Consider the following 57,671-nt stretch of genomic DNA (forward strand, 5'->3'; position numbering starts at 1 on the left):
TTTTCTACAATGGTTGGAGTCATACTACTCAACATGCGTTTTTCTGCTGCGATGCTATTAGCTTCCGCACCTATCAATCCAAACATATTCGGAATTCCCGGTTTTGCACTAAAATCATCCATTTCGTTATTCAAAAAGAATCCTAGCTCATCTGAATACAACTTAGAACCATAAGCGCCATTTAATGTTGTGGTAGCAGAAATAGCATTTCCTTCGGCATCAACAATAGAGTAGTGGGTAGTTTCCATGCTCTCTACAATTTGAACATTACCGCGTTCTACTTCCGATGATTTAGTAGCCTTATCCCAAGAAAAATTAGCCATGCGTTCTTCTAAGTAACTGTTACTTAAAATAACATCCAAAGGTATTTCTACAAAATCGGGATCTCCCAAATAATAATTTCTATCGGCATAAGCACGTCTTGATGCTTCGGTAAATAATTGCACCGTCTTTGCTGAATTGTGTCCGTATGAGGAAAGATCATGCGATTCCATCATTTTAAAGATTTGATTCATCGTAACACCTCCACTACTTGGGGGACTCATAGAAACAATTTTTAAATCTTTGTATTTAAAAATAATAGGCTGGCGCCATTTTGCTTCATACTTAGCCAAATCTTCTTCGGTAACAAATCCCCCCTTTTCTTGAATAAAAGCAGCTAATTTTTGGGCAACTTCTCCTTTATAAAATCCATCACGTCCATTTTTTGCTATAGCTCTCAAAGTCTCTGCTAGAGCCGGATATTTTATGATATCTCCTTTTTTGTATACCTGAGCAAATTTGGTGCTATCACTATTTACTTCAATAAAAACCTCTCGGGTTCGCTCGAGGCGCTTTTCTTGATTCTCGGTAACAACAACTCCTCTTTCAGCAAGTGCAATTACGGGGTCAAAAATTTCTTCAAGGGAAAGTTTTCCGAATTTCTTGTGGACTTCTATAACACCAGCAACCGTTCCAGGTACACCGACTGCGGTTGCTCCTTTTGTACTCATTCCTGGAATAACATTTCCCAAGGAATCCAAATACATATCCTTATGAGCAGATAAGGGGGCTTTTTCACGGTAGTCAATACTACCAACATCGCCATCAGCCTTGCGATAGACCATGAATCCACCACCTCCTAAATTTCCTGCGAAAGGATATGCAACTACCAAAGCCATTTCTGTGGCCACCATGGCATCAAAGGCATTACCGCCTTTTTTCATGATTTCTACTCCGACCTTAGAGGCTTCTTCTCGAGCAGAAACTACCATTGCCTTTTCGGTGACTAAACCAGTTGGTACTGCGGGTTGTTTTTTACAATTTACAAATAGGAGTAGGGCGATGGTCAGAAGTAATGCTTTTTTCATTTGGTTCTATTAATCAGACTTTTGGTTCTAAAATTGAATTTAATTTTTGGCGTGAAAAGGTAGTTAATTCTTCAAAAAATGAGGTGAATTCTTTTTCAAATTTATCATAATGTTCTTCCAAATCAAGAATTGCAAAGTTCATTTTTGATTTGTTTTTGGTTCTTCGGTTCATTCCATTTAAAACACGTCCAATACCATCCATTTTAGAATAGTTAAATATCCAGTTGTCTGCTATCATATAAGGCATCATGCGCTTTATCCCATCAGGAAGTATTTCATAATTGTCTTCTAATAAATCATAGAAATTATCCACGAAAACATCTAATGGCGTATTTGAATAATTCGACCAGTTTTTAGCCAAATAGTGATCATAAAAAATATCTACGATAACTCCGCTATAATGGCTGTAGTTCTTATGTAAGCGTTTTGTGCTTTTTCGAACGGTGGGATGGGCATCAGTAAAAGAATCTATAGCGCGATGTAGTGCAATGCCTTTTTGTACTTTTTCAGGAAGGTGCTTGAATTTGTTGCCTCTTATACTATCCGCTATGAAATTTCCTAATGTTATTTCGTCATCTTCGAAAGAAAGATAAATGTGCGCTAAAAAATTCATAAATAGAATTGAAATATTAGAACCTAAAAACAGTTCTTATTATCGAATTTACGAATTGCAAACATAGGATTAAAGACAGACCTGTATATTTGCAAAAATATTTAAATACTTATGACCCTAATCAAATCTATTTCAGGAATACGTGGTACCATTGGCGGAGCACCAGGAGATAACTTAACACCAATCGATGCTGTTAAATTTGCGGCTGCTTATGGCGTCTGGTTGAAAGGCTATTCTAAAAAAGACAATCTCAAAGTTGTAATTGGACGTGATGCTCGTTTGTCAGGTGCTATGATTCAAAACTTAGTAGTCAATACTTTATTAGGACTCGGAATAGATGTTATTGATTTAGACCTTTCCACAACGCCAACCGTTGAAATCGCCGTTCCTCTAGAGAAGGCAGATGGGGGAATAATTTTAACCGCAAGCCACAATCCGAAACAATGGAATGCTCTTAAATTATTGAATGAGAAGGGAGAGTTTTTAAACGCAGCAGAAGGTGCTTTAATTTTAGAAATTGCTGAGAAAGATGATTTTGTATTTGCAGATGTAGATGATTTAGGAAAAATCACTAAAAATGATTCTTATATAGATATTCATATTGACGAGGTTTTAAATCTTTCTTTGGTGGATGCAGATACGATTAGAAAGGCAAAGTTTAAGGTTGTTGTAGATGGGGTAAATTCTACCGGAGGAATAGCAATTCCTAAGTTATTAAAAGAATTGGGCGTTGAAGTTGTTGAATTATATTGTGATCCTACAGGACACTTTCCTCACAATCCCGAACCTCTAAAAGAACATTTAGGAGATATTTGTGATTTAGTAGTAAAAGAAAAAGCAGATTTCGGAATTGTTGTTGACCCTGATGTTGACCGTTTAGCATTTATAAGTAACGATGGAGAAATGTTTGGCGAGGAATATACTTTGGTAGCTTGTGCTGATTACGTTTTGAGCAAAACCAAAGGAAATACCGTTTCTAATTTATCTTCTTCTAGAGCACTACGCGATATTTCAGAAAAGCATGGTGGTTCTTATGAAGCTGCTGCAGTTGGCGAAGTAAATGTAGTTACCAAAATGAAAGCTAATAATGCCGTGATTGGCGGTGAAGGAAATGGGGGAATTATATACCCAGAAAGTCATTATGGCCGTGACTCATTAGTGGGAACGGCTTTATTCTTGATGCTAATGGCAGAGAATGGAGGAACAGTTGCTGAACTTAGAGCTAGCTATCCTTCTTATTTTATGAGTAAAAAGAAGATTCAATTGACTCCTGAATTGGATGTTGATGGAATTTTGAAAGCTATGTCTGAGAAGTATAAAAATGAGGAAATTTCGACTATAGACGGAGTAAAAATTGATTTTCCAGAAAACTGGGTACATCTTCGTAAATCAAATACAGAACCTATTATTAGAATCTATACAGAAGCGAAAAGTCAATCCGAAGCAGATGCTTTAGCGGATCGCATAATTGGAGAAATCAAAGCTGTAGCTGGGATTTAGATTTCTGTCAGAAAAGCCCTGAAATATTTCCTTCGTCGTCAATATCAATGTTTTCGGAAGATGGTTTTGCTGGAAGCCCTGGCATTCGCATAATATTTCCAGTGATTGGAATTAGAAATCCCGCTCCAGCGGCAATTTCAATATCTCTTACAGTGATAACAAAATTCTTTGGTCTGCCTAAAAGTTTGGGATTATCAGATAGTGATTTTTGTGTTTTGGCAACGCAGACAGGCAATTTTTCTAAACCTAAGTCCTGAATTTTCTTTAAATCACGAAGTGCTTGAGCTGTATAATCTACATGTTCAGCTCCATATATTTTGGTAGCTAGAATTTTGATCTTTTCTTTTACCGGCATGCTCCAATCATACATCGGAGTTAAATCTTCAGTTCCATCTTCAACTATTTCAACTACCTTTTTAGCTAATTCCAATGCACCTTCACCACCTTTTGCCCAAACTTCAGCAAGGGCAACTTTGACATTTAGCCTTTTTGCCGTTTCTTTTATCATTTCAATTTCAGCATCTGAATCGGAAATGAAACGATTGATAGCTATGACAGGTTTCACATTAAACTGCTTAATGTTTTCAATATGTTTTTCTAGATTCGGAATTCCTTTTTGAAGTGCTTCAAGATTTTCAATAGTTAGCTCATCTAATTTAGCTCCGCCGTGGTACTTCAAGGCTCTAATGGTAGTAGTCAAAACAACTGCCTTTGGAGATAAACCAGCACTTTGACATTTGATATCAAAAAACTTTTCTGCACCTAAATCAAAACCAAAGCCAGCTTCTGTGACTGTATACTCTGAAAAGGTCATGCCCATTCGAGTAGCTATTACGGAGTTTGTTCCTTGAGCAATATTAGCGAATGGTCCCCCATGAATAATGGCAGGGTTACCTTCAATGGTCTGAACTAAATTGGGTTGAATGGCATCCTTTAGCAAAGCAGTCATGGCGCCTTGGGCTTTAAGATCGCGTGCATAGATCGGTGTTTTGTCAAAAGTATAACCAATGAATATTGAACCTAATCGCTTTTTTAAATCAGAAAGATCTTCTGCTAAACAGAGAATAGCCATAATTTCAGATGCGGCTGTAATATCGAATCCGGTTTCTCTTGGTATTCCTGAAGCCGTTCCACCTAATCCTACAATAATTTGACGCAATGATCGATCGTTCATATCGATCACTCTTTTCCAAGAAATCGTTCTCGGATCAAGGTTCAGCGAAGCAGACTTACTTTGTATATTGTTATCAATGATGGCTGATAAAAGATTATGTGCTTTTTCAATAGCGGCAAAATCTCCTGTGAAATGTAAATTGATATCCTCCATTGGGAGTACCTGCGAATAGCCTCCGCCTGTAGCTCCTCCTTTAATTCCAAATACAGGACCTAAAGAAGGTTCACGCAATACAACTGTTGTTTTTTTACCCAAACGGTTTAGACCTTCCGTTAGGCCTATTGACATTGTGGTTTTTCCTTCTCCGGCTGGCGTAGGCGATATTGCCGAAACCAAAATCAAATTTGATTCCTTCAGTCTAGAATTATTTATAAACTTCAATGGAATTTTAGCCTTGTATCTTCCATAGGGTTCTATACTATCTTCTGGTAGCCCTAGCTTTTTTGCTATTTTAGCAATAGGTTGAAGTTGTACTTTCCGTGCGATATCAATGTCTTTCATAATCCCAAATTAAAAATCCTCCAATCTTAATTATTGAGCTTTTTCTTCTGTTTGAAACTCCAGTGGTACTTTGTCTCGATGTTTCCATCGTTTATGACTCCATAGATAGTACTCCGGTTGTTCATGTATTTGTTGTTCAGCCAATGCAATAAACTTTTTTGTGATTTCATTGGGTTCAGTGTTTTTTCCAGACAAGGTGATTGGTATAAATTCAGCCTCATAATATCCACGTTTTACCTTTGAAACTTTTAAAAACACAACTGCTAAATCTAATTTTCGGGCTAAAACTTCAGTGCCATTGTATATAGGAACGGTAATTCCCATAAACTTATCCCAATAATGGGCGTGAACAACCATCGGCGATTGATCACTAACCATTCCATAAATGGATGTGACCATATTCTTTTCGTTTCTGATTACCGTTTTAACCGTTTCATGTGTTGTAATGAGTGTGGTATTCCATTTTGATCTGAAATCCTTCACTAACTTATCAAAATATTTATTTGCTACTTTTTGATAAACTGCATAGCCTTTGCTTTGTACATAAAGATTCAAACTTACATTCCATTCCCAATTGGCGTAATGTGAACAGGGCACCAATATACTTTTCTCTTTTTCAATTTCCTGTATAAGCTCCACATTAGTGATGTGATACCTCTCTTTCATTTGTTCTTTAGATAGCCCCATAGTTTTTACCATTTCAAGAAACATATCACACATATGTTTGAAGAACTTCTTTTGAATGGTACGAATCTCTATTTCTGACTTCTCAGGGAAAACCAATTTCAGGTTATCACGAACAACTTTTTTTCTATAGCCTACAATATTATATACTAGGAAAAAAACAAAGTCTGAAAGTAGATAGAATAGACGATAAGGAAGTCTGGAAATCAACCAAAGTGCAGGATACACCAAAATAAATACAAGTAGCTGCATGCAGAGAATTATTAAACAAAGATAGCTATATTTGAGCCCAAACCGTATAAGATTTTTTGATGGGTGGAATTGATATAGTGACTCTAATTATAATAGGTGCCAATGTTTTAATCTCTTTTAAAGGATTTAACGATGGCACTTTTTTTGAACGGTACAAATTTGCAATAGGCGCCATTAACTCAGGCCAGAAAGAGCGAATGTTGACCTCAGGGTTTTTACATGTTGATATTTCACACTTGCTATTTAACATGGTTACCTTGTATTTTTTCGCCGACGTGGTTGTCCGTGGTTTTGGAGAACCTAAGTTTCTGATCATATACTTCGTTAGTTTATTGGCAGGAAGCCTTCTTGCGCTCTTTTTTCATAAAGATGAGCCCTATTACAGCGCCGTTGGAGCTAGTGGAGCGGTTACGGGAATTCTCTACTCAGCGATATTGCTACGACCAGATATGACTTTAATGCTTTATTTTGCGATTCCCATTCCCGCCTATGTCTTGGGGATTGGATATTTACTTTATTCTATCTATGGAATGAAGAAGCGCTTAGGTAATATAGGACATACTGCGCACTTCGGAGGAGCTATTGGAGGTTATGCCGCTACCTTATTATTTAACCCCGATCTCGTATTTACTTCTACACTTATGGTCATACTTCTGGCCATTCCTATTATCATATTATTTGTAATGGAAAAGATGGGAAAAATTTAATTTTTGCTATTCCTAAAATTTCAAAAACCCCAGTAAAAAACAGGGAAAGCTGCATTTCATCGAAAAAAATGTAGGAAAATATACACTTTGACTAAATTTGACGTTCAGTTAGTCCCAAATCTAATTGTATTAACCTATTTATCCAATGAAAAAAGTCTCCCTAACAGCTTTATCTGTTCTGTTTTTCGCTGTGTCTTGTAGTGATGAAACTATAATCTATAGCGACCCTCAAAGTGATGTTTTACCCGAGAATAATCAAGCGGTACTTGAACAAAGTATTGTTTATGACAATGCTGGTGTGATTGACATTTCTGAAGAAGCAACGCTGTCTGGTAAATCTTCGAAGAATAATGAAGATCAGATTGCAGGTGATTATCCTTTAACTTTAGTTGCACAGGTTGCTGCGCCTTCTAGAAGTGGTGCCGAAAACCTGACTGCAGCACACGTAGATTTAGTTGGCGACTATGCTTATGTTGCCTACAATACGGTAGAGGATGGTTATTCTGGTGCAATTGATATTATTAATGTTAGCGATCCTACAAACCCCAGAATAACGAGTCGTGCATACTACACAAATGCAGATGTTAACTCTATTAAATATGAAGATGGTTATGCTTACGTCGTAGGTGGATTCAACTCTGAGAAATCGGCAACCATTGATTTTAACTCTTTTGTTGGAAAGATTCCTGTTTCTAATGGAAGGTTTGATCTTAGTAATATCATATATGGTTTTCAGGAAGGATTTAATGCTACCGATGTAAAAACCACTGCAAATTCGATTTTAGTTACCAGTGGTAGAGATGGTTATCTAAAATCCTATTCTAAAAGTGATCTAAGTGCTATCATTGAGGCTCCCTTTGATGATTTAAGATCTATAGCAATTAATGGAAGCACTATTGCTGTATTAAATGCAACTGAAGGAGTAAACTTGTTAGACAGTAATTTCAATATTACGCAGCAAATTTCAATAAATTCTGACTTTGGTGACTTTAGTAAACGTACAATAGATTTTTCAGGAGAAAACATTGTTGTTGCTGAAGGTTCTCGAGGAGCTGGAATCTATAATGCAAGTACAGGAAGCTTAATTGAATATGTTCCTATTTTAATTAACCCAGAAGGGGTTGATCCAGCTAACGTGGTAACAAATGCGGTTGCTAAAAATGAAAATGTATTGTTAATGGCAAACGGAGGAGCTGGATTGTGTTTATCAGAAGATCAGGGTAATAATACAGATTTAGTCGGAATCATCGAACTGAACGGTTCTACAAACTTTGTAGCCTCAAAAGGAGATTATATTTTTGCCGCAACAGGTAAATCAGGATTACAAATTATCAAGTTAAATAGGCCTAGTGATACCCTTGAAGCAAGTTGCGCTAACATACCATCATACAACGGAGGTAATAATTTGAATGTAAATTCTGGTGAAAATTTAGCTTTCAGAGGTTCTAAAAGATTTAATCGTATAAATGTTGGTGGTGAATTACTTTTGTGTGGCTCTTGGACGGTAAGAAATGCGACTAATATTAACGCGAACGGAAGCTTTTCAATGAACGGTACTTTTGTCGTAGGTAGAAATAACAGACGAAGAAATATTACTGTTAATGAAAATGCCACTTTTAAAGTAGAAGGTAACCTAACAATTTATGGAGATTTGATCTTGAATGACGGTGCAACATTAGAATTCTTAGGTTCAGATTCTGTAGTAAATATTTTCGGAAGTGTTCAAAAAGCTTCAACTGCAGAAGTTATAGGAACCTTTGACGACGTCAGAAATAAATTCTAAACCAAATCTCAGATACAAACAAAAAACCCTGATTATTTTGTTAATCAGGGTTTTATCTTTTGAGACCGTTTTTAGTTAAGTAATTCAGCCACCTTAGCCTCTAATGCCGGACCTCTTAAATTCTTTGCTACAATAACTCCGTTTTCATCCAAAAGAAAAGCAGCTGGAATTGCATCTACGTTGTACATTTTTGCAATGGGATCGTTGAAATATTGGATATGAGAAACATGATTCCATGTTAATCCGTCATCTTGAATCGCTTTTTTCCAATCTTCAGCCTTTCTATCTAGAGAAACACCTACTACATTTAATCCTTTATCATGATATTTTTGATAAACAGCTACGACATTCGGGTTTTCGGCGCGACATGGCCTGCACCACGCTGCCCAAAAATCAACTAAAGTAACTTTACCCATCATATCTTTAAGAGCTAATTGTTCTCCATCTACTCCAGGTGCTGTAAAGGTAGGAGCAATTGCTCCAATCTCTGTCGCTTTGCCCTTCTCTGCTTTTACTTTCAAAGCCTCTAATTGCTCTGCTATTTTTTTGGCAGCGGAAGACTCTTTGATTTCAGGAGTGAAGGTGTCATAAATGCCTTGTACTTCTTCTGCTTTGATGGTTCTAGTGGCAATACCTTTGTCAAGAAGAAGTACTGAAATTAACGCATTTGGGTTGGCATCAATAAAGTCTCTTTCAAAGCTCTTGTACTCTTGCTGAAAATCTTGCATTTCTTCCCGTAAGGCAGACATTTTAGCTTCATCACCATTCGCAGATTGCATATCGTTCTGAATAGCAACTGCCTGTCTAGACATTGCTTGCGCCTTTGTTACGTATTTAGAAAATAGGTCATTCTGAACAGTTCCCTTTACTTTTGCAAGACCAAGACTATCTTTCTGAGCTGTAATTTCTATTTCCCCATTTTCAATGACAACACCGGTGTATCCTGGTGAATTATCTACAAAAACATATTGTATTTCAGGAGCTCCTGCTTGTCCTATAAAGACAAATTTTCCATCTTTCACCTCTGTAGTATCTACATCTACCGGTTGATTGTTCTCACCTTGTTTTTTTAGGTAAACTTTTGTTCCGTTTTCCACTTCACCAGTCAAAGTTCCTTCAATAGTAAATCCCTCCGGATTCTGATTGCATGCAATCAAAGTAATTAGAATAGAAAGGGATAAAATAACTTTTTTCATCTTTTTATTTCTTTGTAAGCCGCAAAGGTAGTTATTAATATTAGGATTAAAAAAGCCCTTAATCTATTAAGACAAGGGCTACAATTACTTTTGTAATGGTACTTTAGAACTGGTACCGAATACCGAGTCCAACGTCAAAATCAAATCGATCATCGAAGCCTCCGTAACCTATAATGCCTATTTCTGGTCTTATGTCTAGGGAAATTAATAGGGGTAAATTTCCAAAGTTGTATTCCAAGCCAATATCACCCGCTCCTAGAACAAATAAACCTCCACCTGGCTTCTCTATAATATTGGGGTCATCAACATTTGGTCGACTTTCGAAACTAGCAGTGCCTGCTCCACCTCCAAATCCCCAATACCAATTCAAGCCCCCACTGATGGTGTAAATGCTTTGAAAAAGCAGAACTGCTTTAACTGCATCGTATTCCCGGCTATCGCGATAACCAAGGTTCAATTCCGCTCTGCCATACCGTCCTATCGATTTTTGATATGATATTTCTGCTCCAAAACCATCACTATCGCCTAATCGAAGTCCGATAGTATGATTAGCAATATCTTGAGCTGATAGTGAGCCTACTGCTAAAAATAGTGCGAAGGCTAATAATTTTGTGATTTTCATATGTTCTTTTGATTTAGTAGTAGTTTCCCAAAAAGGCTATTTATATCTTTGTCCTAATCATGAAAACTTTATTTACTACCCAAAAATTGTTCCGAATTGGATAAAATTTTACTAAAAGAACTAGAACAGAGTTTAGAAGGAGAGTTCAAAGTAGATCCACTTACTAAAACTTTGTATGCCACTGACGCATCTGTTTATCGTAAAGTTCCTCTAGCGGTTGCTTATCCGAAAACATCTACCGACATTCAGAAATTGATTGGTTTTGCAAATCGGAATAAGGTTGGTTTAATCCCTAGAGCGGCGGGAACCTCTTTAGCAGGACAATGCGTTGGTGATGGAATTGTGGTAGACGTATCTAAGCATTTTACTCAAATACTAGCTTTAGATAAAGAAAAGAAACTGGTCACTGTTCAGCCAGGGGTTATTCGAGATGAACTTAATCAGCATTTAAAACAGCATGGTTTGTTTTTCGGACCTAACACATCTACCTCGAATAGATGTATGATCGGAGGTATGGTCGGTAATAATTCTTCGGGTACAACTTCAATTCAATATGGAGTAACACGTGATAAGGTGGTTGCCATGAAAACAATCTTATCAGATGGAAGTGAAATGGTTTTTAAGTCGCTTTCTAAAAAGGAATTTGAAGCAAAACCTCATGGAAATACTTTTGAAGCATCACTTTATAGAGAATTAATTAAAGAGTTGTCAAACAACGATATACAAAATAGTATTTTAGAGGAATTTCCAAAAAAAAGTATACATAGAAGAAATACAGGTTATGCTGTAGACGAATTGCTTAAGAGTAACATTTTTAATGATGGATCTGAAGATTTTAATTTTTGCAAACTACTTTGCGGTAGTGAAGGTACTTTAGCATTTACAACGGCTATTACCTTACAATTGGACGATTTGCCACCGGAACTTTCGGCAATGGTAGTGACACATTACAATACCTTGGAAGATTGTTTAAGCGATGTGGCTCCAACAATGCAACACAATTTGCACACCTGCGAGATGATGGACAAGGTGATTTTGGACTGTACCAAAAACAACAAACAGCAATTAGCAAATCGGTTTTTTGTAGAAGGAGATCCTGCAGCGCTGCTCATGCTTGAAGTAAAGGCGGATACAGAAGCGGATTTGGAAAAACAACTTGTTGAATTACAACAAACCATTAAAGAGTCTGGCTTAAGTTATGCTAGTCCCGTATTGTATAATGAAGATATTAATAAAGCCATTGAACTCCGAAAAGCTGGACTAGGACTTCTTGGAAACATGGTAGGTGATCGTAAAGCGGTTGCCTGCATAGAAGATACTGCGGTCGCCCTAGAGGATTTAAAAGATTTTATTGCAGAATTCACTGCGATAATGAAGGGGTACGACCAAGACGCTGTTTACTATGCTCATGCTGGTGCTGGTGAACTACACTTAAGACCCATTCTTAATCTTAAAAAGAAGGAAGATGTTTCGCTTTTCAGGGCAATTACTACCGACGTTGCTAAGTTGACTAAAAAATATAAGGGTTCCTTCAGCGGGGAACACGGTGATGGCATTGTCAGGGCTGAGTTTATTCCATTGATGATTGGGGAGAAGAACTATGAATTGCTCAAACGTATTAAGAATTACTTTGACCCTCAAAATATATTCAATCCAGGAAAGATTGTTGACGCGTATCCTATGGATGAATCTTTGCGCTATAAAATTGACCGAAAAGAGCCTGAGGTGAAAACCCTTATGGATTTTTCGGATAGTGAGGGCATTCTTAAAGCTGCTGAAAAATGCAATGGGAGTGGGGATTGTAGAAAAACAGAGAAAATGGCTGGTGCCATGTGTCCGAGTTACCACGCCACAAGAGACGAAAAGCATACTACTCGTGGTAGGGCAAATGCGTTACGAGAGTTCTTAACGACTTCCGAAGAAAAGAACAAGTTCAATCAAAAGGAACTGAAAGAGGTTTTCGATTTGTGCCTGAGTTGCAAGGCCTGTGCCAGCGAATGTCCTAGTAATGTAGATGTTGCTACCTTGAAAGCTGAATTTCAGTTTCAATATCAAGAAGCGAATGGCTATCCTTTGCGGAGCAAACTGTTTGCATATAATACCAAGTTAAACAAATTAGGGGCCTCTGTTGCTGGGCTTACAAATGCAATTTACAACTCGAATTTTCTAAGTGGTTTAGTAAAGAAATCTGCTGGCATAGCAAAAGAAAGAAGCCTTCCTAAAGTTTATAGTTTTGATTTTGATAAAGAGTTACAAGCTATTAAAAATAAATATACTACATCCGAACAAAAAGTAGTTTTGTATATTGATGAGTTCACCAATTACTTAGATATCGAGTTAGGTAAAGATGCGATTGAAGTACTGATGCGATTGGGTTATGAGGTAGAACTGTTTTACGCCGAAAGTGGGAGAACCTATTTGTCCAAAGGGTTTTTGAAACAGGCAAAGGAACTGGTTCTAAAGAACATTCCAAAATTGAAGGCATTTGTAGAGAAGGGACTTCCGGTTATCGGATTAGAACCTTCTGCCGTCTTAACTTTTCGAGATGAATACAAGCGATTATCAAATGACAAAGAAACTACGGATGCCATCTCCAAAAACGCTTTTCTTTTAGAGGAATTTCTATCTCAAGAAATCAAAAAAGGAAATATTACAAAGGAGCAGTTCACTAAAGACGCTAAAACTGTCAAGATTCATGGGCACTGCCATCAAAAGGCTTTGAGTAATCAGAAAGTGACTTTTGATGTGCTGAATCTCCCTGAAAATTATACCGTTTCTATAATTAGTTCGGGTTGCTGTGGCATGGCTGGTTCTTTTGGTTATGAAAAGGAACATTACGAGGTGAGTATGCAAATAGGGGAGTTGAAGTTATTTCCGTCTATAAGAAAAGCTAAGGAAGATGTAATTATTTCAGCCAATGGAACGAGCTGTAGGCATCAAATCCATGATGGAACCCAGAGAAAAGCCTTGCATCCGGTAACAATAATAAAAGAAGCGTTGATTTAAAGTAATGGACTCCTTTTTGGAAGGCAATTATTTAACATTTACCTTTACCCTTTGTTTGATTGATTTTTTAACCTTGAACCTGAAACTTTAAACTTTAAACCTTCAGAATGGCGGGAAATACCTTCGGAAACCTTTTTAAACTTACAACTTTTGGAGAATCTCATGGAGTTGCTATCGGCGGTGTTTTAGATGGATGTCCCTCCGGATTGGAAATCGACCTTGATGCTATCCAAAACGAGCTAGACCGAAGAAAACCCGGACAGTCTGCAATAGTAACCCAACGAAAAGAACCGGATACAGTTGAATTCTACTCGGGAATATTCGAAAAAAAAACAACGGGAACACCAATCGGATTTGCTATTCACAATACCAATCAAAAATCACACGATTATTCCCATATTAAAGATTCCTATCGTCCATCACATGCCGATTATGTGTATGACAAAAAATACGGATTTAGAGATTATAGAGGTGGCGGACGTAGCTCAGCCAGAGAAACGGCAAGTAGAGTAGTGGCAGGAGCAATTGCCAAACAAATGTTATCTGGAATCAAAATAAACGCCTTTGTTTCGCAGGTTGGTGATATGCGACTTAAAAAAAGTTATCAAGATTTAGACTTATCACTTACGGAATCCAACGATGTTCGTTGTCCAGATCCAGAGATGGCAGCCCAAATGGAGGCCTATATCAAAGCGGTTCGAAAGGAAGGCGATACCATTGGTGGAATTATCACCTGCGTTATTCAAAATGTTCCTATTGGTTTGGGTGAGCCGGTTTTCGATAAACTTCACGCTGAATTAGGAAAAGCCATGCTCTCCATTAATGCCGTAAAAGGTTTTGAATATGGAAGTGGTTTCGAAGGGGTTAAAATGAAAGGTAGTGTCCATAACGACCAATTCAATTCCGACGGCAGCACCAAAACCAATCATAGCGGTGGTGTGCAAGGCGGTATTAGCAATGGTATGGATATTTACTTCAATGTTGCCTTTAAGCCTGTCGCAACTGTAATTCAGGGTTACGAGACCATCGACAAAGAAGGCAATATGGTGCAAACCCAAGGAAAAGGCAGACATGACCCCTGTGTAGTTCCACGTGCAGTGCCTATTGTTGAAGCGATGGCAGCGCTTGTTTTGGCGGATTATACCTTACTCAATCGCACGATTAAATTATAGTTTTTCTTTTCTAGAAATTTTCCATTCAAAATAGTATCTTACTTCCCTAAACCAACTAGGATTTATGAAGAAGTTAGAATTGCATTGGAAAATAATGATTGGAATGGTGCTGGGGCTGTTGTTCGGTTTCGGTATGACTTATTTCGATTGGGGTAAGGAATTTGTCACAAATTGGGTTGCTCCGTTCGGCACAATCTTCATTAAATTACTCAAACTTATAGCGGTTCCTCTCATTTTAGCTTCCTTGATTAAAGGAATATCGGATCTTAAAGATATTTCTAAGTTTAAAAATATTGGGCTTCGTACGATTGGAATATATATTGGTACTACAACGGTTGCTATTATTTTAGGCCTTGTGTTGGTAAACCTAATTGCGCCAGGTGATGGAATTTCCGAAGAAACCATCGATAAGCTAACCTCTACATATGCAAATGATAAGGGAGTTACCGCCAAGCTTGAAGAAGCTTCAAGGCAAAAAGAGAGCGGACCCTTGAAATTTTTAGAAGATATGGTTCCAGATAATGCAGTTTCGGCACTGGGGAACAATCAATTGATGTTACAGGTTATTTTCTTTACCATTTTCATGGGAATTTCAATGTTGTTGATAGGAGAGGATAGGGCCAAGCCTCTTAAAAACTTCTTTGACTCTCTTAATGATGTAGTCTTGAAGATGGTGGATTTGATAATGCTCTCGGCACCTTATGCAGTTTTTGCTCTGTTGGCAAATGTAGTGGTTTCATCCAGTGACCCTGAGATTTTATTGGCATTACTTAAATACGCAGGGGTAGTTGTTTTGGGACTTTGTTTGATGATTGTTTTCTATTGTATCCTAGTTTCAATATTTGCTAAAAAGAACCCATTTTGGTTCTTGAAGCAACTGAGTCCAGCACAATTATTGGCTTTTTCTACTAGTTCAAGTGCAGCTACACTTCCGGTAACTATGGAAAGGGTAGAAGAGCACATAGGCGTCGATAAGGAAGTTTCCAGTTTTGTACTTCCCGTTGGAGCGACCGTCAATATGGATGGTACAAGTCTTTATCAGGGTATAGCGGCAGTGTTTATTGCACAAGCGCTTAGTTTTGACCTTCCGTTAGCTGCTCAACTAACCATAGTCCTGACAGCTTTGTTAGCTTCGATTGGAACTGCTGCTGTGCCTGGAGCAGGAATGGTTATGTTGGTCATCGTTTTGGAATCTGTTGGATTTCCGCCGGACAAATATGCAATCGGTTTAGCATTGATATTTGCCGTAGATAGACCTCTTGACATGCTAAGAACTGTAGTAAATATTACAGGTGACGCAACAGTAGCCACTATCGTTGCAAAATCAGTAGATAAGCTACATGATAACCCCAAAGCCAAAAACTGGGACGACCATTATGATGAAGTAAAATAGAATCTGATAAAACCATTTCGACATGAACATCTGTTTTCTAATGTATCCGTGGGAAGATATTGACCCGGAAAACGACACAAGTCTCGCATTGATTCACGAGTGTGTAAAACGCAAACATGGCGTTGCCCTATGCACTCCCGCTAATTTGACCATACGTAATAGCGTTACCAACGCTTTTTGTACTGTAATTAATCGAATGGATAAGGTTTCGGGTAGTTTGAAATCGTTTTATAAACAGGCTACTTTAAGAGAGGAGATGCTTCCTTTGGCTGGGTTTGACGTAATATTCATGCGTGCCAATCCGCCTTTGGACCCCATTATGTTGAACTTTCTGGACTCTGTAAAGGATGATGTCTTTATTATGAATTCCCTTCAAGGACTCCGTGAAGCGAATAATAAACTCTATACAGCAGCATTCGGAGATTCGCATAGTAATATCATTCCAGCGACTCATGTGTCCAAAAACAAACGTCATTTAATCCGTCAAATAAAAGAATCGAAGGCAGATAAGATGATTCTAAAGCCTTTAAATGGTTTTGGCGGTTCAGGAGTTATCCTGATTGAAAAATCCGCAATGAGTAGTATTCAATCCCTATTGGATTTTTACATAACTAACTCTGATGGAACATCTAACTATGTCATACTTCAAGAGTACATTGAAGGTGCTGACCAAGGTGATGTGCGTATTTTGATCTTGAATGGAGAGCCCATCGGCGCCATGAAACGGGTTCCTGGTACCGATGACCATCGTTCGAATGTTTCTGCAGGCGGCTCGGTTCAAAAACATTCCATGAACAAAGAGGAAAAAGCACTTTGCAAGCAAATAGGTCCGAAATTAGTTAAAGACGGACTCTACTTCGTAGGTATTGATGTAATAGGGGGAAAGCTTGTTGAGGTCAATGTGATGTCTCCAGGAGGGATAACCTACATGAACAAGGTTTACAAAACCAAGATTCAATCCAAGGTGATTGATTTTGTTGAAAGTAAAGTAATTGACCAATTACAAGCCTTCGATAGACGCTCAAGGCTTCGCAATGAAGTTGAGAATGCTTAAACTTTCCGTAGATTCCATAATTTCCAAGATAAAATCTGAAATTCCTTTTGAAGCGGTTTCAGAAGACTACTCTTTTACCTTAAAAATAGAAGAATACGCCCCTTATATTTGCGGAGCGGTTCATGATGGGCACCAATTTCGGAAATCCCTTTGGGAAAATTGCTTACATACGGAATACGACAGATGGTACGAAGAAGACCCCTGTACCAAAGAAATGGTGCAATCACATCCGATTGTTATTACCGGTTGTGACAGTCGTTTTGAGTATGATTTAAATCGTGCTCCGGATACCGCAATTTATACCGATGCTTGGGGAAAGCAACTATGGAAAAGCCCCTTAGCTTCTGAAGAACGAGATTATAGTCTAGAAAAACACACTAATTTTTATAAGGTTGTACATGCTTTGGTTCGTCAAATTGAATCAAAATATGGAAAAGCCATCGTTTTTGATATGCACAGCTACAATTGGAAACGCTGGGATAGAGAAGTACCTACGTGGAATCTTGGCACTGCAAACATTGATAACAATCGTTTTGGCAAGTTGGCTGAATCTTGGAGTAAAAGGTTGGGAGAGATGGAACTTCCTAACGGAATCAAATCCACTTCTAAAATCAATGATACTTTTCAAGGGAATGGCTATTTCCTCAAATACATAACTCAAAACTTTGAGAATACTTTGGTTTTAGCAACGGAGATTGCTAAAGTGTACTGCGATGAGTACGAGGGCATACTTTATCCGGAAGTCATTCGTTCTGTGGAGGAACAATTGAAAGAATTGATACCTTTGCAGTTGAAGGAATTTCAGGAACGAGTATGATTCAATCCCCAAAGCTTAACGAATTACAGCGCGAATACGCCGATATCTTCGAAATCGATGCCAATTTGGATCGCTTGGTAAAGAAAATCGAACTATTGAGCTATGTGAACCCTTTAAATATTGAAAAAGAGAAGCATCAGTTCTTCGCTTCAAAATATTCCATAGATCCTGAATTTCGTTATCCAAAGTTAAAGTTTAGTCCGTATAAACTGCATCGTATGTTCTTTTCGCAACGTTTAGAGCGCATTGAAGATGAACAAATCCGTACGATGTATAAGGAAATCATCTACTACTATTCGAACATGGTACAATGTATCGAAACAATAGGGAAGAAGAAGAAATTTCATTACAATTCACTCCGAGTTTATGGTTCTCCTACGGAAAAAGATGTCGAAAATGCGCGATTTATACTCCACTACACAGACGAGCCTATTTCGGGAGATATGGAGAAGATTTTCACTGCTGAAGAGGCGAAAGCTTACTTTGAGGATTTTGCGGAGCAATATGATTTCCCGTTAAACATCAAATTTTCAACACATATTGCGGCAGAAGCCATGGTAAGTAATGCATCACAATCGTTATTGATTAAACGAAATGTCAAATTCAGTAAAAATCAGTTGCTCACTTTGGCCAATCATGAGATTGGTGTGCATCTAGTAACCACCTACAACGGACAACAACAGCCACTTAAAATCTTCTCTAATGGATTTCCTAAAAATGTTGAAACACAAGAGGGACTTGCTGTTTTCAGTGAGTACATGAGTGGAGCATTGACTCTAAAGCGCTTAAAGGAACTAGCATATCGCGTTTTAGCTTCCGATAGTTTGATAAAGGGATATACTTTTTCGGACACTTTTGATTTAATCCACAATCAATATAAGCTCAATCGCAATGATGCTTTTACCATAACCCTTCGCGCGCACAGGGGAGGAGGCTTTACGAAAGATCGACTGTATTTAAGCGGACTGCGCAAAATCTACAAGCGTTATCTACAAGAAGAATCTATGGAACCATTACTATCCGGTAAAGTCTCTTTAGATTACGAACAAGCCATCCAAAAGCTTCATAAAATAGGGCTTGCCGAGAAAAATCAATTTACCAACTTGGCTTACCTTCAAAATCTTAATTCGAATAAGACCTTGGACTTTATTTTAAATAACCTAAAGTAAAATTGTTCGCGACTAGTTCCTTATTTTATCGGAATTTGCGGAAGTTATGTTCTGCAATTCTATGGAATTCTAAATATTTTACTTCGAATTCTAATTGAATCTACCCTTTTATCTATCCCTTAGAAAACTCGATTTGATGCCGAATGTTTGGAATCAAATTTGGACATCCAAGATTGTTTGATGTGGAGCGGTATTTCAACCACTAATTCAATCGTCTACGGACAAGGTATTTTGGATGACGTTCCTGCCCGACCTTTGGTGCTAGGTAAAACCTATTTGGCGGTAATTACTTGTTTTAATGCGTCTGGTGAAGCAACAGTTTCAAGTAACATTACTTTTGTATTTCAAGGTTAACAGCCTATGCATTTCGTGGATTAAACGGAATACATGATTAATCTAAAAACTTCGCTTTCAATTCAGGAGTAGGAATCATACAAGCCTCCTTTTTACCAAACCAAGCATAGCGATACCGCGCGATTAAATCATATACGATATTTCGTAAACCACTGGGAATCAATTTTAAAACTTTTGAAATCGTTCGATATCCTTTGATGTGCCGACCAATCTGTAAAGCAGCGTTTGATTTAATGTAATACGCGATTCCTGGTTCAATAAGGACTACGGAATCTATTTTTGTAGTATCGATGTTTCGTTCTGATATGAGCCGCTGTCCGATTTCACTTTGCAAAGCTGCATAGCGAAAAACATCTTTTTTATCACGCTTAATGACAAACTGTACAAAGCCATTGCAAAGATTGCAAACGCCATCAAAAAGAATAATTTTCTTGTCAGACATACTTTTTTGTCATTCCCGCGAAGGTGGGAATCTCTTCCACCTTCAAATTCAAAGCAAAGATACGCTAGGGTAGAAGCAAGACCTAAATTTTATAAAGTATTTAAGAAACTGGTCAAATCTGTTTTCTTATCCAGATTCAATTTCTTTTTCAATCGATACTTGGACTTCAATATACTATCGGGCAAGACATTCAATGTCGCCGCAATTTCTTTCGTGGTCAAATTCATACGTAAAAAAGCCGCAAGGCGTATTTCCTTTTCGGAGATGTCTGAGTAAAGGGTTTTTAATTTCTGGTCAAAGTCGTTGTGTACATCGGCAAAATAGGTCTTAAAGACCTCCCAGTCTTTGTCTGAGGCATTTTCCTTCTTTAATAGCATAACAATACGTCGAAACTCGGTTTTAAATTTGTCTGGTGAGCTCTTGAGGTTTTCCAAATTTTCTTTTAATTCTTGAATAAAGGTGTTCTTCTGGACCAAGTGCAGTGTTTGGCTGGTTAACTCCTTCTTTTTGTGCTCGATTTCTTGACGGTAGATTTCTTCCTGCTTTTCACGGGCGATACGGTTTTTTTTGATTCGCTGGCGATAGCCGAAGACTGAGAGTCCAAATAAGGCTAGGGCGGAGGCCATGCCTCCGGCATAAAGCCCCTTTTGAAGTTTGTCTGCTCGTGCTTTTTCATTTAACGTATTTATTTCTACCTCTTGAAGTGCGATTTCAGCCTCTTTTTTCTGGGTCTGGTACTTCACTTCCAGCTCATTAATTTGTTCGACTTTTTCTTTCTGAAAGATAAAATCATACTTCGCAAAATGTAGCTCGCTATAGTGGAAGGCCTTTTGGTATTGCCCTAGAGCGGCATGGGCTTTAGCAAAATCGGGATAGATTTTTACTAATTCGAGATTATTACCGGCCTCTTTAGCTATTTTTGTACTTTCAGTTAGGAAGGCCAAAGCTCTTTCGTAGCTGCCCTCTCGAATTGCGATTCGTCCTAAATTGTGATTTCCGTTCATGAGCATTTTCTTTTCTTTGATCTGCTGCCCTATTTGTAAGGCCTTGGCATAGAATATCTTTGACTGGTTTAGTGAATCTAAATTGTAGTAGGCGTCGCCAATGAAATTATACTGTTCGCCCATTTCGGGGAAATCGTTTGACTTTTCAAAAAACGTCAATGCATGTTTGTAAAGCGGTAGGGCATTTAAATAATCTCCAGCTGTAATCATATTCTCGGCTAAATTCGATCTTGTTATGGCCAGACCATAGTCCAACCCGAATTTTAGACAGATTTCTTCAGTAAGTCGGTAGTACTTATTTGATTCCTCAAGGTTGCCAAGCTGGGCATGCAATTTTCCGATATTCGAGTAACTCGGTGCCCTATAGTCATCGGTTTCACCTAGTTCATTACTTACTTGAATCGATTTAAGGAATGAATCCATAGCGCCTTCTAGGTCACCAAGGTACTTTTTTACAGTTCCCATGTTGTTGTACGTAAGCTGTAATAAGGGCTTCATATCATAGGCGATACAAGAATCAATAGCTTGCTGGTAAATGGGCATGGCCTTGGCATATTCGCCCATTTGATCATGATAGTGGCCGAGGTCTTTAAGCAGACGTACCTTGATCTTGGGGTTGTTCAAGTCCTTTGTTAGGACGAATGCCGTATCTAAATAGGGTTTGGCCTTCTCCGGATCTCTTGAAGCATAGGTTGAAAAAACAGCTCTGTACGTTGCCACCAAGGCTGTGTCTTGCTGGGTTTTCAATAGTTGTAACATACTATCGATATTCCGATAGCGATAGGCGTCGTCTTGCGCATTGGCAAAAAAGACGCTGAAAAGTGCGGCGAAACTTAGGATGGTAATTAGGTTCTTCATAAGCTGTTTGAAAATTGGTCATCACCAAGATAAGTAATTAATCCACCTCATTAACTAAGCTATTTTGGAAGAAAAATCCCTTTGTCCATATAAAGTCCATACCAATTCTAACCGATTTTTGTGCCAAAATCTTTGCTAAACGTTGAATTTATTGATGTGAAATAAAATTTTTGATTTTTAAAAATAAGGATTGTCCATGGTAAAATATCTCAAAAACGGAATGTACTGTCCATGCTTTGTCCATGGACAAAATTAGTGTCCGCCTGTATTCTAGGCTAGGTTTGAGGTGTTGAATCAATTAAACCGAAGAAATTATGAAAACAAATCAATCACAACTCAAAATTACGCTAAGGGTATTGCCATTTTTAGTATTGCTCCTCATTTTTGCGTGTAGCAAAGAAGGGTCTACAACCGATGACCCCGATGTGATAGGTCAAACTGATGATGACCCAGGTGACAATGATGTACTGACACTTAATAATGTGCTTTCGAGAGCGGCAATTGAAGACTATCCCGCAACTAGAACTGCAGACACCCTAGAAGTATTTGATGATTATTTTGAAGATTACGAAGAACCAAATTTTAATGGCGCCGATATCAATTATCGCTATAAGTGTACGTCCAAAAAACTAAGCGTACTTGATGGTAATGGCAAATTCCCATTATTTAATCCTAACGCTGAAGTAATTTGGCCTGGGAATTTGTTACAAGGCAATTCATTGAACAATAATACTCCTTCAACAATTAACGTAGATAGGGCGGGAGGAACAGTGTCTTACAATTTGATAAATGGCAATCCGGTATCTGCTATTTCTGTAGATGGGGTAAAAAAATCATCGATTCAAACCGCAATGAATGAAATCATTGCCAATGATCCCGACATTGTGCCCGCCAACTTTCAATTAGAGGTAGAGGAAGTTTTTAGCGAAGAGCAAATGGCTCTTGAAATAGGTATAAGTTTCGAATCATACAATATTAACGCTTCAGGCAATTTGTCCTTTTCGTCTGATAAGCAATACAATCGTGTTTTGGTTAAATTGACTCAGCAATATTATACCATGAGTATGGACCAAATCAATGGACTCGATGATATTTTCGCACCCAGCGTTACAGGTGACGATTTAGACCCATTTGTGCAACCAAATAATCCCGCTACATTTATTTCTTCGGTGACCTATGGACGAATTTTCTATATGCTCGTGGAATCTACCAGTTCTATCAATGAGCTAAAAACCCGAGTTGAAGGCACCTACAAAGGCTTTGACAAGAAGGTTGAAGGTGAAGTTGATTATGAACAGTATAATGCCTTAAAAGAGGTGAAAACTAAAATAATTGCCTATGGCGGTAGTGCAGAAAGCGCCTTTGAGTTGTCAGGTGAACTTGATATTAATGTTATTGGTGCAAAATTGGCCGAAAGCACAAATATCACTGAAGCCATGCCCTTGTCTTATGTGGTTCGAAGTGTACAAAACCCGAGTCAAATAGTAGGAACAAAATTAGCTACTGAATATGATTTCGTGCAATGTGAATTATATTCAAAAGGAACAGCTCCGGTTCAGACCCGACATTGGGAAGGAGAAGTTCTTGATTTATTAGGACCGGTAGGAGCCGCAACCGTAGCCGAGAAATCTAAAATAATCCTAATTAGCAAAGATGGCAAACGATATGTTGTTAGTGATGCAGAGGCTGCCAATAAGTTAGAAGGACCATATCCTATAGAGGATTTGGGAGACATAATAGATACAGACAGCTCCTATCCATTTGGTGAAGATGGTATTGGGGCAATTTATAATACAGACGGAAATAGAGACTATAATAGTAGTAGAGATATTGAATTAATTGTCTTTTCGCAAGATGGTCTTTTTTGGTCGGTATTAAGGAATTCTGGACAAGAAGAAGACGGTATCAATTCTTTATATTGGCTGGATAGAAGAGTACCGGTAAGTTCATCTGCAGGTTTTGCTGATAATCCATTTATTACAGATGGTATAGGCGCGGCCATACATAGAACGGGCGTAACAGAGGGTAATGACCACTGGTTCATAAACCAACAAGGCACGGAATATGCATTACGTAGTGATGGTGATTATCAAGAGGTTAAACCAATAAGCAAATGGGGGCGTAACGATACCCTGCCTTTTCAAAAAGTCGGGGCCGCAATGAGTATGTATATAGGTGATACGCGTTATTACATTTTGTTTAATGAGGAGGGAACACAGTATTCCATTAACTCAAAGAACAATGATTTTGATAACGAAGGTCCTTTTGATCTTTAAAATTAAAGAAGTCAGTCGGCACCTTAAGTGGCAATTCAACAGTTTGGTGTCGGCTGTTATTTTTAATACAAAGCGGCTTTAAAAACCCGAGGTGGTATTCGTAAAATCATATACGATTTCATATAATTAACTGATAATCAAATTAAATAGCATATTACTTCTTGCGTTCCACCAACTCTAACAGATCTATGCTAACGTTGGTCGTAAACATACCGTAATTGACCACCGCCTTCCCTTTTTCAAGGGTATCGATGCTGCCAACCGCCTTACCATCAATCATCCGAACACGGTCTCCAATCTTAAAAACCGGTTTTGGTTTGTTCTTTTCTTTTTGAACTGCCTTTTTCTTTGCAACCTTCTTTTTTTGACGGATTACCTTGACCTCTTTTTGTACTTCTTGGGCAACTTGTGCCTTTTTTGTCCGTTCGGCTTTATCCTGTTTGGCCGATTTCTTTTTTCGCTTGCTGTTTTCGGTTTCAACTATGCGGATCAACTCAGATACCATAGTCCGTTTTTTCTTGTCCTGAAAATAACGGTTGGCCACCTTATCTACCTTGTTGCCCAAATGCACCATACGCTGGTCATGGTCATAGAGTTCTTGGTAATTTTCGAGTTTAGATTTAATCTTCGCGTTCAATTTTTCCAATCGCGCGGCTTCTTCTCTTGCTTTGGATTCTTCTTCTTGCATTCTAGAGCCTGTTTTAGCCATTTTGCTACGTTCTTTCTGTAATTTGGCTATCGTGGCATCAAAACGGACTTTTCCGCGTTCTATTTTCTTCTTTGACTTGTTGATGAGCGAGTAGGGGATGCCATTCTTCTGTGCCACTTCAAAAGTGAACGAGCTGCCTGCTTCTCCTAAGACTAATTGAAAGGTAGGTTCTAAGGTTTTGCCGTCGAAAAGCATGTTAGCATTTGATATATATGGCAATTCGTTAGCAAGTAGTTTTAGATTTGCATAGTGTGTTGTAATTACTCCGAATGCTTCACGTTCGTAAAACACTTCAAGAAAGGTTTCGGCCAAGGCTCCGCCGAGTTCTGGATCACTTCCTGTGCCAAACTCATCAATTAAGAACAATGTATTGGCATTACACTTCTTCAAAAAAGAGTTCATGTTTTTAAGCCGATAACTATACGTACTTAAATGATTTTCAATAGATTGATTATCTCCAATATCTGTTAAAATCTTATCAAATAAGCAAACTGAGCTTCGTTCATGAACGGGAATCAATAATCCGCTTTGCAGCATCACTTGCAAGAGTCCAATCGTCTTCAAAGTAATACTTTTGCCACCAGCGTTCGGTCCCGAAATGACGATAATCCGGTTTTCAGGATGTAGCTCGATAGTCTGTGGATAGGTTTTCTCGTTCTTTAATTTGTTGTTGAGGTATAATAGCGGGTGATAGGCATCCCTTAAAAAAAGACGTTTCTCCTTATTTATTTTTGGGAGCAGTGCATTCGTATCCGATGCATATTTAGCTTTTGCTGCTGTTACATCAATTTGTGCAAGGAATTCCTGGTAGTCAGAAAGAATAGGAGCAAAGGGACGAATCAACGCCGTAAGTTGATTCAGTATTCTTTGGATTTCTTCCTTTTCATCAAATTCCAGATTATTTAGCTCACGACTGTATTTCAAAGTAGCTTCGGGTTCGATATAGACAATGCTTCCGGTCTTGGAATTTCCCATAACCGAACCTTTTACTTTTCTTCGATACATGGCTTTGACTGCCAAAACACGACGGTTTTCGTAAACGGACTCTCGAATGTCATCCAAATAATCCGAGCCGTTGTAGAGATTCAGGGCGGAAGAAAAACTTTGACTGATTTTCCCCTTTACCTGATTCATTTGCCTACGAATAGAAAACAACCTATCCGAAGCTCGGTCTTTCACTTCTCCGAACCTGTCAATAACTCCATCGATTTCCTTTGGAATCTCAGTATTCAGTTCAATTTCTTCGGAAACGGCAAATAACAAGGGATAATACTCTTTGAACTTTTTAAAGAACTTTTTGTGCGTAGCAATAGTGGTGCAGATAGTTCCAATTTTTCGGAAACTTCCAACTTCTAACGTCGTGTTTTCGATTTTGAGAAGACTAAGCTCCGCATCAATCCTGTCAAATCCGTGATTGGGAATTCTATTCTCACTGACCAACGACGATAAATATTCGGATGTTTGACCTAAAACCAACCGTATAGCTTCATCATCTAAAATAGGCTCGATTTCATAAGAACGTTCCTTTCCTAATTCCGTATTGCATCGCGCTGCAATTTGTTGCAGAACCGTTGGAAACTCTAGGTCTTGAAGTGTTTTGTTGCTTATTGAAATCATAGCTGATAAAACCGATGGCAAATGTATGCAATACGCCTTAGACTAAAAACATTCTCCACCCCAAGAACATGAAAGACTGAGCTTACACAACAAATCCTTGGTTTTTTCGACCAAATGCATACCCTTAATACAATATTTTCACCCTAACAGCTGTTTTAGTCAGAACCTACTTACGCGATAGCGACTTTTCGTTTCGCGAATATTAAATTTATATGAGACATTTTTCCCGAATCTTGTTTGTATGTAGCGTTTTAGTAGCGCTTTCTAGTTGTACTTCAACAAAAGAGTTAACAATTAGTACTATAGAACCTTCTCCTGTTGATTTTTCAAATCAAATTAGAAAAATTGGTATTGTGAATAGCAGCAAATCCTCATTTGTCAAGAGCTATTCAACCCGATTAGAGCAACTTATTGTAATGGAAGAAAGATGGCTTGCAGAAAAAGGCACAGAAGCAGCTTTGACCGGACTCTTCGACGAATTGGCACAAGACCAACGCTTCGATACCGTTCGAATTTTAGATAACCTTGATGAAGAAATGACGGATTTTGGGACAAGACCAAGTAAGGAAACTTGGAACAAAATAGCTGAAATCTGTGAGGAAAATGGAGTTGATGCCATATTTTCGTTAGCCTCTCACGATACTGAAACTCAGTTCTCTTTAAAGAAAACTAAGATCGATCAGCTAGATATGATGCGAGATAGAACAAAAGTATCCGCCCAAGAGATTACCTTAGAAACACTTATTGAAAACGGTTGGAGAGTGTATGACCCAAAACAAAGAATATTGGTTGATGAGTTTACTTCAAACGACCAAATTACTGCGTCAGCAAAAGGCGTAAGTCCGGTAGATGCTTTACAGGCTATCGATAAACGAAGAGAGACCTTATTGGAGCAGAGTAAAAACTCTGGAAGTTCGTATGCACAACGTATGCAACCCAAAAAACTAGATGTTCAAAGAGCGTATTATGTTCTTGGAACCAGAAACTTCGAATTGGCAGATGATAAAATACAAGAGGGCGCTTACCATGAAGCCATAAAACTATGGGAAGAAGAAATCGCAAACCCAAAAGCAAGGATTAGTGGTCGCGCATGTTATAATCTAGCAGTTTTAAGCGAGTTTAATGGCAATCTAAATGCAGCAATGAACTGGGCGACTAAATCTTATGATTTGCACAAAGAGGATGCAACACTAGATTATATTACGACTTTGGAGCGTCGTCAAGCACAGAGTGACGTGCTAAAGATCCAACTTGCAAATACAACATTTGAGGATTAGGAAAACCTTTTCCAACTTCAATCACCCTACTTTAAGTAGTTCAAAACATCTACTTTTGTCTTTTGATAGGAAAGGATAAATTATTTATGGATGTTAAAATAAACGAAAGCTGGAAGCAGCAACTCGAGCAGGAATTTCAAAAACCTTATTTTCATTCCCTTATTGACTTTGTAAAAGAAGAGTACGGCTCTGGCACCTGTTTCCCTAAAGGCAAGGATATTTTTGCTGCCTTTGATCACTGTCGTTTTGAGGACACAAAAGTTGTTATAATTGGCCAGGACCCGTATCACGGTCCGAACCAAGCTAATGGGCTTTGTTTTTCAGTAAAAGATGGTATTCCTCATCCACCGTCTTTAATCAACATATTTAAGGAGATTCAGAATGATTTGGGCGTTTCATATCCTGAAAGTGGTAACCTTGAGCGTTGGGCAAAGCAAGGTGTGCTTTTACTTAATGCCACGCTTACGGTACGTGCGCATCAAGCAGGAAGTCATCAAAAAAAAGGTTGGGAGCGTTTTACCGACTCGGTAATAAAGAAATTGTCAGATGAAAAGAAGGATGTAATTTTTTTACTTTGGGGTGGTTTTGCTAAAAAGAAAGCCACACTTATTGATGCAAATAAACACCATATTCTCACTTCAGGACATCCTTCGCCTTTGAGCGCAAATCGTGGTTATTGGTTTGGAAACAAACACTTTAGTCAAACCAATAAACTGTTAATGGATTTACAAAGGAATGCTATACTGTGGTGACAGATTAATTTATAGTTCCGATGGTACTTTTGTTTAACAAAACACAGAAATAGAGGTTTTTATTTAAATTTTATTTAAACAAAAACGCTAAAAAATAAGAGCGGGGATATTCCATAGAAAGAAAATTACTACTTTCGAGAAGCCAAACCATTACGTTTTTATGTATTCTCCTAAGTTAAACTCCATTCTTTTAGTTGATGATGATGAAATCAGCAATCTCTTTAATAAAATCTTTATAAATAAGCTAAATCTTGATGTCAATGTAGATTTGGCAACAAATGGTAAAGAGGCTATTGATTTACTTACATCTTCTAAAGATTATTCGATGTTAAAGACACCCTGTTTACTTCTTTTGGATATAAAAATGCCCGTTATGGACGGATGGGAGTTTTTGAAGTTCTATGAAGAACGGGTTGATTTAAAGATTCAAGAGAGTACTACTATTGTAATGCTCACTACTAGCGGAGATGAAGGCGATAAGATAAAAGCAATGAACAACCCGAATATCAAAGAGTTTATTGAAAAGCCTTTATCTGAGAAAACTATCAAGGGAATAATTCGTAAGTATTTTTCGAATATTGATAAATGAATTAAGCTTGCTAAGTCACTATGCTTGCAAAAGGTATAATCTTATCGATTCGCTTTAATTCCTTTAGGGTTGTACTGACTTTAGCAATGTCCTGTTTTGCTATCTGTTTTTGACTCCACATTGTGCTTGAAAGCCATTCTTGAATATCTGTCAACTGCTGTCCGTAGCGGTTTGCTAAAGTATTATCGATACTTGGAATATTCTTAAATTCTGAAGTATATAGATTAATGATTTCCAAGATATGCTTTAGGGTAGATGGGTTTTTCTCAATGAAGGTATCGGTTGCAGCAATTACAAAACAAGGCCACGGAGAAGGGCAGTCCCCTAATCTTCGAAAAGTGCCATTGTCCACAATTGGCTTAGTTGTGAAATGCTCCCACATGAAATAATCTGCGGTACCTGTTGTAAGTGCTTCGATTGCTCCGTCAAGATTATTGATTATCTCGAACTTTAAATCATTAATGTCCCACCCTTCTTTTTGGGCATTTACATAAGCCATAAGATGGCTTCCGCTGCCAAAGCGACTGATTGCTGCCTTTGTTCCTAAAAGCCCATCTATGGTCTTAAATGCGCTCTTGGCACCGACATGTATGCCCCATTGCAATGGGGTTGCAATAAATTCTTGAACAATTTTGGAAGGATTCCCCTCGGTAATGCTTTTTACCACGCCCTCTGTTAGAATTATCGAAAGGTCAGTTTCTTCGTCTTGAAGCATTTGACACATTCTACCAGTTCCTTCGGGGATATCTGTCCATGTTAGGTCAATGCCTCTTTCTGCAAAAGCACCTTCTTCAATAGCCATGTGCCAAGGAAGATTGAAATGCTCGGGTACACCAATAATACTTACTTTTTTCATAGAAATAGATTGTGAAATAAAACTACAAGTTACCGACTTATTATTTTAGGTGTTTGTCAACTTTTCTAAAGTGTATTGAATGAGGTCGTCAACCGCTTTTTGTGGATTTTTTGAGAACTCACCAGTAACACGATTGGCTAGAATACAGTTCATAGAAACCGCACGGTGACCTAGTAGTTTTGAGAGGCCATAAATACCGGAAGTTTCCATTTCTAAATTGGTAATTTTAATGGAATCGTGTTCAAAAGAAGTGATTTTGTTGTTTAAAGATTCATCAGCAAGCGTTAAGCGAAGTTTCCTGCCCTGCGGTCCGTAAAAACCAATGTTTGTTGCTGTTGTGCCAAATCGTATACGATTTGATAATAATTGCTGTGCTAGACTTTCATCGCATTTAACAACGTAGGGAACTGATTTGTTTGATGACCAGTTCGTTTGTTGGACAAAGGCCTTAGAAATTTCCTTATGTTGGATTGTATCACTTTGGTACGTATGCAAAAGTCCATCAAACCCCATGGCAAATTCACTCAGTAAAAAGGAATCTACTGCTACATCCGATTGAATCGCACCTGAGGTTCCAATCCGGACGATGTCGAGCTGAATTTTATCTGACTTAACAATTCGATTTTCAAAATCTATATTGACAAGGGCATCCAGTTCATTGAAAACAATGTCGATATTATCGGTGCCAATTCCCGTAGAAATGACACTTATCCGTTTTCCATTTAACATTCCCGTATGGGTAAGAAATTCTCGTTTTCCTTTTTTGAATTCAATGGAATCAAAATGTTTAGATACATCCGAAACCCTGTCAGGGTCGCCAACTGTGATTATGGTATTTGCAATGTCTTGGGGAAGTAAATTTAGATGGTAAATACTGCCATCAGCATTCAGAATAAGCTCAGATGGCCCTAATTGCATTCTATAATTTTAGAATTCTGTCCGTATGCGTGTTGTATAAGAAGTTATATTTCAAAGCACCTCCAAGATACACGTCATTATCCTGAATACAGGAGTAGTAGCTTGTTTTAGCGTCCAAAATTTCTTTACCTTTTTGAGTAAGTTTAACCGGATTGAAAGAAGAGAACAAGGGTTTGAGCCTAGAAATAGCTCTATCATATTGACTATCTCCAAAACCTAGGATGCTCTGGTTTCTTAAAATGGTACCTAAGAGCTCTTTTTTGCTATTTAATTTTTGGTCTACACTAAGTTGAAGAATATTATTTTCCATAGCGTTTAATCCATTTTTAATGGAAGGAAAACGTTGTAAGTGAGCGGTAATAGCGTCCGATAGGTAATCGAATTTGTAATTTTTAAAATCAGTAAGATTTTCTAAGCGCATGGGGTTGTCACTACAGTACAATTGCCATACATAATCTGCATATTCGATATCATCTTGACTAAGCACAACTTTATTCTCGTAAAGTTTCAGTAGTTGCTCATCATTCAAATCATTAAGTGCATACAAATTATCGGTATCATCCTCTTTTCCGCTGCAAACCAATGATATTTCGGCATACTTACGATGTGATTTTAACCAGCTAATAACGGCCAACATATTCACTTGACAAAACAAATCATACTCAAACCAAAGTACAATTTGGTCTTGTTGTTTGTGATTACAAAGTGATCGGTATTCCTTTAGGGTCTTTTCAATAAATGAAGATTTGGTAACCTTGTAATTCTTGTTTAGAAACTCAAAACGAGCTTTCCAAAAAGATTCGCTACCTACGTTGGTAAGGGTTTGGCCTTCACAGAGCATTTCACGCCATGTGATGACATCACCTTTAAGCTTAAGAGAGTCTAGTCTTTGGGTAAAACTATCTCCATTTGTAATGTGCAAAAGGGAACTCATAGAGTCAGCAGTTTAGGTTGTAGTGTTAAAAGTAACATTTATTTGAATCCGTCAAAATAAAATTAACACAAAATGAGGGTCAAGTTTACTAAAATGCAGAACTGCGAGAAATAGGGCCACATTGAATGTCCGAATTACCCTCCTACACGTTTTACGGCAAATCCCTTGTTTTTAAGCATATCCATTATCTTATCTCTATAATCACCTTGAATAATGATTGCGCCATTTTTAAAACTTCCACCAACACTTAATTTGATTTTTATTTCTTTTGCTAGCTTCTTAAAGTCCGAATCCGCACCATTATACCCTTCTAAAATGGTAATCGGCTTGCCTTTTCGCTTCTCGTATTTGCAAATTATGGGTTCGTCTTGAAGCCAGATATCGCTTTTTTCTTCGGATTTCTCTTCTTTTTCTGGAGTATAGTCTGGAAAAAGGTTTTTGAGCTGATCTTGTAAATCCATCTAAATTATTTCTTGATTAAACCCAATTCAATCAAACGCTCATGCAAGAACTCTCCAGCAGTAGTATCTTCAAATCCTTTCGGATTATCATCATCTATGCAGTTCTCCAAACAATTCAAAGACATTTCACTTATCGGATGCATAAAAAACGGAATTGAATACCGTGATGTCCCCCAAAGTTCTTTCGGCGGATTCACAACTTGATGTATCGTGGACTTTAACTTGTTATTCGTGAGTCTTGAAAGCATATCACCAACGTTAATCATCAACTGGTCGGGTCTTGCAATAGCATCTACCCATTCCTCTTTGTGGTTCATCACTTGTAAACCTTTTCCGTGGGCTCCCATTAATAGGGTAATCAGATTGATATCCCCGTGAGCTGCCGCGCGCACTGCGTTTTTAGGTTCTGAAGTAATAGGTGGATAGTGAATTGGTCTTAAAATGGAATTTCCATTCCGGATATATTCATCAAAATAGGTTTCTTCTAAATCTAAATGTAAGGCTAAGGCCCGAAGTACATATTTAGCTGTTCTTTCAAGCATTTTATAGGTTTCTTTCCCAATAGCATTGAATTTCGGAAGTTCTTTCACGTTTACGTTCTCAGGGTATTCCACTTCTAATTTGGGATTGTCCTCAACATACTGACCGAAATGCCAGAACTCCTTTAAATCCCCTTCTTTTCTGCCTTTTGCATGTTCTTTTCCGAAGGAAGTATAGCCGCGTTGCCCGCCAATGCCTTCAATTTCATAACTATCTTTCGTTTCTTGTGGTAAGTTGAAGAATTGCTTTATCTCTGAATACAAATTTTCAACCAGTTCTTCAGAAAGAAAATGTCCACTCAAAGCCACAAAACCTATTTCTTCAAAAGCTTTACCAATTTCTTTGGTAAATTTTTCTTTTCTGTCGGAATCACCTGAGGTGAAATCCTTTAAATCAACACTAGGTACGAGACTCATACGAATAAATTAAAACGTTTCAATCAAAGTTAATAAATTATGCTGCGGCTTATCAAATCTTTTAAGTGCTTTTGTGTTCTTTATTGTTAAATTTATCCCGTTTTTGAACATGATTGCTTTAAAATATAACATGAAGTACCAAAACTCCAAAGTATCCCAGAAATTACAAGTCAGTCTTTACGAGCGGATGCTAAAACCTCGTATGATTGAGGAAAAGATGTTGATTCTATTACGTCAAGGAAAGATTTCAAAGTGGTTTAGTGGCATCGGTCAGGAAGCGATTTCTGTCGGTGTAACTAGTGCTATGCAAGCAGAGGAGTATATTTTGCCAATGCATAGAAATCTGGGGGTTTTTACGACTCGTGATATTCCGTTGTATCGGCTTTTTGCTCAATGGCAGGGCAAGGCTAGTGGCTTTACAAATGGACGCGACCGCAGCTTTCATTTTGGCACACAGGAATTCAATATTGTCGGAATGATTTCGCACTTAGGTCCACAATTAGGGGTTGCAGATGGCATTGCTTTGGCGGACGTTTTAAAGAAGAATGGCCATGTAACGGCTGTATTTACTGGTGAAGGTGGTACCAGCGAAGGTGATTTTCACGAAGCATTAAACGTTGCAGCCGTTTGGAACCTTCCAGTTTTGTTCTGTATTGAAAATAATGGCTACGGTCTGTCCACTCCTACAGATGAGCAGTACAAGTGTGAACATTTAGCAGATAAAGGAAAAGGCTATGGAATGGAATCTCATATCATCGATGGCAATAATATTCTTGAGGTTTTCAGTACCGTAGATAAGCTCTGTAAAAAGATGCGTAAGAATCCAGAGCCAATACTTCTAGAGTTTAAAACGTTTCGTATGCGAGGTCATGAAGAAGCGAGTGGTACAAAGTATGTTCCAGCAGAGCTGATGGAGGAGTGGGCGCAAAAAGACCCTATCGCCAACTACGAAAAATTCTTGTTAGACGAGCAAATTCTAGATGTAGCAAAAATCGATGCCATCAAAGTAAAGATTACCGCTGAAATCAATGAAAATTTAAAGCTAGCTTTTGATGAAAGCGAGGTTGAAGTAAATAAAACTAAAGAATTAAATGATGTTTACAAATCATTTGATTATGAAGATATTAAAGAAGGAAGTGTAGTAGAGAATATTCGTTTGGTTGATGCCATTTCTACCGGATTAAAACAATCCATGGAGAAGTATGATAATCTTGTCATTATGGGGCAAGATGTTGCGGATTATGGCGGGGTTTTTAAAATCACAGATGGTTTTGTTGATGCTTTTGGCAAAGAGCGTGTGCGGAATACACCCATTTGTGAATCTGCCATTGTTTCGGCTGCAGCGGGACTATCCATAAACGGAATGAAAGCGGTTATGGAAATGCAGTTCGCTGATTTTGCTAGTACGGGATTTAATCCTATTGTGAATTATCTGGCCAAAATGCATTACCGTTGGAATGAAAAAGCCGATGTAGTGATTCGTATGCCTTGCGGTGGCGGAGTCGGTGCGGGACCTTTTCATTCTCAAACCAATGAAGCTTGGTTTACGAAAACTGTTGGTTTAAAAGTAGTATACCCAGCATTTCCGAAAGATGCCAAAGGCTTATTGAATACTGCTATCAATGACCCAAATCCCGTCTTGTTTTTCGAACACAAAGGTCTGTATCGAAGTGTGTATCAAAATGTGCCTTCTGATTATTATACCATTCCCTTAGGAAAAGCTGCGGTTCTAAAAGAAGGAAATGATATTACTATTGTTTCCTACGGAGCAGGAGTACATTGGGCATTGGAAACATTAGAAAGTCACCAAGAAGTAAGTGCTGACCTTATTGATTTGAGAACACTGGCTCCTTTAGATACGGAAGCAATCTATACATCCGTAAGAAAAACAGGAAAACTCATTATCCTACAAGAGGACAGTCTTTTCGGTGGAATTGCCAGCGACATTTCCGCTTTAGTAATGGAAAACTGTTTTGAACATTTAGATGCTCCGGTGAAAAGAGTGGCTAGTATTGAAACACCTATTCCGTTTGCCAAAAATTTGGAGAATAACTATTTACCTAAAAATAGATTCGCCCACGAATTACTGGATTTACTGGCGTACTAGATAAGTTTTAAATACCATACGTGTTTTTTAACTAATAACAGACCATAACTAGAATGGTGTTTTATTATTAGGCTTTCTTACCATTCATCGATTAGAATCTTCATCTTGACATATTCTTAAATGTTTAACGTTTGGATAAAAACTGTTCTGTCCGTTCATACGTACATAGAGCAACCCTAAAATCTAAAACATGAAAAATTACCTTTTGGTCATGGCTTTTGTCATGCTCTTTTCTTCTTGCTCCATTTCCAAAGCAGTGCGCGAAAAACGGAATATGTTAAGCGGTACTTGGACTCTCAATGATATTAGCTATGAAAATGGAACGGGTAATTTCAAATCTGTCCTTTTCAATGATGCAGATGATATTTGTTTTGAAGGAAGTAATTGGTTCTTTCGCGATAACAATAGTACAGGACGCTATACTTTAGCCGCATCTTCCCTTTGTCATGGTGGTGACAGGTTTATGCGCTGGTCTGTTGTTGATAATCCTGAGAATTATTCAAGTCAATTGCAATTCAAGCGCATTGATGAAAAGAACAAAGACATATCCGGAAAAGGATATCGACTTAATATCGCTACGCTTACCGCTAGTGAGATGGTTCTGAAATCAAATGTTAATGTCGATGGAAAGGTGATGAATGTCGTTTACAAATTCAATAAAAAATCTTAAAAAACTACTTATGAAAACATATTTGAGAAAAAGTATATTCCTTACACTATCAGCAAGTCTGATTTTTGGCTGTAGTGCTGTAAAAAATGCAAATCACAAACAAAAAGGAGCCGTTGTTGGTGCCACTAGTGGCGCTGTTATAGGCGGAGTTCTGGGCAATAATGTAGGCAAAGGCAACAATACAGCTTTAGGAGCAATTATTGGTGCCGCCGTTGGAGGTGTAGCCGGCGGTTTTATTGGTGATCGTATGGATAGACAAGCCGAACGGATTGAAGAAGAAATTCCTGGAGCGGAGGTAACCCGAGTTGGAGAAGGAATTAATGTGGTCTTTAATGAAGAAGCAGGTGTGTATTTCGATACCAGTAAATCGAATATTAAAGGAACATCCGTAGAAACACTCAATAAATTATCAGGAATATTTAAAGAGTATCCTAAATCATATATTTTGGTTGAGGGACATACAGATAGTGCTGGTCCTGAGGATTACAATATGAACTTGTCTCAACAACGAGCGCAATCGGTAACGAATTACTTAATTGCCCAAGGCATTGCTAAAAATCGTTTTACTACAAAATGGTATGGCGAGTTGCAACCTAGAGCGGACAATTCAACAACCGAGGGTAAGAGCAAGAACCGTCGTGTTGAACTTGCTATTATGGCCAGTCCTGAGCTAAAAGAAGAGGCTAAAAAGAAGACGAGCAAATAAGCGAAAAGCGATTATTTGTAATACTGATTTAAAAGTCCCGACTGTTATGTCGGGATTTTTTATTCTTATCTTTCGATGGTGATTTGCTATGATGTTATTATTGTTGGTGGAGGCCTTGCCGGTCTAACGGCAGCAATTCATTTATCCAAAGAAAAACACTCTGTTTTGGTCCTGGAAAAGAAACCTTATCCGCATCATAAGGTCTGTGGGGAATACGTTTCCAACGAAATCATTCCGTATTTAAAAGTTTTAGGAGTGCCGATGGATTCTTCAAAGGCTGTTCAGATAGATAATCTGAGCTTAAGTACCGCAAGCGGAAAATCTACACATACAAAATTACCTTTAGGCGGAATAGGTATTAGCCGCTACAGTTTTGACCATTTGTTATACCAAAAGGCAGTTGTAAACGGTGTTCAATTTGCATTTGAATCGGTTACGACAATTGAGTTTGAAGAAGGTTTTTTTGAAGTTCGTACTGAGAATAAGCAAACATATACTTCCAAGATTGCCATTGGTGCTTACGGAAAGCGGAGCCCGATAGACAAGCGCCTGAATAGAAATTTTATTCAACAGAAGTCCGGTTGGTTGGGAGTGAAGGCTCATTACGTGTTTGATGAGTTTCCTGAGAATGAAGTCGCATTGCACAATTTTAAAGGAGGTTACGGCGGTTTGTCTAAAACGGAAACTGGAGCAGTTAACTTCTGTTACCTGGCTTCCTATTCAAGTTTTCAAAAGCTAAAAAATGTTGAAGATTTTAATGAAAAGGTGGTTGCTAGAAACCCATTTCTGAATGATTTCTTGGGAAAAGCAACTCCTATTTTCAATGAGCCTTTGACAATTGCACAGATATCCTTTGAACAGAAGAAATCCGTAGAAAACCATATTCTGATGTGTGGAGATACTGCGGGTTTAATCCATCCACTCTGCGGAAACGGTATGGCGATGGCCATTCATTCCGCTAAGATTGCTTCGGAACATGTGGACCGCTTTCTAAAGGATGCATTCAATAGAGAACAATTGGAAACGGCCTATAAAAAAGAATGGCAAAAAACCTTTAGAAAACGCTTGTGGATGGGCAGGCAACTACAATCTTTACTACTCAATGAAGAAATGTCTAATTTGGCTTTAAAAGCCGTGACAACATCTCCCGCTTTGCTTCGAAAACTAATAAAACAAACCCATGGAAAAGAAATACAATGCTAATAGATTTATCAGAAAGAAGTAATCAACCGGAGTTGATGGATGATTTTCGCGAGGGACTCAAAAGCCTACGTATCGTTTTCGATGATATCAATCGTGTGAACAGTATTTTAGGCGGTAGCAATATTACGGTTAATGCGGTTGCAGATTTGATTAAAGCCCATCCGCAAGAAAGCTATACGATTGTTGATATGGGCTGCGGTGATGGTAACATGCTTCGTGAAGTAGCAAAATATTGCAAGAAAAGGGACATTAATGTCCGGTTAATTGGCATCGACCTGAATACCGAAGCCTTGCAATTAGCGGAAGAAGCATCTGCTAACTATCCCGAAATTGAATACCAACATCGCAATATTCTTGAGTTGAAAGTGACCGATTTGAATTGCGATATTGTCATCAATACACTTACGATGCATCACTTTACAAACAAAGACCTTTTGATTTTTCTTGAAAAGTTTAATCAATTGGCCAGTATCGGAGTTGTAATCAACGATTTGCACAGAAGTCGTTGGGCCTATTATCTTTTTAAAGCCTTTAGCCTTATTTTTATAAAAACAAAAACGGCCAAAATTGATGGATTGATTTCCATTAGTAAAGGTTTTATAAAATCTGATTTAATTCAATATTCGAAGAGCTTGCCCCAGATCAAACATAACATTAAATGGAAATGGGCCTTTCGTTATGTATGGATTATGCAACCCAATCGACTGACTTGATATATGAACGAAACACGAATAGTTACGGTTGCCAAAGAATTGCCTGAATATTGCCGGAGTACTGAAGATATCATTCCTTTTGTCGAATTATGGTTGGCTGATGAAGACGAACGTTTTCGCCGTAAGGTGGTGAAAATATTTGAAGGTGCCGCTGTTGATAAGCGCTATGGCATCATGAATATTGAAGAAGTTTTTACAGCAACTTCCTTCGAAGAAAAGAATGCGATCTATGTTCGGGAAGTGAAAAAGTTGGGCAAAACCGTTTTACAAAAAGCCCTAAAACAAAGTGGTTGGGAGGCAAATTCCCTCGATTATATCATCACAGTAAGTTGTACGGGAATAATGATTCCATCTTTGGATGCTTATCTCATCAATGATTTAGGTTTAAAGCATGATGTAGTGCGCTTGCCGGTTACGGAAATGGGTTGTGCAGCGGGTGTATCGGGATTGATTTATGCACAAAACTTCTTAAAGTCGAATCCCAATAAACGTATTGCTTTGGTGGCTGTTGAGAGTCCGACTGCGACTTTTCAACTCCATGACCACTCCATGGCAAATATGGTGAGTGCAGCTATTTTTGGAGATGGGGCCGTTTGTGTTCTATTGTCTTCGGAAGCTGATGCCAAAGGCCCCAAAATAGTAGGAGAGGAGATGTATCATTTTAAAGATGCCACGCAAATGATGGGCTTCGATATGACGAATCACGGATTAAAGATGATTCTTGACCCAGCGGTACCCGAAACAATCGCGAATCATTTTCCAGATATTGTACATCCGTTTTTAGAACGGAATGGCAGCTCCATTAAAAAGGTAGACCACTTGATTTTTCATCCCGGTGGACGAAAAATTGTACAGACGGTTGAGGAACTATTTGGTAAATTAGGAAAGAATATAGACGACACCCGCGAAGTCTTGCGAGAATATGGAAATATGAGCAGTGCTACTGTTCTTTACGTTCTGGAGCGTTTTCTTGAAAAAGACATTCAAGAGGGGGAGCAAGGCTTGATATTGAGTTTCGGCCCAGGCTTCTCCGCACAACGGGTCTTGTTGGAATGGTAAGGCCCCACCCAACCCTCCTCAAAAAGGGAGGGCTTTCAAAAAGGTATGTGAATTCAAATAAAAGTTGGGTTCCCCTTTAACAAAGTTGAATTTTTAAGTCCTCCCCTGCAAAGGGGAGGTGCCCGCAGGGCGGAGGGGTTGGTGCTACAAAGCTAAAAGTTCAAGTTCAAGTTCAAGTTAATTAGTAAAAAAGACTATTTGAAATACCAAGAAATCATCCATAAACTCCCATACACCAAACCTTTTCTGTTTGTTGATGAACTTCTACATATCGATGAAAACGGAGCAGAAGGTTCATATACTTTTGATGCCGATTCTGATTTCTACAAAGGCCATTTCAAAGATAATCCTGTTACACCAGGAGTGATTTTAACCGAGTGCTGTGCACAAATTGGTGTGGTAGCACTGGGCATTTATCTCTTGAACAGTGAGGAAGTCGCGATGGGTGAAAATGTGCAAATAGGACTGAGTAGTTCTGAAATGGAATTCTTAGCTCCTGTTTTTCCTAATGAGAAAGTAGTAGTCACTTCCGAAAAAGAATATTTTCGTTTTCACAAATTGAAATGTAAGGTAAAGATGCACAATTCCGAAGGGAAGTTAGTTTGCAAAGGAACAGTTTCAGGAATGCTTAAATCGATTAAAAATGGGTAAACGCGTTGTAATTACAGGACTTGGCGTTTGCGCACCTAATGGGATTGGATTAAAGGAATTCACCAAATCGCTGCAAGAAGGGACTAGCGGAATTCGTTTTGATAAGCAGCTTCAAGATTTGGAATTTGCTTGTCAAATCGCAGGAGAACCGCAATTGAATGAAGCGTTAATCAATCAATATTTTACACCCTTGCAGCTTCGCGGATTGAATGCTAGCGGCGTTCTATATGGAGTCATCGCCGGAACAGATGCATGGAAAGATGCAGGATTAGCTATTGCAGAAAAAGAAACACCCGATTGGGATAGTGGCATCATTTTCGGCACCGGAATTCTTGGAGTAGATAAGTTTCGAGAATCCACGCACTTGGTAGATTCAAAGAATGTAAGACGTATAGGAAGCACTACGGTACTACAAACCATGGCGAGTGGTATAAGTGCGTATTTAGGTGGAATCTTAGGATGCGGCAATCAGGTAACCACCAACTCTTCGGCCTGTACAACGGGTACAGAGGGCATTCTCATGGCCTATGACCGCATTGTTGCAGGAAAAGCGAAACGAATCTTAACAGGGAGTTGCAGTGACAGTGGTCCTTATGTTTGGGGTGGCTTTGATGCTATGCGTATTTTACCTAGAAAGTCTAATGAGAACCCAACAAAAGGAAGTCGGCCAATGAGTGCTAGTGCGGCTGGCTTTGTCCCTGGAAGTGGAGCAGGGGCTTTGGTCTTGGAATCCTTGGAAAGTGCTCAAAAACGTGGGGCTAAGATTTATGCAGAAGTGTTAGGCGGTGCAGTAAATAGTGGTGGCCAGCGCGGAAAAGGCAGTATGACAGCTCCAAATAGTCTTGCAGTGCAGCGTTGTATACGAGAGGCAGTAGAAAATGCAGGAATTCAAAGTTCGGACGTAGACGCCATAAACGGACATCTTACTGCCACGGCAAAAGACCCCACGGAAATAGAGAATTGGACAAAAGCTCTGGAACGTGATGGAGAAGACTTCCCCTATGTAAATTCTTTTAAAGGACTTTTCGGACACTGTTTGGCAGCATCCGGAAGTATTGAAAGTGTTGGTGCTGTACTTCAGTTTAGAGAAGGTCAAGTTTTTGGTAATGTGAACTGCGAAGACTTGCATCCAGAGATATTGGAATTGGTAGACAAGGAGAAAATTCCGAAAAAAACGATTCCGCATTCCCCAAAAATAATGGCAAAGGCAAGTTTTGGTTTTGGAGATGTAAATGCTTGTGTTATTTTTAAAGCTTTTAGTTGACTAAGTAAAAATTGAAAGTGGAAAATTGAAAAATTCCCATCTAAGAATCTTACAATCAAATAACCCAAATTATGACTGGCACTGAACACTACCAAAAATTACACGATATCATTAAAATATACCTTCCTGAAGATGTTTCAGCGGCTAGCATAACTGAAGAAAGTCATCTGATTAATGAATTAAATATAAATTCAGCCAATTTGGTAGATATTGTTCTTGATGTGGAAGATACCTTTGATATTCGCCTAGAAAATGAAGACATGGACCAAATGGAAACGGTAAAAGATGCGCTTCAAATTATAGATAAGAAACTCTCTGAGGCTTAATTAAAGGGGACAAGTTGAAAATGAAAATTTATTCTCCAACAATCCAACAATCCAACAATCCAACAATCTAGCAAATGACTGAATTTATAAGATGGGCGAAGTCCAAATTAAACGTTGATAAACGACTTATTGCTATTTACTGCATTGTCTATTTTTCTTGGGGAATGCTAATGGATTGGTTTGGCGCTCAAGTTGAAATCGCTCGATTCACCTATTGGTGGCAGGTGATTACCTGTTATATCGTTTATATGGTTCCGGTTTCGTTGTTACTTCGTAAGCTTCCTTTTCATGCTCAATATGCCTACGGATTGGTAGCGATGTGCCTTCTTGAATTTGGGGGCTATGCCTTTGAATCATCCTATGCCTATCCAAACAATTTATTGGACCAACTTTTCAACGAACGTAATTTTGCCCTAGGAATGGCGCTATTCTTTGCCTTGTACTTTCCTGTTGGGAATTGGGGCGTTCAAAAAGTATATGATGCTCTTTTTGGGCAGATGAATAATGGGTAATATTGGTTGCTATCGACCCTAAGGGAGACTTTTCGTGTTACAAGAACAAGAACTATTTAATTTGGCATCCCTTTAGGGATTGAGGGCTGGTCTACTCTTCCTCTTTCTCCGGAATAGTCAACGAAGCAATAACGCCACCAACCAATGCTACAGAAATAACGGTTAATGAAACCCACTCCGGCAGGTGAATGTAATGTGAGAAAAGCATCTTCAAGCCAACAAAGGCAAGTATCACCACCAGACTGTAATTGATAAAACGAAACTTCTCCAACATTCTAGAAATCAAGAAATACATAGAACGGAGTCCCATGATGGCCAAGATATTAGAACTAAAAACGATAAAGGGATCTGCCGTAATGGCCAAAATCGCAGGAATACTGTCTAAAGCAAAAAGAATGTCAGTAAGTTCGATAACAATTAGCGCAACAAATAGGGGGGTAGCAGCCTTGATGCCCATGCGCTTTACAAAGAAATTTTCCCCTTGAATACTTCCGGTAATTGGGTATATCTTCTTTATCTGCCGAAATACAAATGACTTCTTAGGGTCAAATTCTTCCTCTTCACCTTTGAGCATTTTAAATGCTGTCCAAAGCAGAAAAACACCAAAGACATAGATGATCCATTCGAACTTGGTAATTAGTGCTACACCAAATAGAATCATTAAAGCTCTAAACACGATGGCACCAAGAATTCCCCAGAAAAGAACACGATGCTGGTACAATGGTGGTATTTTAAAGGAGGAGAAAATAACTGCAATAACAAAGACATTATCTACACTCAAAGAAAGTTCGATAAGATAACCAGTAATATATTTTAGAACTGCGGTGTTAGGGGTTAGTCCTGTTGGGTTATCAACCATTCCATTGGAAAATAACCAATAGATGACACCACTAAAACTAAGGGCGACTGTAACCCAAATAGCTGTCCAGATACTTGCCTCTTTGGTTTTTATAACATGATTTTCCTTATTGAAAACGCCTAGGTCAAGCGCAAGGAAAACTAAAATGAAAGCGATAAAAATAATCCAAATCCACATAGGTGCGATTTTAAGTGCACAAATGTAACAATCATTTTAGCTTTAAGTAGGTGAGGAAGGAAAAAATGTTAATGTGTAGGTGTATACTATTCAAATACCTATTTCAATTGAAATATTAGCTCGACCAACACTTTGTTTTTCTCTCGGTCACTTTTGATGTTGATTCCATAATCAGAACTATAAAGAGTAGTTTTTCCAACGAGTTGCTTATCTTTTCTTTTAAAGCTGAAATTAACGTCTTTGGCAACGTCTTTAATGGTCAACTTGCCTTTTACGGTAATGATATCTCCTTCTTGCTGTACTGATGTGCTTTCAAACTTGATTTTGGGGAAATTGTCCGCATCAAAATATTTACTGCGTCTGAGCGACCAATTTCTAATAGAATTCCCAGTACTTATGGTTTCAACCTTTACCGATCCTTTGAGCTTTGAATTCTCAATTTGGTCAAGATCTATGATAGACTCTGATGTAAACCCTTCGAGGGTTCCTTCTACATCGTTATTCACAAATACAAAACTAACTTCAGCATTTGTAATGCTCAGATCACTTTGTGCATTTGCAAATAGTATGGAAAAAACAACAAAAAATATTGTTATAGAATGTTTCATAAGTAATGGCATTCATAATTTATGCCAAAGTTAGTTTATTTTGAGTTTCGTTCAACTGTCGTATTTAAACGTTATTTAACTTGAATTCTACAGTTTTTGTAACTTACAAAAAGAATTTAATACCTTGTAAGCAGAACAATTTTATATTTTGATAATGAGGAAGATTTTATTTATGCTTTTTAGCGTATGTATTTGGGGCTTATTCCCCTTTTCCACAAATGCACAAGAAACTCCTACGCCAAACAAAACTAAAAAGCTCGTCGAAGAAGATGAAGGTCCCATCATGTTCAAATTCGAACCTGATTTTGTAAGTAAGAATGAAAAGAAGAAAGCCGAAATTGCTCGGACGCGCAGTATTATAGATACTTTGAACATATCTGATCGCAAAAGGTTAAAATTGCTTCGTGACTTATACAAGAATGGTATTTCGCGACGATTGCAAAAAGCAATGTTGGTGGAGAATACTTATGACGAAATAGAAGACTAAAATATGTTTTAGTAACCAACTTTTGTCATTTTTAATCTTTTGGATTTGATAAAGATTATGATTTATTTGCTGTTTTTTTGAACCTTAATTAGTTTATAATACCACCGACAAAATGTTACTAAAAACCGATGGTTGAACAACAAAAGGGCAATTTATGGTAAAGTCACAGTTTTTTTGTATTTTTAAAGGAGACACACTATTTGAATTAAAATGAAAACTTCCCTTATTTTGACCTTTGGTCTTTGTATTTCCCTTTTTGGGTCAGTACCTATTTTTGGGCAAGAACCTGATTCGAAACCTGCAACCGTAAAAAGAACAGCCACCCTTAAAATTGATAAGAGTAATGTTAAGGTGCAACGGCATACCGTAATGTCCAGATTTGAACCTGAAATTGCTAGCACGGAGGAAGAACGTATGAAAAAAAGGCAGGAAAGAATTGCAGCGACTGAATTAAAACTTAGAATTTTAGATACCCTTGATATTTCAGAACGCAGAAAAAGAATGCTACTCCGCGATTTGAAACATACACCATATTCTACCCGTTTGAGTAAAGCGACTTTGGTTGACACTCAATTTGAAGATACATCGAACAACAATTAAGGAGATTATCTAGTAAATTTTATTTCTAGAATACTACTTAATAGGATTTCATTTTCGCCTTGCGTCTATCTAATTGGCGCTCTAACTCAGTGACAGATTCTGAAATAGAAGCTTCAAAGCTACCATTACTGGATTCGGCAAAAAGACGAGGTCCTGGAGTACTCAATCGAATACCACAGATCATACCCGTATTTGGTTGGCTTGTGTTTTCCTTTTTTATGAAAACATCTGCGCGCACTACGAAATCATATTTATTTAATAACTTTTCTAGCCTGTCCGCGGCCATAATTTCAAGTCGATTACTTGCCTTTACCGCGTGATATTCAAAGTTGATATTCATAAAAAGATTTTTCTTTAAATTAAGGAGGATACCTCTCAAAACCAAATTTATACTAAGACAAAAGTTAAGCTTAGTTGAATTAATTGTTAAAGTCTGATTTTCTGTACTTTAGAAACATCTCTGTATTTGATTTTTTCGTAACTTATTGTACCCTCAAATGTTTATGTTCAATCTTAAAATCCTGCTACGATGAAATCTGACGTAAAAGAAGTTGATAAAAGTGCTCTGGTCTTGCGGTTAGAACGCAATCAAAACGATCTACAACAATTAAAGCGTAAACTTAATTCTTACACCTGTGAACCTCGAACTTATAGTCTTTTTGAGCGTATTGAAAGCCTCAGAAGTGGACTCGAAAACTTAAGTAATTCAAATTCGGAAATTATCAGATCATTAAAGAGCCGTAAAAAATCTGTTGAAGCCTATGTCGATAGTGCTAAAGAGCAGTTTCAAAAGTTTAATCAGTTACAACAAGGTATTGATGAATATGTTGCTGGTGCTCGAAATTATTGAATATTGTCCCACACATGTTTCATGGTATTTAACCAGAGTCTAAACAAAACCACATTCTTTTGAATGTGGTTTTTGCATTTTCTAAAAGCGCATATTCATCTATCTTTACATGAGAATTTAAAATCGTCCTTTGAATTTAAAAAAAGCGATTCTTTTTATGGTGCTAAGCACCATTGCGTTTACTGGAATGAACGGACTCCTGAAATTCTTGACGAACTATAGTGCTTATCAATTGGTATTTTTCAGAGCTTTTGGCTCTCTATTTTTCACCTTCGGATTTCTTCTTAGTCGCGGTATACCCATACTTGGCAAAAACCGGAAGCTTTTAATTACAAGGGGTGTTTTTGGATCTACTTCAATGCTCTTGTTCTTTATGGCCGTTCATTATATGCCTATAGGCTCTGCAGTTGCCCTGCGATATATTGCACCCATTTTTGCTGCCGTGTTCGCTATTTTGATCCTTAAGGAGAATGTGCGTCCAATTCAATGGTTATTTTTTGTGCTTTCTTTTTTAGGTGTTTTGGTCTTAAAAGGCTTTGATGACAGCATACCTCCAATCGGATTAATACTAGTGCTGTTAGCTTCTGTCTTTAGTGGTTTAGTCTATATCGTTATTCGAAAAATTGGACCTAGTGAGCATCCTGTGGTGATTGTTAATTACTTCATGTGCATTGCTTTTATTGTGGGAGGAGTACTATCTATTTTCAATTGGAAAACCCCAACTCTTATTGATCTTTTGCTCCTACTAAGTTTGGGTATTTTTGGTTATTTCGGGCAATTGTTTATGACAAAAGCATTTCAAATGGGGGAAACCAATGTAATTGCACCTATTAAATATGTAGAAGTCGTTTTTGCCATAATTGTAGGCGTTGGTTTTTTAGGAGAAACATATACTATATGGAGTTTTGTAGGTATGGCGATGATCATAAGCGGCTTATTATTGAATTTATGGTTTAAGCAATGGCTCACAAAACGCAAAAAAACTTAGACGCTCGCAGGGATTGTTTTTTGCTGAGTTAGTCTGAGATAAGCCAAAATTATCAAAGCCAATAAGGCACAAACTGTAAAACCAAGGAATAGCGGAAAAACAGTATCGACAACAAATCCACCAATATAGGTGCTAATAGGAACTGACATCAGCGTCGCCACGAATCCTGTGATGGCAGCACCAATTCCAGCAATATGTCCGATGGGTTGCATGGCTGCTGATCTAAGGTTTCCGAAGAGAAAACTAATAGAAAAGAACTGCGCGCCCAAAAAGAGGATTAAAATTTCTATCGAAGGATTCGCTTTTCCGAAGAACAAAACTACATAGGTAAAGGAAATCAGAAAGAAAGAAATCAAAAAGACAGTTATTAATTTCTTCATTCCAAATCGGATTACAAAACTGCCATTCAAGAACGTAGCAGCGCCTATGGCAATAGCAAGTCCCGCAAAGATATAGGGGAATTCTTCCTTCAAATTATACTGCTCCTGAAATACCTGCTGTGCTGTACTGAGGTATACTAAAAATGATCCGGTAATAAAGCCAGAAATAAAAGTGTAGCCTACGGTCTGTTTATATTTCAGGAGTTCACGAAGTCCATCAGTAAAAATACTGGACGTAAACTTAACCGTATTTTCTTCACGCAAGGTTTCGGGTTGCCTTCTCCAGAACCAAATGCCGACTACAATGGCAAAAACAATCTGCACATAAAAAATAGCTTGCCAATTGTAGGCATCTAAAACCACTTTGCCCAGAGCAGGGGCGATAACTGGGATCAATAAAAACACCACCGTAACAAAAGACATAATACGCGCCATGTGATCACCACTATAGGTGTCACGAATAATTGCAATACAAATTGTTCTTGGAGCAGATAAGGCTATTCCCTGTAGAATTCGTCCTATTACAAGTACGGTTAGACTTTGTGCATAGACACATAGAAAACTGGAGAGCACAAAAAGAACGAACCCCATATAAACGACGGGCTTTCTTCCTATGCTGTCTGAAATTGGTCCAAATAGTAAAGGGCCTATTCCTAGCCCTAAAAAGATCATGATGATAATTTGCTGATTGTCAGCGGCAGAAACACTTCCCACAGAAAATCCAATAATATCAAGAGCTGGTAAGAGGGCATCTATTGCCAAAGCAACTGAGGCCATTAAGGAGGCCATCAAAGCAATAAATTCGAGTTGTGGGATACGCTTTTTAAACATCCGGCAAAAGTACTTATTTCGCAAGTAAGTTACCGCTGTTTTTAGCTCTAAAAAATTGATCATCATACAAACGTTCTATAGGGAAAATCGTATGCTTTTCATGGTATGAAGCCAACTCATTAATCAGATTGAACCCAGCTGCAGTATAAATATGGGTAGCATTTTTGAAGTATGCTTGTACAGGATATTCTTGTATTCGAAATTGAAACCTTTTATCATCAAACTCAGCAGTTACTTGTGTAAAGACAAAAATGGACTTTATGTTTGACGGCATAACGGCTTTTACTTTTGTACACAAAGAAATTACATCTTTTATTCCTCCGGAGTGTATGATAAGTCCATAAGGGTCTTTAGCAAGCGTTTTATGTTCTGTGATTGTACTAATCGGAAACAAAACCTTATTGATTTGTTTTGATGCCGCTTTTATCCAATTTACATGGACTTCACTCAAATTTTCTAATAATATTGTTTTAAAGAAATTAGGGGCAAAGGTTTCAGGCATATCATTTAAATACTTTTCCCATTTTAAAATCCGACAGGTGTATACAAATGAAATTTTTGGCAAGGCTTTGTAAACTGAAATTAATTCTCCTTTCATTCCTAGCGGGAAAGTGTCGATATAACAAAACTGTATATTATGTTTAGTAAGGTGTTCTATTAGTATATTCGACCATATAGCTGGACTTGAATTCCAAGAAATCGGAATAAATTGGTATTGTTTAAAATGATGTTTAAAAGCGGAGGGAGTAATAATAAGCACATCTTTTGAATCAATTTCGAGATATTGAATCAACTTATGTGTTCTAGAAAGGTGACCCAAACCTCCACCTTGCACATAAAAAGCAATCAAAAGCCTTTTTCTTTTAATTCGGAAATAAGTATTTCTTGCTGGTCTTGAGGTATTTCATCAATCTTATATACCAGATTTCGAGCATCTTCAGTCGTGCTTCGTTCGATAGTCATATCGTTTTTCTCTAGTTTTGATTCCCCAGTATCCATCTTTTTGATTTCATAAGGATTCAAATTCTCCTCGTTGTCACTAATTTTTACTTTACTATCGTATAATTTTACCTTCCATAATAAATCGGAAGAAGCAGTACGCAACTTAAAACCATCATCTTTATACTTCACTTCATAAACCACAGAATTACTGCTGTCAAAGTATTTTTTCTTATCTGGTTTTGTCATTTTAGAAGTTAGATTACCCACACTGGTATTTGTTGTATTTGCATTTTTACAACTGATAAAGGCTACGGTGAGCAAGGCAATGAAAATATATTTTAGCTGCGTTATTTTAGTATTTAATGTATTCATGATTAAATGTTTATATGAAATTAGTTATGTATTTGTTTAAATATTTTTAAATAGTTTTTCACTTCTTTTTCAGGAGTGAATTCCTGCATGAGTTTGGTTTTCAGGCGTTTGCTTGCTTCATGCAAATTCTCATCTGTTGCCCTGTAGAACTGAGAAATACATGCTAATAATGATTCTTCCGACAAGGGATCAAACAGAAATGCATTGGTATCATCAAGTACATCAGGCAATCCACCAGCCTTAGAAGCTAAAATAGGCACACCAAGTATTCCCGCTTCAAAAAGTACATTGGGCATGCCATCATATATAGATGGAATGGCAATAGCATCGCAACTTAGATAATTGGCCATCAACTCACTTTGTGATTCAGGTACAACAACAGAGTAAGATAGGTTCCATTCTTGAAGTTTATTTTCTATTTCAGGTTCTAATTCACCTACAATACGCAAATGCATGTTGGTTGAAAGCTCTGATTTCAAAAGAGTGGTTATAAAAAAGTCGACACCTTTTTTTTGTTTTAAATAACCAACAAGGCCTATAACAGTTGTTTTTGTTACTGTAAAACCTGTTCTGGTATCTTTTGCTAAAGACAGATCGGCATCCAAAATTTCCCAGCTGCTGGCATCTATCGAGTTCGGAGTAAAAAACAACTTATCATTTAAGTCCATGTTCTTGATACGTTCAACTTTTTCGCTACTTACACATGCTACAGCTTCAGCATTTTTTATGGCGTACAATAAGTCTGGCTTTTTATTAGAAAAAATGGCAGTATCAAAATCGTTTCCCCTTAAGCAAAGCAAATAGGGTAACTTGAGCCATTTTGCATACAATGGAATACCTTTTAAGCTAAGATGACTACCATAAGCCACAAACACAGTGGTTTTCGAATACTGTTTCTGAGCTGAAATATAAGACCATAGCACATTCAAGGTATGTGAAGCATCTTCATAAACCGGAACCGCGGTATATGACCCGCCTATATTGGCTTGAGATATAAAAGGTTTTATTTTATTTGTAAAATGATATACATCTACCTGATGGTGCTTTCGTAGGTTGGAAACAATACGATCACAACTACGGGCCATACCTCCTTTATTAGGAGGGAAATTTTCAGTAAACCAAAGTATGTTCATGAACTAGCTATAGTAAAACGTTTCATCGCTATTTAGTAATCCTCCCGTAGAATCGGTCTCTTCAAAACCTTTTGCGTCACCATCGGTCCATGTTCCGGCGGCACCGCCTCCGCCAAATCCACCACCACCAAATCCGCCATCGAAACCTGCGTCCTCCGAATCATTGGAGGAACTAGAAGAGCTAATAATTGTACCATCGGAATCGTCATAAATCTCAGGGTTATAGTTGTTTTTCTTCTCTTCTGCGTAAAGATATTTTTCCCAATAACAATCTTCGCACAAATCACTTTCATCAAATCGATGAAAATGGACATGGCAAGTCTTCTTATCACAGTTACTGCAAGTGTTGGTAACCGTACGGCTGCAACTCTTATTTAAAAACACTCCTGATTTTTGCTCGCAACTCATAGGAAATTTTTAAAATGTTTTTGGTTTGTTCGATTTTGGTACAACAATTTTGTTTTTAAATAGATATTCCATCATCTCTGTAAAAATTGATGCTTTCTTCTTTTGTTTTGCCGTGATTTTAGTTGGAAGCGCCAGTAGCTTCTCTTTAAATTTTATCTTAACCATTAGGAATCCGTTTTCTTTACGATGAGAAACTTCATATTGGCCTTTATGCCCAATGATTTCTTGTGGTTCTATTATTTGATAATCCGACGCTTTTAATTTTAAAGAAAGGATGTAATAAAATTTGTGCTTGTGCTTTGATTTGGTCTTTGTTTTTCCACTGCTACGGCGCTTTGTAGTTGTCGTTTTCAAGGAAATCTGGTATAAAGAAGCTGTGCAAAAACTATCATCTTTCAAGCGTAAATTAGCTTGGTATCTTTCCAGTTGATAGGGTTTGAATTTCGTTTGTCTAGTTTCCTTTAGCCCTAACAATTTTAGGTCCATTGAATTAGCTTCGTTTTCAATAGGAGAAAGGTCTAAGCTAATGCCGATTAGATTTTTAAAGGTATCTCCTTTAATTTTTACGATAAACTTTGCTAAATGGTCAAAGGCATTAGGGGCTACAAAAGCGCGCTTTCGGCCTGCGTGAAGAAATAGTACGACCACAGATATAAAAATGAAAAAAACAAATAAACCCAGAAACCAATTGCCGTAGTCAGTATTCCCGTTTGAGCCATCGCTAAAAATAGAATAAATGATGAAAATAAAAACTAAAATAGGAATCAAGAATAACAACATAGCCCATGAGTAACCCTCTTTTTGCTGTGTTAAAGCTTGTTTTTTAAGAAAAACCAACCAATATTCACTAGGTCTTTTCGCGCGAATTCGCTTTTCCTTTGAGAATAATTTGCTATCTAGTTGTAAGGCCTTTTCAAACATATTCAAGATTCAGGTAAAGGTTTTTCATTTTTAGTTCTTGATCTTCCCAAAGATACTTTTCTTCTATACTTTTCTTCGCTTTGCTTCCCACTTGTCCTACTAATTTTTCTCGCTCCATTAAGGTTCTTATCCGTCTTCCTAGTAATTGTGGTCGGTCTGGAGGGACTAAAAATCCTGTTTCTCCATCTTCTATAAGATGTTCAATAACGGGTAGTTTTGAGGCAACCACTGGTGTTCCATAGCTCATTGATTCTAAGACCTTAAGAGGGTTACATCCTTGAACTATATTACGATTACATGCTGTTAATGGTGCTACCGTCAAAAAAGCATCCTTGATCTTTTGTGCCAATTCCTTTTTATTCAACTCAAAAAACCAATCTATTCTTTCAAATATGCCGATGTCTCTTGCTAAATCTTGATATACTTCAATTCGTTTTTGAGGAACAGAAGAACAGAGCATAAGCCGCAAATCAAGGTCATTTAGTTCTTTAAACGCCTTGAATAGTGTTTTAATGCCTTGCCACTTTTGAAAAGCTCCAAAATATAAAATATAGCGACTTTTGGGTGTGTTCTTTTTGGTTTTGAAAATGCTCACTCCGTTAGGAATAACCGTTATTTTCTTAGGATTGGTATCGAAAGTCTTTACCATAAAACTCTTGGTAATAGGCGAAGGGGTAATTATTGCTGTACTGTCTAGAAGACAACGTTTCTCTAATTTTTTGATTTTTGCGAGAGCAGCCGGACTACTATTTGAATATCGATTTGGTAACTCCAAATGTGAAAAGGCATTCACTTCAAAAACTGTATGGAATTTCACATTAGTGTTTAAGGATGCTACGCCTCCCCAAACATCTCTAAAATGAACCAGTTTTACGTATTCAGCCAGTGGGAGTTGTAGCAGTTTCGTTACGGTATTTTGAAATTGTTGCGTACGCTCTAAAAAGTTACGAATCTTTTCTTTAAAGCGGTAGACATAAAGTTTTCTTTCCGAATCGTATTGAAATGAAGGCATTTCTTCTGTTCCGAGACAAATAAGTATTCCTGTGGCGAAGGTATTTTGGAGTGCTTTTAAACAATGGTCAATATGCGTTGCTGCCCCTTTTTGTGATGGAAAAACATCAAAAGCGATATAGGCGTATTCCGGTTTTGGAGTCATTTAGCAGCAAAGTAATTTGATTTAAAGATAGGAAGAAACCGTCAATCGAAAGTTGCGAAATATAATACGGTTTTTCTACGTTCGATATCTAGACTCTATTTAAGGATTGATTTTTCTAAATTCTTTTATATTTGGCACCTTTATCACAATTACCAACTAAACCCCTATACCCATGGAAGGTCTTTTTACACTTGACAATTTTATCACTTTAGCAATGCTTACATTATTACAAGCGGTTTTAGGCTTAGATAACCTCTTGTATATTTCATTAGAATCGAAACGTGCTCCCGAAAAAGATCAAAAGCGTGTACGGACCTTAGGTATTGGTTTAGCTATTATTTTACGTATCGTATTGCTGTTCGTTCTGATTCGTGTAATCGCCTATTTTCAAGATCCAATTTTTGGTTTTGATTTTACTAACATTTTAGAAGGACAGTTCAATATACATAGTCTGATTGTTTTGTTAGGAGGTATTTTTATTATGTATACAGCCGTTAAAGAGATTTGGCATATGTTGCGATTAGAGGATGAGCATCTTGTAAGTGATAGTAATCCTAAAAGCATAAACATGATTATCTTCTCGATAGTTATAATGAATTTGGTGTTTTCTTTTGATTCTATTCTTAGCGCCATGGCCCTTACGAATGTGTTTTGGGTAATGACAACAGCCATTATTATTGGGGGAGTGCTTATGATATGGTTATCTGGTAAAGTGTCAGAATTTCTAAAAAAGAATAGAATGTATGAGGTTTTAGGGCTCTTTATTCTCTTTATTGTTGGGATTATGCTGCTATCTGAAGGCGGACACTTGGCACATCTCAAACTATTCGGAAATGAAGTGACCCCAATGAGCAAAACTACTTTCTACTTTGTAATTGTCGTTTTGGTAGTAATCGATATCATACAATCAAAATACCAGAAGAAACTTTCAAGAAAAGCCAAATAGCTTTTTCATTTAATGGTACATCTCCATTTTATGTGATGGGAATTTTTGGTACTTTCGGTAGACTGTAATACCCATAGTCTATGAAATTTAAACTTGTCACTAGTGTTCTTTGTTTCATTAGCATTTCTGCCTGTAAAGAAACACCCAAAGAAATTGTACAACCTGCTACGCAAACAGAAAAACAAGAGGTTGTTGTAGATATTTTAACTGAGGAGAATGAACCAAAAAGCACCTATGAAGATTTAGAGGGCAAACCAATTGAACTTTCAGATTACAAAGGCAAAAGAATACTCTTGAACTATTGGGCCACCTGGTGCAAGCCTTGTATTGAGGAAATGCCCTCAATGGTAGAAGCACAAACACTTTTGGATAAAGAAAACTATGTATTTCTTTTTGCATCAGATCAATCCGTAGCGAAAATCAAAGCATTTCAACAGAAAAGGGGCTTTGATCTCAACTTTGTGAAATTCAATGGTTCTCTGACTTCCGAAGAAATTACAGCGCTTCCTGCTACTTTTATCTACAACGAAAAAGGGGAGAAGGTAGAACGTATGGATGGTGCTACGGAATGGAATTCCCCAGAAATCATTCAAAAATTAAAGAACATCCAATAATGAGAATTACTTTTCTTCTCTTCATGTTTGTCTTTGGACTTATTTCTTGTAAGGAAGCCGTTCAAAAGGAGGTTACCTTAGTAAACGAAATGATTTCACCAGCAGAAATTAAGAGTTCTCTACCTTTTCTATTTTCTAATGAGGAGAAGCTTCTGATGTCATGGGCGGAAAAAGAGAATGATAGTGTAACACGGGTACACTATTCAGAATTTATGAAAGGGGAGTGGCAACCTGCTCAGAATATTTTACAAGGTAACGATTGGTTTGTGAATTGGGCCGACTTTCCGGCAATAGCAGAAAACAATGGTAGTTTAATTTCTCATGTTTTGAAAAAATCATCCGCAGGAACCTATTCCTATGATGTCAAACTAAATCTGCTTCCCGAAGGGGAAAAACAATGGAAAACGAACCTACCACTACATACTGATAATACACCTACAGAACATGGTTTTGTAAGCGTCTTGCCCTATAAGAAAAGTTTTTTCATCACATGGCTCGATGGCAGAAATACTGAGGAAGACGAAAACGGAAATAGCGGTGCTATGACCTTAAGAGCGGCTGAAGTTTCGGTTACAGGTGAAATACAAAATGAAACTGAACTAGACGCACGTATCTGTGATTGTTGTCAGACAACTGCTGCAATGACTGCAAACGGACCAGTAGTAATGTACCGTGATCGTTCGGAAGACGAAGTCCGCGATATGAGTATCGTGCGCTTAGAAAACGGGAATTGGACCACCCCAAAAATAGTATTTGCTGACAATTGGGAAATTAAAGGTTGCCCAGTAAACGGACCCAAAGCATCTGCTATAGGGAATACGCTTGCAATGGCTTGGTTTACAGGAGCAAATGCGGAACCGAAAGTGAAGGTGATTTTTTCTACGGATGGAGGCGCTAATTTTGAGAATGCTATTGTGGTTTCTGAAAAGAATACCATGGGAAGAGTTGATATTGTGCTTGTGGACGAGCAAACCGCAATTGTCAGTTGGATGGAGTCTTTTCAAGGTATGGCGCAATTCAAAGCGATGCGAGTCCATCGAGATGGCAGTAAAGGGGAGGAGCTCATCATCACAGAAATGGATGCTTCTCGTAAATCGGGTTTCCCTCAAATGGAAAAACATGATGATAAGATCTATTTCGCTTGGACGGATTATGGTTCTGATCAAAACGCTGTCAAAACAGCTTTTGTTCTTGTTGATCGATTTTAAAACACTTGAAGATGGTACAAAAAGTACATTGGGATGATATTCCCTCAGAGCAAGTTGCTCCCAAAATGAAACGAAAATTGCTCTATGGAGAGAAAGTAATGATTGCTAGAATGCAATTTAAAGATGGATTTCTCGTCCCGCTTCATGATCATGAAAATGAACAGATAACCCAAGTAATTTCTGGAACCATTCGTTTCTGGTTTGGTGCGAACAAAGAACAGACTTTTGATTTGAATGCAGGGGAGTCTGTCGTAATTCCTGCACATGTGCCCCATGAAGCTTTAATGATTGGTGACGTAGAAGAAATAGACACCTGGGCGCCCATTCGCAAAGACTGGTTGGATGGCACAGATGATTACCTTCGGAAATAAAAATAACATCAAAAAAGTCTTTGCCACGACCTAAAGAGAGGACCTTTTTTGCTGATTGAGGTCTCGGAATCAATCCCTTTAGGGTTTGGGTAAATGATTACGAAGCTTCCGAAGATGATATGTCTACAGAAATGTAATTCCAAAAAAGGGTTTTACACAGATACTTTTAACGATTCAAGAACAAAATTCTACAATTGGGTACTTTTTCTAAGCAAAGTGTAACATGAAACAACATCTTTGTGACTCATTAGTATCAATCTAAAAATGACCATCATGAAATTCAAATTACTTTTTAAAACAATCTTATGCTCTGTTGCAGTATTTTTTCTATTTACTTCGGACAGCACCGCACAAAAAACCTTAACCGCTGAAGAGTGGCAAGAAGATTTAAGATTCCTTCAAAAAACGATTCACAAAGACTATCCATTTCTGTTTAAGAAAGTAAAAGCCGATGCTTTTGATGCCGAAATTGATAAATTGCATGCGGCTATTCCTTCGATGGAAGTTCACGAAATTAAAGTAGGCCTTACCCGAATGGTTTCCTTTTTTGAATACGGACATACGCAGATTCCGTTTAGTACCTTGGCCGAAGAAGCCGTACTAGCAGTCAATTTGTATCATTTTGAAGATGGTATATTTATAGAAGGAGTACAGAAGGGAAATGAAAAAGCCTTAGGTGCGAAATTGATAAAAATTGGTGAAACTCCTATTGAAGAAGCTTTAAAAGCCATACGACCTGTAGTACCCGCAGAGAATGATCAATATTTTAAAGGTTATGGACTCCGGTTTCTCACCGTGCCCACAGTTTTACATGCGCAAGGTGTTATTCCCGAGTTAAGGAACGAGATAGCCTTAACCTTAGAAAAAGACGGAAAAGTTTTCCAACATACATTTGGAACGATTCCTCTGGAAAAAATGTCAAGAGGATATGGATTCACCATTCCTAATGAAAAGTGGGTAAGTGCTCGTGACCAGACAAAAACACCCCTATTTCTAAAGCATTTATATGAAAAGTTATACTTTTTTGAATATTTGGAAGACTCCAAAACGCTATATGTACGTCAGAGTTCAGTATTCAATGATGAGAAAGAAACCTTAGCCGATTTTTACAAGCGTCTTTTCGGTTTTATTGATACCAATTCGGTTGAGAAGTTGGTGTATGATGTTCGATTGAATGGAGGTGGGAATAATTATAACAACAAACCTTTAATTAAAGGCCTTATGGCACGACCTGAGATTAATCAGCGGGGGAAGTTCTTTTATATTATTGGGCGCAATACGTTTTCTGCTTGTCAAAACCTGACCAATGAAATTGGAAATTATACCGAAGCAATTATTGTAGGCGAACCTACTTCGGAGAATGAGAATTTTTATGGCGATGCTAAAAAAGTAACATTACCCAACTCTGGCATCAATGCCTATCTATCCTATGCCTGGTGGCAAGACAAATCGCCATGGGATGGTAGGGAATGGACACTACCTCATATCGCAAAGGAAATGACCTTTGAAGATTATCGCACCAATCAAGATGTGATTTTAGATGCTGCTATGAACTATACTGAAACGGGTTTTATTTTGGATCCTATGCAACACCTTACGGATTTGTTTGTTGCT

At 37.8% G+C, this 57,671-nt stretch carries 57 protein-coding genes (2 of these 57 cut by a window edge); 33 read left to right on the forward strand and 24 right to left on the reverse strand.

What is annotated here, in order from left to right; all coding sequences use genetic code 11:
* Together ggt and ACKWCD_RS02715 are read right to left on the reverse strand one after the other, a co-directional pair.
* On the reverse strand, window positions 1-1,349 hold the 5' portion of the coding sequence (gene ggt, locus ACKWCD_RS02710; RefSeq protein ID WP_413982388.1) for a gamma-glutamyltransferase. 337 nt of this gene lie to the left of the window's left edge; only the first 1,349 of its 1,686 coding nucleotides appear in the window; it begins with the start codon at window positions 1,347-1,349; its stop codon lies off the left edge, out of view.
* 13 nt (window positions 1,350-1,362) lie between these two features.
* Window positions 1,363-1,962 (reverse strand): acyl carrier protein phosphodiesterase, encoded by a 600-nt coding sequence (locus ACKWCD_RS02715; protein WP_413982389.1) that lies wholly within the window; start codon window positions 1,960-1,962, stop codon window positions 1,363-1,365.
* A gap of 111 nt (window positions 1,963-2,073) precedes the next feature.
* Here ACKWCD_RS02715 and glmM point away from each other — a divergent pair, with 111 nt between their 5' ends.
* Window positions 2,074-3,462 carry a phosphoglucosamine mutase gene (glmM, locus tag ACKWCD_RS02720; RefSeq protein WP_413982390.1) on the forward strand — a complete coding sequence of 463 codons (1,389 nt, stop codon included), beginning with the start codon at window positions 2,074-2,076 and terminating at the stop codon, window positions 3,460-3,462.
* Between the two features lie 7 nt (window positions 3,463-3,469).
* Here glmM and ACKWCD_RS02725 read toward each other — a convergent pair whose 3' ends face one another.
* Entirely contained in the window at window positions 3,470-5,137 is a 1,668-nt protein-coding gene (locus ACKWCD_RS02725) for a formate--tetrahydrofolate ligase (RefSeq protein WP_413982391.1), read from the reverse strand.
* Window positions 5,138-5,167: 30 nt separating this feature from the next.
* Window positions 5,168-6,073 (reverse strand): lysophospholipid acyltransferase family protein, encoded by a 906-nt coding sequence (locus ACKWCD_RS02730; protein ID WP_413982392.1) that lies wholly within the window; start codon window positions 6,071-6,073, stop codon window positions 5,168-5,170.
* Window positions 6,074-6,132: 59 nt separating this feature from the next.
* Between ACKWCD_RS02730 and ACKWCD_RS02735 the strand changes: the two genes are divergently transcribed.
* A complete protein-coding gene (locus ACKWCD_RS02735; RefSeq protein WP_413982393.1) occupies window positions 6,133-6,780 on the forward strand; it encodes a rhomboid family intramembrane serine protease in 648 nt (215 codons plus the stop codon).
* A gap of 145 nt (window positions 6,781-6,925) precedes the next feature.
* On the forward strand, window positions 6,926-8,563 hold the full coding sequence (locus tag ACKWCD_RS02740; RefSeq protein WP_413982394.1) for an LVIVD repeat-containing protein: 1,638 nt from the start codon (window positions 6,926-6,928) through the stop codon (window positions 8,561-8,563).
* 71 nt (window positions 8,564-8,634) lie between these two features.
* Here the strand turns inward: ACKWCD_RS02740 and ACKWCD_RS02745 are convergent, their stop codons facing one another.
* Both ACKWCD_RS02745 and ACKWCD_RS02750 read right to left on the reverse strand, forming a co-directional pair.
* The gene (locus tag ACKWCD_RS02745; protein ID WP_413982395.1) at window positions 8,635-9,759 is read right to left on the reverse strand and encodes a DUF4369 domain-containing protein; all 1,125 of its coding nucleotides are present in this window, start codon (window positions 9,757-9,759) and stop codon (window positions 8,635-8,637) included.
* A gap of 103 nt (window positions 9,760-9,862) precedes the next feature.
* Complete coding sequence (locus ACKWCD_RS02750; RefSeq protein ID WP_413982396.1) at window positions 9,863-10,381, reverse strand: hypothetical protein; 519 nt, start codon at window positions 10,379-10,381, stop codon at window positions 9,863-9,865.
* A gap of 96 nt (window positions 10,382-10,477) precedes the next feature.
* Between ACKWCD_RS02750 and ACKWCD_RS02755 the strand changes: the two genes are divergently transcribed.
* From ACKWCD_RS02755 to ACKWCD_RS02785, 7 genes are all read left to right on the forward strand, one after another.
* Window positions 10,478-13,387 carry an FAD-binding and (Fe-S)-binding domain-containing protein gene (locus ACKWCD_RS02755; protein ID WP_413982397.1) on the forward strand — a complete coding sequence of 970 codons (2,910 nt, stop codon included), beginning with the start codon at window positions 10,478-10,480 and terminating at the stop codon, window positions 13,385-13,387.
* A 107-nt stretch (window positions 13,388-13,494) separates the two neighbouring features.
* Window positions 13,495-14,559, forward strand: coding sequence for a chorismate synthase (aroC, locus tag ACKWCD_RS02760; RefSeq protein WP_413982398.1), 1,065 nt, complete (start codon window positions 13,495-13,497; stop codon window positions 14,557-14,559).
* Between the two features lie 64 nt (window positions 14,560-14,623).
* The gene (locus tag ACKWCD_RS02765; RefSeq protein ID WP_413982399.1) at window positions 14,624-15,952 is read left to right on the forward strand and encodes a dicarboxylate/amino acid:cation symporter; all 1,329 of its coding nucleotides are present in this window, start codon (window positions 14,624-14,626) and stop codon (window positions 15,950-15,952) included.
* 22 nt (window positions 15,953-15,974) lie between these two features.
* Window positions 15,975-17,006, forward strand: coding sequence for a glutathione synthase (gene gshB / locus ACKWCD_RS02770; protein ID WP_413982400.1), 1,032 nt, complete (start codon window positions 15,975-15,977; stop codon window positions 17,004-17,006).
* Complete coding sequence (locus ACKWCD_RS02775; RefSeq protein WP_413982401.1) at window positions 16,999-17,823, forward strand: N-formylglutamate amidohydrolase; 825 nt, start codon at window positions 16,999-17,001, stop codon at window positions 17,821-17,823. Before gshB ends, ACKWCD_RS02775 begins: the two co-directional genes overlap by 8 nt.
* Window positions 17,820-18,992: a flavohemoglobin expression-modulating QEGLA motif protein gene (locus ACKWCD_RS02780; RefSeq protein WP_413982402.1), complete on the forward strand. Its 1,173-nt coding sequence runs from the start codon at window positions 17,820-17,822 to the stop codon at window positions 18,990-18,992. The genes ACKWCD_RS02775 and ACKWCD_RS02780 overlap by 4 nt, the downstream gene beginning before the upstream one ends.
* 147 nt (window positions 18,993-19,139) lie before the next feature.
* Window positions 19,140-19,346, forward strand: a complete 207-nt coding sequence (locus ACKWCD_RS02785) for a hypothetical protein (protein ID WP_413982403.1) — start codon at window positions 19,140-19,142, stop codon at window positions 19,344-19,346.
* 37 nt (window positions 19,347-19,383) lie between these two features.
* Here ACKWCD_RS02785 and ACKWCD_RS02790 read toward each other — a convergent pair whose 3' ends face one another.
* On the reverse strand, window positions 19,384-19,788 hold the full coding sequence (locus ACKWCD_RS02790; protein WP_413982404.1) for a thiol-disulfide oxidoreductase DCC family protein: 405 nt from the start codon (window positions 19,786-19,788) through the stop codon (window positions 19,384-19,386).
* 89 nt (window positions 19,789-19,877) lie between these two features.
* Entirely contained in the window at window positions 19,878-21,650 is a 1,773-nt protein-coding gene (locus ACKWCD_RS02795) for a tetratricopeptide repeat protein (protein ID WP_413982405.1), read from the reverse strand.
* A 314-nt stretch (window positions 21,651-21,964) separates the two neighbouring features.
* On the opposite strand from ACKWCD_RS02795, the gene ACKWCD_RS02800 reads away from it, so the two are divergent.
* Window positions 21,965-23,926: a thiol-activated cytolysin family protein gene (locus tag ACKWCD_RS02800; protein ID WP_413982406.1), complete on the forward strand. Its 1,962-nt coding sequence runs from the start codon at window positions 21,965-21,967 to the stop codon at window positions 23,924-23,926.
* Window positions 23,927-24,080: 154 nt separating this feature from the next.
* Here the strand turns inward: ACKWCD_RS02800 and ACKWCD_RS02805 are convergent, their stop codons facing one another.
* On the reverse strand, window positions 24,081-26,252 hold the full coding sequence (locus ACKWCD_RS02805; RefSeq protein WP_413982407.1) for an endonuclease MutS2: 2,172 nt from the start codon (window positions 26,250-26,252) through the stop codon (window positions 24,081-24,083).
* Between the two features lie 212 nt (window positions 26,253-26,464).
* On the opposite strand from ACKWCD_RS02805, the gene ACKWCD_RS02810 reads away from it, so the two are divergent.
* The 3 genes from ACKWCD_RS02810 (at window position 26,465) to ACKWCD_RS02820 (ending at window position 28,870) form a co-directional block, all read left to right on the forward strand.
* Window positions 26,465-27,529: a DUF6340 family protein gene (locus ACKWCD_RS02810; protein ID WP_413982408.1), complete on the forward strand. Its 1,065-nt coding sequence runs from the start codon at window positions 26,465-26,467 to the stop codon at window positions 27,527-27,529.
* An 86-nt stretch (window positions 27,530-27,615) separates the two neighbouring features.
* Window positions 27,616-28,281, forward strand: a complete 666-nt coding sequence (locus tag ACKWCD_RS02815; protein WP_413982409.1) for a uracil-DNA glycosylase — start codon at window positions 27,616-27,618, stop codon at window positions 28,279-28,281.
* A gap of 160 nt (window positions 28,282-28,441) precedes the next feature.
* Window positions 28,442-28,870 (forward strand): response regulator, encoded by a 429-nt coding sequence (locus tag ACKWCD_RS02820; RefSeq protein WP_413982410.1) that lies wholly within the window; start codon window positions 28,442-28,444, stop codon window positions 28,868-28,870.
* Between the two features lie 10 nt (window positions 28,871-28,880).
* Here ACKWCD_RS02820 and ACKWCD_RS02825 read toward each other — a convergent pair whose 3' ends face one another.
* From ACKWCD_RS02825 to ACKWCD_RS02845, 5 genes are all read right to left on the reverse strand, one after another.
* Window positions 28,881-29,726 carry a substrate-binding domain-containing protein gene (locus ACKWCD_RS02825; RefSeq protein WP_413982411.1) on the reverse strand — a complete coding sequence of 282 codons (846 nt, stop codon included), beginning with the start codon at window positions 29,724-29,726 and terminating at the stop codon, window positions 28,881-28,883.
* Window positions 29,727-29,771: 45 nt separating this feature from the next.
* On the reverse strand, window positions 29,772-30,644 hold the full coding sequence (locus ACKWCD_RS02830; RefSeq protein ID WP_413982412.1) for a nucleoside phosphorylase: 873 nt from the start codon (window positions 30,642-30,644) through the stop codon (window positions 29,772-29,774).
* Window position 30,645: 1 nt separating this feature from the next.
* Window positions 30,646-31,578 (reverse strand): DUF1835 domain-containing protein, encoded by a 933-nt coding sequence (locus ACKWCD_RS02835; RefSeq protein ID WP_413982413.1) that lies wholly within the window; start codon window positions 31,576-31,578, stop codon window positions 30,646-30,648.
* Between the two features lie 134 nt (window positions 31,579-31,712).
* A complete protein-coding gene (locus ACKWCD_RS02840; protein WP_413982414.1) occupies window positions 31,713-32,039 on the reverse strand; it encodes a translation initiation factor in 327 nt (108 codons plus the stop codon).
* A 5-nt stretch (window positions 32,040-32,044) separates the two neighbouring features.
* Window positions 32,045-32,995, reverse strand: a complete 951-nt coding sequence (locus tag ACKWCD_RS02845; RefSeq protein ID WP_413982415.1) for an isopenicillin N synthase family dioxygenase — start codon at window positions 32,993-32,995, stop codon at window positions 32,045-32,047.
* Between the two features lie 130 nt (window positions 32,996-33,125).
* On the opposite strand from ACKWCD_RS02845, the gene ACKWCD_RS02850 reads away from it, so the two are divergent.
* The 10 genes from ACKWCD_RS02850 (at window position 33,126) to ACKWCD_RS02895 (ending at window position 42,206) form a co-directional block, all read left to right on the forward strand.
* The gene (locus ACKWCD_RS02850) at window positions 33,126-35,102 is read left to right on the forward strand and encodes an alpha-ketoacid dehydrogenase subunit alpha/beta (protein WP_413982416.1); all 1,977 of its coding nucleotides are present in this window, start codon (window positions 33,126-33,128) and stop codon (window positions 35,100-35,102) included.
* Window positions 35,103-35,292: 190 nt separating this feature from the next.
* Window positions 35,293-35,772, forward strand: coding sequence for a lipocalin family protein (locus tag ACKWCD_RS02855; RefSeq protein WP_413982417.1), 480 nt, complete (start codon window positions 35,293-35,295; stop codon window positions 35,770-35,772).
* Between the two features lie 10 nt (window positions 35,773-35,782).
* Complete coding sequence (locus ACKWCD_RS02860) at window positions 35,783-36,478, forward strand: OmpA family protein (RefSeq protein WP_413982418.1); 696 nt, start codon at window positions 35,783-35,785, stop codon at window positions 36,476-36,478.
* 75 nt (window positions 36,479-36,553) lie between these two features.
* Window positions 36,554-37,681, forward strand: a complete 1,128-nt coding sequence (locus ACKWCD_RS02865) for an NAD(P)/FAD-dependent oxidoreductase (protein ID WP_413982419.1) — start codon at window positions 36,554-36,556, stop codon at window positions 37,679-37,681.
* Entirely contained in the window at window positions 37,675-38,394 is a 720-nt protein-coding gene (locus ACKWCD_RS02870) for a methyltransferase domain-containing protein (protein ID WP_413982420.1), read from the forward strand. The genes ACKWCD_RS02865 and ACKWCD_RS02870 overlap by 7 nt, the downstream gene beginning before the upstream one ends.
* A gap of 3 nt (window positions 38,395-38,397) precedes the next feature.
* Entirely contained in the window at window positions 38,398-39,453 is a 1,056-nt protein-coding gene (locus ACKWCD_RS02875; protein WP_413982421.1) for a type III polyketide synthase, read from the forward strand.
* Window positions 39,454-39,651: 198 nt separating this feature from the next.
* Window positions 39,652-40,104 carry a 3-hydroxyacyl-ACP dehydratase FabZ family protein gene (locus tag ACKWCD_RS02880; protein ID WP_413982422.1) on the forward strand — a complete coding sequence of 151 codons (453 nt, stop codon included), beginning with the start codon at window positions 39,652-39,654 and terminating at the stop codon, window positions 40,102-40,104.
* Window positions 40,097-41,368, forward strand: coding sequence for a beta-ketoacyl-[acyl-carrier-protein] synthase family protein (locus tag ACKWCD_RS02885; RefSeq protein WP_413982423.1), 1,272 nt, complete (start codon window positions 40,097-40,099; stop codon window positions 41,366-41,368). Before ACKWCD_RS02880 ends, ACKWCD_RS02885 begins: the two co-directional genes overlap by 8 nt.
* 71 nt (window positions 41,369-41,439) lie before the next feature.
* Window positions 41,440-41,694, forward strand: coding sequence for an acyl carrier protein (locus ACKWCD_RS02890; protein ID WP_413982424.1), 255 nt, complete (start codon window positions 41,440-41,442; stop codon window positions 41,692-41,694).
* A gap of 74 nt (window positions 41,695-41,768) precedes the next feature.
* Window positions 41,769-42,206: a hypothetical protein gene (locus ACKWCD_RS02895; RefSeq protein WP_413982425.1), complete on the forward strand. Its 438-nt coding sequence runs from the start codon at window positions 41,769-41,771 to the stop codon at window positions 42,204-42,206.
* Between the two features lie 91 nt (window positions 42,207-42,297).
* On the opposite strand, the gene ACKWCD_RS02900 is transcribed toward ACKWCD_RS02895, so the two are convergent.
* Together ACKWCD_RS02900 and ACKWCD_RS02905 are read right to left on the reverse strand one after the other, a co-directional pair.
* A complete protein-coding gene (locus tag ACKWCD_RS02900; protein ID WP_413982426.1) occupies window positions 42,298-43,242 on the reverse strand; it encodes a TerC family protein in 945 nt (314 codons plus the stop codon).
* A 98-nt stretch (window positions 43,243-43,340) separates the two neighbouring features.
* The gene (locus ACKWCD_RS02905; protein WP_413982427.1) at window positions 43,341-43,850 is read right to left on the reverse strand and encodes a YceI family protein; all 510 of its coding nucleotides are present in this window, start codon (window positions 43,848-43,850) and stop codon (window positions 43,341-43,343) included.
* Window positions 43,851-44,004: 154 nt separating this feature from the next.
* On the opposite strand from ACKWCD_RS02905, the gene ACKWCD_RS02910 reads away from it, so the two are divergent.
* Both ACKWCD_RS02910 and ACKWCD_RS02915 read left to right on the forward strand, forming a co-directional pair.
* The gene (locus ACKWCD_RS02910) at window positions 44,005-44,337 is read left to right on the forward strand and encodes a hypothetical protein (RefSeq protein WP_413982428.1); all 333 of its coding nucleotides are present in this window, start codon (window positions 44,005-44,007) and stop codon (window positions 44,335-44,337) included.
* Between the two features lie 210 nt (window positions 44,338-44,547).
* Window positions 44,548-44,937 (forward strand): hypothetical protein, encoded by a 390-nt coding sequence (locus ACKWCD_RS02915; RefSeq protein WP_413982429.1) that lies wholly within the window; start codon window positions 44,548-44,550, stop codon window positions 44,935-44,937.
* Between the two features lie 37 nt (window positions 44,938-44,974).
* Here ACKWCD_RS02915 and ACKWCD_RS02920 read toward each other — a convergent pair whose 3' ends face one another.
* Entirely contained in the window at window positions 44,975-45,277 is a 303-nt protein-coding gene (locus ACKWCD_RS02920) for an HPF/RaiA family ribosome-associated protein (protein ID WP_413982430.1), read from the reverse strand.
* 189 nt (window positions 45,278-45,466) lie between these two features.
* On the opposite strand from ACKWCD_RS02920, the gene ACKWCD_RS02925 reads away from it, so the two are divergent.
* Window positions 45,467-45,787 carry a hypothetical protein gene (locus tag ACKWCD_RS02925; RefSeq protein WP_413982431.1) on the forward strand — a complete coding sequence of 107 codons (321 nt, stop codon included), beginning with the start codon at window positions 45,467-45,469 and terminating at the stop codon, window positions 45,785-45,787.
* Window positions 45,788-45,917: 130 nt separating this feature from the next.
* The gene (locus ACKWCD_RS02930; RefSeq protein ID WP_413982432.1) at window positions 45,918-46,775 is read left to right on the forward strand and encodes a DMT family transporter; all 858 of its coding nucleotides are present in this window, start codon (window positions 45,918-45,920) and stop codon (window positions 46,773-46,775) included.
* Here the strand turns inward: ACKWCD_RS02930 and ACKWCD_RS02935 are convergent.
* Genes ACKWCD_RS02935 through ACKWCD_RS02965 form a run of 7 tightly spaced genes read right to left on the reverse strand, consistent with a single transcriptional unit; the run spans window position 46,772 to window position 52,918 of the window.
* Window positions 46,772-47,986 (reverse strand): multidrug effflux MFS transporter, encoded by a 1,215-nt coding sequence (locus ACKWCD_RS02935; RefSeq protein ID WP_413982433.1) that lies wholly within the window; start codon window positions 47,984-47,986, stop codon window positions 46,772-46,774. The two genes, ACKWCD_RS02930 and ACKWCD_RS02935, sit on opposite strands and share 4 nt — an antisense overlap.
* 13 nt (window positions 47,987-47,999) lie before the next feature.
* Window positions 48,000-48,836 (reverse strand): hypothetical protein, encoded by an 837-nt coding sequence (locus ACKWCD_RS02940; RefSeq protein WP_413982434.1) that lies wholly within the window; start codon window positions 48,834-48,836, stop codon window positions 48,000-48,002.
* Window positions 48,833-49,300, reverse strand: coding sequence for a hypothetical protein (locus tag ACKWCD_RS02945; protein WP_413982435.1), 468 nt, complete (start codon window positions 49,298-49,300; stop codon window positions 48,833-48,835). The genes ACKWCD_RS02940 and ACKWCD_RS02945 overlap by 4 nt, the downstream gene beginning before the upstream one ends.
* 20 nt (window positions 49,301-49,320) lie before the next feature.
* Complete coding sequence (locus ACKWCD_RS02950) at window positions 49,321-50,433, reverse strand: glycosyltransferase family 4 protein (RefSeq protein ID WP_413982436.1); 1,113 nt, start codon at window positions 50,431-50,433, stop codon at window positions 49,321-49,323.
* Window positions 50,434-50,436: 3 nt separating this feature from the next.
* Window positions 50,437-50,841: a hypothetical protein gene (locus ACKWCD_RS02955; RefSeq protein ID WP_413982437.1), complete on the reverse strand. Its 405-nt coding sequence runs from the start codon at window positions 50,839-50,841 to the stop codon at window positions 50,437-50,439.
* A gap of 9 nt (window positions 50,842-50,850) precedes the next feature.
* On the reverse strand, window positions 50,851-51,762 hold the full coding sequence (locus ACKWCD_RS02960; protein WP_413982438.1) for a hypothetical protein: 912 nt from the start codon (window positions 51,760-51,762) through the stop codon (window positions 50,851-50,853).
* Window positions 51,755-52,918 carry a glycosyltransferase family 4 protein gene (locus tag ACKWCD_RS02965; protein ID WP_413982439.1) on the reverse strand — a complete coding sequence of 388 codons (1,164 nt, stop codon included), beginning with the start codon at window positions 52,916-52,918 and terminating at the stop codon, window positions 51,755-51,757. Before ACKWCD_RS02965 ends, ACKWCD_RS02960 begins: the two co-directional genes overlap by 8 nt.
* A gap of 172 nt (window positions 52,919-53,090) precedes the next feature.
* On the opposite strand from ACKWCD_RS02965, the gene ACKWCD_RS02970 reads away from it, so the two are divergent.
* The 5 genes from ACKWCD_RS02970 to ACKWCD_RS02990 form a co-directional block, all read left to right on the forward strand.
* Window positions 53,091-53,864: a TerC family protein gene (locus ACKWCD_RS02970; RefSeq protein WP_413982440.1), complete on the forward strand. Its 774-nt coding sequence runs from the start codon at window positions 53,091-53,093 to the stop codon at window positions 53,862-53,864.
* A gap of 80 nt (window positions 53,865-53,944) precedes the next feature.
* Complete coding sequence (locus tag ACKWCD_RS02975) at window positions 53,945-54,478, forward strand: TlpA family protein disulfide reductase (protein WP_413982441.1); 534 nt, start codon at window positions 53,945-53,947, stop codon at window positions 54,476-54,478.
* A complete protein-coding gene (locus ACKWCD_RS02980) occupies window positions 54,478-55,686 on the forward strand; it encodes a hypothetical protein (RefSeq protein WP_413982442.1) in 1,209 nt (402 codons plus the stop codon). Before ACKWCD_RS02975 ends, ACKWCD_RS02980 begins: the two co-directional genes overlap by 1 nt.
* 11 nt (window positions 55,687-55,697) lie before the next feature.
* Window positions 55,698-56,057: a cupin domain-containing protein gene (locus ACKWCD_RS02985; RefSeq protein WP_413982443.1), complete on the forward strand. Its 360-nt coding sequence runs from the start codon at window positions 55,698-55,700 to the stop codon at window positions 56,055-56,057.
* Window positions 56,058-56,330: 273 nt separating this feature from the next.
* Window positions 56,331-57,671, forward strand: the 5' portion of a protein-coding gene (locus tag ACKWCD_RS02990; RefSeq protein ID WP_413982444.1) for a tetratricopeptide repeat protein. Its footprint extends 327 nt past the window's final position; 1,341 of the gene's 1,668 nt are visible here — the first part of the coding sequence; the start codon lies at window positions 56,331-56,333; its stop codon lies off the right edge, out of view.

The organism is Maribacter taeanensis (assembly GCF_047345145.1).
Classification (GTDB): domain Bacteria; phylum Bacteroidota; class Bacteroidia; order Flavobacteriales; family Flavobacteriaceae; genus Maribacter_C.

What these genes read in the sequence shown, in the direction of transcription:
- ACKWCD_RS02715 (WP_413982389.1), bottom strand. Translation starts at nt 1,962, where the DNA reads ATGAATTTTTTAGCGCACATTTATCTTTCTTTCGAAGATGACGAAATA.
- glmM (WP_413982390.1), top strand. Translation starts at nt 2,074, where the DNA reads ATGACCCTAATCAAATCTATTTCAGGAATACGTGGTACCATTGGCGGA.
- ACKWCD_RS02725 (WP_413982391.1), bottom strand. Translation starts at nt 5,137, where the DNA reads ATGAAAGACATTGATATCGCACGGAAAGTACAACTTCAACCTATTGCT.
- ACKWCD_RS02730 (WP_413982392.1), bottom strand. Translation starts at nt 6,073, where the DNA reads ATGCAGCTACTTGTATTTATTTTGGTGTATCCTGCACTTTGGTTGATT.
- ACKWCD_RS02735 (WP_413982393.1), top strand. Translation starts at nt 6,133, where the DNA reads ATGGGTGGAATTGATATAGTGACTCTAATTATAATAGGTGCCAATGTT.
- ACKWCD_RS02740 (WP_413982394.1), top strand. Translation starts at nt 6,926, where the DNA reads ATGAAAAAAGTCTCCCTAACAGCTTTATCTGTTCTGTTTTTCGCTGTG.
- ACKWCD_RS02745 (WP_413982395.1), bottom strand. Translation starts at nt 9,759, where the DNA reads ATGAAAAAAGTTATTTTATCCCTTTCTATTCTAATTACTTTGATTGCA.
- ACKWCD_RS02750 (WP_413982396.1), bottom strand. Translation starts at nt 10,381, where the DNA reads ATGAAAATCACAAAATTATTAGCCTTCGCACTATTTTTAGCAGTAGGC.
- aroC (WP_413982398.1), top strand. Translation starts at nt 13,495, where the DNA reads ATGGCGGGAAATACCTTCGGAAACCTTTTTAAACTTACAACTTTTGGA.
- ACKWCD_RS02765 (WP_413982399.1), top strand. Translation starts at nt 14,624, where the DNA reads ATGAAGAAGTTAGAATTGCATTGGAAAATAATGATTGGAATGGTGCTG.
- gshB (WP_413982400.1), top strand. Translation starts at nt 15,975, where the DNA reads ATGAACATCTGTTTTCTAATGTATCCGTGGGAAGATATTGACCCGGAA.
- ACKWCD_RS02775 (WP_413982401.1), top strand. Translation starts at nt 16,999, where the DNA reads ATGCTTAAACTTTCCGTAGATTCCATAATTTCCAAGATAAAATCTGAA.
- ACKWCD_RS02780 (WP_413982402.1), top strand. Translation starts at nt 17,820, where the DNA reads ATGATTCAATCCCCAAAGCTTAACGAATTACAGCGCGAATACGCCGAT.
- ACKWCD_RS02790 (WP_413982404.1), bottom strand. Translation starts at nt 19,788, where the DNA reads ATGTCTGACAAGAAAATTATTCTTTTTGATGGCGTTTGCAATCTTTGC.
- ACKWCD_RS02795 (WP_413982405.1), bottom strand. Translation starts at nt 21,650, where the DNA reads ATGAAGAACCTAATTACCATCCTAAGTTTCGCCGCACTTTTCAGCGTC.
- ACKWCD_RS02800 (WP_413982406.1), top strand. Translation starts at nt 21,965, where the DNA reads ATGAAAACAAATCAATCACAACTCAAAATTACGCTAAGGGTATTGCCA.
- ACKWCD_RS02805 (WP_413982407.1), bottom strand. Translation starts at nt 26,252, where the DNA reads ATGATTTCAATAAGCAACAAAACACTTCAAGACCTAGAGTTTCCAACG.
- ACKWCD_RS02810 (WP_413982408.1), top strand. Translation starts at nt 26,465, where the DNA reads ATGAGACATTTTTCCCGAATCTTGTTTGTATGTAGCGTTTTAGTAGCG.
- ACKWCD_RS02815 (WP_413982409.1), top strand. Translation starts at nt 27,616, where the DNA reads ATGGATGTTAAAATAAACGAAAGCTGGAAGCAGCAACTCGAGCAGGAA.
- ACKWCD_RS02820 (WP_413982410.1), top strand. Translation starts at nt 28,442, where the DNA reads ATGTATTCTCCTAAGTTAAACTCCATTCTTTTAGTTGATGATGATGAA.
- ACKWCD_RS02825 (WP_413982411.1), bottom strand. Translation starts at nt 29,726, where the DNA reads ATGAAAAAAGTAAGTATTATTGGTGTACCCGAGCATTTCAATCTTCCT.
- ACKWCD_RS02830 (WP_413982412.1), bottom strand. Translation starts at nt 30,644, where the DNA reads ATGCAATTAGGGCCATCTGAGCTTATTCTGAATGCTGATGGCAGTATT.
- ACKWCD_RS02835 (WP_413982413.1), bottom strand. Translation starts at nt 31,578, where the DNA reads ATGAGTTCCCTTTTGCACATTACAAATGGAGATAGTTTTACCCAAAGA.
- ACKWCD_RS02840 (WP_413982414.1), bottom strand. Translation starts at nt 32,039, where the DNA reads ATGGATTTACAAGATCAGCTCAAAAACCTTTTTCCAGACTATACTCCA.
- ACKWCD_RS02845 (WP_413982415.1), bottom strand. Translation starts at nt 32,995, where the DNA reads ATGAGTCTCGTACCTAGTGTTGATTTAAAGGATTTCACCTCAGGTGAT.
- ACKWCD_RS02850 (WP_413982416.1), top strand. Translation starts at nt 33,126, where the DNA reads ATGAAGTACCAAAACTCCAAAGTATCCCAGAAATTACAAGTCAGTCTT.
- ACKWCD_RS02855 (WP_413982417.1), top strand. Translation starts at nt 35,293, where the DNA reads ATGAAAAATTACCTTTTGGTCATGGCTTTTGTCATGCTCTTTTCTTCT.
- ACKWCD_RS02860 (WP_413982418.1), top strand. Translation starts at nt 35,783, where the DNA reads ATGAAAACATATTTGAGAAAAAGTATATTCCTTACACTATCAGCAAGT.
- ACKWCD_RS02865 (WP_413982419.1), top strand. Translation starts at nt 36,554, where the DNA reads ATGGTGATTTGCTATGATGTTATTATTGTTGGTGGAGGCCTTGCCGGT.
- ACKWCD_RS02870 (WP_413982420.1), top strand. Translation starts at nt 37,675, where the DNA reads ATGCTAATAGATTTATCAGAAAGAAGTAATCAACCGGAGTTGATGGAT.
- ACKWCD_RS02875 (WP_413982421.1), top strand. Translation starts at nt 38,398, where the DNA reads ATGAACGAAACACGAATAGTTACGGTTGCCAAAGAATTGCCTGAATAT.
- ACKWCD_RS02885 (WP_413982423.1), top strand. Translation starts at nt 40,097, where the DNA reads ATGGGTAAACGCGTTGTAATTACAGGACTTGGCGTTTGCGCACCTAAT.
- ACKWCD_RS02890 (WP_413982424.1), top strand. Translation starts at nt 41,440, where the DNA reads ATGACTGGCACTGAACACTACCAAAAATTACACGATATCATTAAAATA.
- ACKWCD_RS02895 (WP_413982425.1), top strand. Translation starts at nt 41,769, where the DNA reads ATGACTGAATTTATAAGATGGGCGAAGTCCAAATTAAACGTTGATAAA.
- ACKWCD_RS02900 (WP_413982426.1), bottom strand. Translation starts at nt 43,242, where the DNA reads ATGTGGATTTGGATTATTTTTATCGCTTTCATTTTAGTTTTCCTTGCG.
- ACKWCD_RS02905 (WP_413982427.1), bottom strand. Translation starts at nt 43,850, where the DNA reads ATGAAACATTCTATAACAATATTTTTTGTTGTTTTTTCCATACTATTT.
- ACKWCD_RS02910 (WP_413982428.1), top strand. Translation starts at nt 44,005, where the DNA reads ATGAGGAAGATTTTATTTATGCTTTTTAGCGTATGTATTTGGGGCTTA.
- ACKWCD_RS02915 (WP_413982429.1), top strand. Translation starts at nt 44,548, where the DNA reads ATGAAAACTTCCCTTATTTTGACCTTTGGTCTTTGTATTTCCCTTTTT.
- ACKWCD_RS02920 (WP_413982430.1), bottom strand. Translation starts at nt 45,277, where the DNA reads ATGAATATCAACTTTGAATATCACGCGGTAAAGGCAAGTAATCGACTT.
- ACKWCD_RS02925 (WP_413982431.1), top strand. Translation starts at nt 45,467, where the DNA reads ATGAAATCTGACGTAAAAGAAGTTGATAAAAGTGCTCTGGTCTTGCGG.
- ACKWCD_RS02935 (WP_413982433.1), bottom strand. Translation starts at nt 47,986, where the DNA reads ATGTTTAAAAAGCGTATCCCACAACTCGAATTTATTGCTTTGATGGCC.
- ACKWCD_RS02945 (WP_413982435.1), bottom strand. Translation starts at nt 49,300, where the DNA reads ATGAATACATTAAATACTAAAATAACGCAGCTAAAATATATTTTCATT.
- ACKWCD_RS02950 (WP_413982436.1), bottom strand. Translation starts at nt 50,433, where the DNA reads ATGAACATACTTTGGTTTACTGAAAATTTCCCTCCTAATAAAGGAGGT.
- ACKWCD_RS02955 (WP_413982437.1), bottom strand. Translation starts at nt 50,841, where the DNA reads ATGAGTTGCGAGCAAAAATCAGGAGTGTTTTTAAATAAGAGTTGCAGC.
- ACKWCD_RS02960 (WP_413982438.1), bottom strand. Translation starts at nt 51,762, where the DNA reads ATGTTTGAAAAGGCCTTACAACTAGATAGCAAATTATTCTCAAAGGAA.
- ACKWCD_RS02965 (WP_413982439.1), bottom strand. Translation starts at nt 52,918, where the DNA reads ATGACTCCAAAACCGGAATACGCCTATATCGCTTTTGATGTTTTTCCA.
- ACKWCD_RS02970 (WP_413982440.1), top strand. Translation starts at nt 53,091, where the DNA reads ATGGAAGGTCTTTTTACACTTGACAATTTTATCACTTTAGCAATGCTT.
- ACKWCD_RS02975 (WP_413982441.1), top strand. Translation starts at nt 53,945, where the DNA reads ATGAAATTTAAACTTGTCACTAGTGTTCTTTGTTTCATTAGCATTTCT.
- ACKWCD_RS02980 (WP_413982442.1), top strand. Translation starts at nt 54,478, where the DNA reads ATGAGAATTACTTTTCTTCTCTTCATGTTTGTCTTTGGACTTATTTCT.
- ACKWCD_RS02985 (WP_413982443.1), top strand. Translation starts at nt 55,698, where the DNA reads ATGGTACAAAAAGTACATTGGGATGATATTCCCTCAGAGCAAGTTGCT.